This is a genomic window from Zavarzinella sp. (assembly GCA_041399155.1).
Classification (GTDB): domain Bacteria; phylum Planctomycetota; class Planctomycetia; order Gemmatales; family Gemmataceae; genus JAWKTI01.
Genome location: JAWKTI010000001.1, coordinates 1,384,116 through 1,441,786, shown reverse-complemented (window position 1 = coordinate 1,441,786; position 57,671 = coordinate 1,384,116). Strand labels below are relative to the sequence as shown.

46 protein-coding genes and 1 pseudogene (2 of these 47 cut by a window edge) are annotated in these 57,671 nt (G+C 46.4%); 26 read left to right on the top strand and 21 right to left on the bottom strand.

Annotated features, from left to right (window positions below):
* Positions 1-975 carry the 3' portion of an HD domain-containing phosphohydrolase gene (locus R3B84_06035; GenBank protein ID MEZ6140113.1) on the top strand. 432 nt of this gene lie to the left of the window's left edge, so only the last 975 of its 1,407 coding nucleotides appear in the window; the start codon falls outside the window, past its left edge; the stop codon is at positions 973-975.
* Between the two features lie 19 nt (positions 976-994).
* Here the strand turns inward: R3B84_06035 and R3B84_06030 are convergent, their stop codons facing one another.
* Positions 995-2,119, bottom strand: coding sequence for an amidase (locus R3B84_06030; protein MEZ6140112.1), 1,125 nt, complete (start codon positions 2,117-2,119; stop codon positions 995-997).
* Between the two features lie 217 nt (positions 2,120-2,336).
* On the opposite strand from R3B84_06030, the gene R3B84_06025 reads away from it, so the two are divergent.
* Entirely contained in the window at positions 2,337-3,296 is a 960-nt protein-coding gene (locus R3B84_06025) for a HEAT repeat domain-containing protein (protein ID MEZ6140111.1), read from the top strand.
* Here R3B84_06025 and R3B84_06020 read toward each other — a convergent pair whose 3' ends face one another.
* The 3 genes from R3B84_06020 to lexA form a co-directional block, all read right to left on the bottom strand.
* Positions 3,297-4,331: a TlpA disulfide reductase family protein gene (locus R3B84_06020; protein MEZ6140110.1), complete on the bottom strand. Its 1,035-nt coding sequence runs from the start codon at positions 4,329-4,331 to the stop codon at positions 3,297-3,299.
* Positions 4,332-4,379: 48 nt separating this feature from the next.
* Entirely contained in the window at positions 4,380-5,288 is a 909-nt protein-coding gene (locus tag R3B84_06015) for a formylglycine-generating enzyme family protein (protein MEZ6140109.1), read from the bottom strand.
* 198 nt (positions 5,289-5,486) lie between these two features.
* A complete protein-coding gene (gene lexA / locus R3B84_06010; GenBank protein ID MEZ6140108.1) occupies positions 5,487-6,107 on the bottom strand; it encodes a transcriptional repressor LexA in 621 nt (206 codons plus the stop codon).
* A 286-nt stretch (positions 6,108-6,393) separates the two neighbouring features.
* Here lexA and trpD point away from each other — a divergent pair, with 286 nt between their 5' ends.
* Together trpD and R3B84_06000 are read left to right on the top strand one after the other, a co-directional pair.
* Positions 6,394-7,419, top strand: a complete 1,026-nt coding sequence (gene trpD, locus R3B84_06005) for an anthranilate phosphoribosyltransferase (GenBank protein ID MEZ6140107.1) — start codon at positions 6,394-6,396, stop codon at positions 7,417-7,419.
* Positions 7,420-8,289: a nucleoside hydrolase gene (locus R3B84_06000; GenBank protein MEZ6140106.1), complete on the top strand. Its 870-nt coding sequence runs from the start codon at positions 7,420-7,422 to the stop codon at positions 8,287-8,289. It begins immediately after the preceding gene.
* A 311-nt stretch (positions 8,290-8,600) separates the two neighbouring features.
* Here R3B84_06000 and R3B84_05995 read toward each other — a convergent pair whose 3' ends face one another.
* A complete protein-coding gene (locus R3B84_05995) occupies positions 8,601-8,750 on the bottom strand; it encodes a hypothetical protein (protein MEZ6140105.1) in 150 nt (49 codons plus the stop codon).
* Between R3B84_05995 and R3B84_05990 the strand changes: the two genes are divergently transcribed.
* The 3 genes and pseudogenes from R3B84_05990 (at position 8,697) to R3B84_05980 (ending at position 10,392) form a co-directional block, all read left to right on the top strand.
* The gene (locus tag R3B84_05990) at positions 8,697-9,011 is read left to right on the top strand and encodes a winged helix-turn-helix domain-containing protein (protein MEZ6140104.1); all 315 of its coding nucleotides are present in this window, start codon (positions 8,697-8,699) and stop codon (positions 9,009-9,011) included. The genes R3B84_05995 and R3B84_05990 overlap by 54 nt on opposite strands.
* Before the next feature lie 101 nt (positions 9,012-9,112).
* Positions 9,113-9,475 (top strand): annotated as a pseudogene (locus tag R3B84_05985) (transposase).
* A gap of 155 nt (positions 9,476-9,630) precedes the next feature.
* Entirely contained in the window at positions 9,631-10,392 is a 762-nt protein-coding gene (locus R3B84_05980) for a hypothetical protein (protein MEZ6140103.1), read from the top strand.
* A 2-nt stretch (positions 10,393-10,394) separates the two neighbouring features.
* Here the strand turns inward: R3B84_05980 and topA are convergent, their stop codons facing one another.
* Positions 10,395-13,274 (bottom strand): type I DNA topoisomerase, encoded by a 2,880-nt coding sequence (gene topA / locus R3B84_05975; protein MEZ6140102.1) that lies wholly within the window; start codon positions 13,272-13,274, stop codon positions 10,395-10,397.
* Between the two features lie 344 nt (positions 13,275-13,618).
* Between topA and R3B84_05970 the strand changes: the two genes are divergently transcribed.
* The 4 genes from R3B84_05970 (at position 13,619) to R3B84_05955 (ending at position 20,997) form a co-directional block, all read left to right on the top strand.
* The gene (locus R3B84_05970; protein MEZ6140101.1) at positions 13,619-16,363 is read left to right on the top strand and encodes a hypothetical protein; all 2,745 of its coding nucleotides are present in this window, start codon (positions 13,619-13,621) and stop codon (positions 16,361-16,363) included.
* A gap of 247 nt (positions 16,364-16,610) precedes the next feature.
* Positions 16,611-17,942: a sulfatase gene (locus R3B84_05965; GenBank protein MEZ6140100.1), complete on the top strand. Its 1,332-nt coding sequence runs from the start codon at positions 16,611-16,613 to the stop codon at positions 17,940-17,942.
* Positions 17,939-19,252 carry a sulfatase-like hydrolase/transferase gene (locus R3B84_05960; GenBank protein ID MEZ6140099.1) on the top strand — a complete coding sequence of 438 codons (1,314 nt, stop codon included), beginning with the start codon at positions 17,939-17,941 and terminating at the stop codon, positions 19,250-19,252. The genes R3B84_05965 and R3B84_05960 overlap by 4 nt, the downstream gene beginning before the upstream one ends.
* Positions 19,253-19,254: 2 nt before the next feature.
* On the top strand, positions 19,255-20,997 hold the full coding sequence (locus R3B84_05955; GenBank protein MEZ6140098.1) for an arylsulfatase: 1,743 nt from the start codon (positions 19,255-19,257) through the stop codon (positions 20,995-20,997).
* Position 20,998: 1 nt separating this feature from the next.
* Here R3B84_05955 and R3B84_05950 read toward each other — a convergent pair whose 3' ends face one another.
* Positions 20,999-22,279, bottom strand: coding sequence for a PQQ-binding-like beta-propeller repeat protein (locus R3B84_05950; GenBank protein MEZ6140097.1), 1,281 nt, complete (start codon positions 22,277-22,279; stop codon positions 20,999-21,001).
* A gap of 225 nt (positions 22,280-22,504) precedes the next feature.
* On the opposite strand from R3B84_05950, the gene R3B84_05945 reads away from it, so the two are divergent.
* Together R3B84_05945 and R3B84_05940 are read left to right on the top strand one after the other, a co-directional pair.
* The gene (locus R3B84_05945; GenBank protein ID MEZ6140096.1) at positions 22,505-23,791 is read left to right on the top strand and encodes a serine/threonine-protein kinase; all 1,287 of its coding nucleotides are present in this window, start codon (positions 22,505-22,507) and stop codon (positions 23,789-23,791) included.
* A 30-nt stretch (positions 23,792-23,821) separates the two neighbouring features.
* A complete protein-coding gene (locus R3B84_05940; protein ID MEZ6140095.1) occupies positions 23,822-24,553 on the top strand; it encodes an RsmE family RNA methyltransferase in 732 nt (243 codons plus the stop codon).
* Here the strand turns inward: R3B84_05940 and R3B84_05935 are convergent.
* Positions 24,520-24,909 (bottom strand): hypothetical protein, encoded by a 390-nt coding sequence (locus tag R3B84_05935; protein MEZ6140094.1) that lies wholly within the window; start codon positions 24,907-24,909, stop codon positions 24,520-24,522. The two genes, R3B84_05940 and R3B84_05935, sit on opposite strands and share 34 nt — an antisense overlap.
* Positions 24,910-25,481: 572 nt before the next feature.
* On the opposite strand from R3B84_05935, the gene R3B84_05930 reads away from it, so the two are divergent.
* Positions 25,482-26,165, top strand: coding sequence for a hypothetical protein (locus tag R3B84_05930; GenBank protein MEZ6140093.1), 684 nt, complete (start codon positions 25,482-25,484; stop codon positions 26,163-26,165).
* Here the strand turns inward: R3B84_05930 and R3B84_05925 are convergent.
* Entirely contained in the window at positions 26,162-26,425 is a 264-nt protein-coding gene (locus R3B84_05925) for a hypothetical protein (protein MEZ6140092.1), read from the bottom strand. The two genes, R3B84_05930 and R3B84_05925, sit on opposite strands and share 4 nt — an antisense overlap.
* Positions 26,426-26,581: 156 nt before the next feature.
* On the opposite strand from R3B84_05925, the gene ahcY reads away from it, so the two are divergent.
* Positions 26,582-27,919 carry an adenosylhomocysteinase gene (gene ahcY / locus R3B84_05920; protein MEZ6140091.1) on the top strand — a complete coding sequence of 446 codons (1,338 nt, stop codon included), beginning with the start codon at positions 26,582-26,584 and terminating at the stop codon, positions 27,917-27,919.
* A gap of 262 nt (positions 27,920-28,181) precedes the next feature.
* Here the strand turns inward: ahcY and R3B84_05915 are convergent, their stop codons facing one another.
* Together R3B84_05915 and R3B84_05910 are read right to left on the bottom strand one after the other, a co-directional pair.
* Positions 28,182-29,174 carry a hypothetical protein gene (locus tag R3B84_05915; protein ID MEZ6140090.1) on the bottom strand — a complete coding sequence of 331 codons (993 nt, stop codon included), beginning with the start codon at positions 29,172-29,174 and terminating at the stop codon, positions 28,182-28,184.
* A gap of 78 nt (positions 29,175-29,252) precedes the next feature.
* Positions 29,253-29,918, bottom strand: a complete 666-nt coding sequence (locus R3B84_05910; GenBank protein ID MEZ6140089.1) for an MFS transporter — start codon at positions 29,916-29,918, stop codon at positions 29,253-29,255.
* Positions 29,919-30,065: 147 nt separating this feature from the next.
* Between R3B84_05910 and R3B84_05905 the strand changes: the two genes are divergently transcribed.
* Together R3B84_05905 and uvrA are read left to right on the top strand one after the other, a co-directional pair.
* Entirely contained in the window at positions 30,066-30,497 is a 432-nt protein-coding gene (locus tag R3B84_05905; protein MEZ6140088.1) for a hypothetical protein, read from the top strand.
* Positions 30,439-36,906, top strand: a complete 6,468-nt coding sequence (uvrA, locus tag R3B84_05900; GenBank protein MEZ6140087.1) for an excinuclease ABC subunit UvrA — start codon at positions 30,439-30,441, stop codon at positions 36,904-36,906. The genes R3B84_05905 and uvrA overlap by 59 nt, the downstream gene beginning before the upstream one ends.
* Positions 36,907-37,002: 96 nt before the next feature.
* On the opposite strand, the gene R3B84_05895 is transcribed toward uvrA, so the two are convergent.
* On the bottom strand, positions 37,003-37,359 hold the full coding sequence (locus tag R3B84_05895; GenBank protein MEZ6140086.1) for a hypothetical protein: 357 nt from the start codon (positions 37,357-37,359) through the stop codon (positions 37,003-37,005).
* A gap of 75 nt (positions 37,360-37,434) precedes the next feature.
* Here R3B84_05895 and R3B84_05890 point away from each other — a divergent pair, with 75 nt between their 5' ends.
* A complete protein-coding gene (locus R3B84_05890) occupies positions 37,435-38,244 on the top strand; it encodes a DUF481 domain-containing protein (GenBank protein ID MEZ6140085.1) in 810 nt (269 codons plus the stop codon).
* Positions 38,245-38,350: 106 nt separating this feature from the next.
* Positions 38,351-39,004, top strand: coding sequence for a GDSL-type esterase/lipase family protein (locus R3B84_05885; GenBank protein MEZ6140084.1), 654 nt, complete (start codon positions 38,351-38,353; stop codon positions 39,002-39,004).
* Here the strand turns inward: R3B84_05885 and R3B84_05880 are convergent, their stop codons facing one another.
* A complete protein-coding gene (locus R3B84_05880; protein MEZ6140083.1) occupies positions 39,005-40,189 on the bottom strand; it encodes an alanine--glyoxylate aminotransferase family protein in 1,185 nt (394 codons plus the stop codon).
* A gap of 96 nt (positions 40,190-40,285) precedes the next feature.
* Between R3B84_05880 and R3B84_05875 the strand changes: the two genes are divergently transcribed.
* Genes R3B84_05875 through R3B84_05865 form a run of 3 tightly spaced genes read left to right on the top strand, consistent with a single transcriptional unit; the run spans position 40,286 to position 42,299 of the window.
* The gene (locus R3B84_05875) at positions 40,286-41,167 is read left to right on the top strand and encodes an FAD-binding protein (protein MEZ6140082.1); all 882 of its coding nucleotides are present in this window, start codon (positions 40,286-40,288) and stop codon (positions 41,165-41,167) included.
* A complete protein-coding gene (locus R3B84_05870) occupies positions 41,161-41,586 on the top strand; it encodes a hypothetical protein (protein MEZ6140081.1) in 426 nt (141 codons plus the stop codon). Before R3B84_05875 ends, R3B84_05870 begins: the two co-directional genes overlap by 7 nt.
* The gene (locus R3B84_05865) at positions 41,583-42,299 is read left to right on the top strand and encodes a carboxypeptidase-like regulatory domain-containing protein (GenBank protein ID MEZ6140080.1); all 717 of its coding nucleotides are present in this window, start codon (positions 41,583-41,585) and stop codon (positions 42,297-42,299) included. Before R3B84_05870 ends, R3B84_05865 begins: the two co-directional genes overlap by 4 nt.
* Positions 42,300-42,330: 31 nt before the next feature.
* Here R3B84_05865 and R3B84_05860 read toward each other — a convergent pair whose 3' ends face one another.
* Together R3B84_05860 and R3B84_05855 are read right to left on the bottom strand one after the other, a co-directional pair.
* A complete protein-coding gene (locus R3B84_05860) occupies positions 42,331-43,650 on the bottom strand; it encodes a S1C family serine protease (GenBank protein MEZ6140079.1) in 1,320 nt (439 codons plus the stop codon).
* 6 nt (positions 43,651-43,656) lie between these two features.
* Complete coding sequence (locus R3B84_05855; protein MEZ6140078.1) at positions 43,657-44,934, bottom strand: hypothetical protein; 1,278 nt, start codon at positions 44,932-44,934, stop codon at positions 43,657-43,659.
* A 594-nt stretch (positions 44,935-45,528) separates the two neighbouring features.
* On the opposite strand from R3B84_05855, the gene R3B84_05850 reads away from it, so the two are divergent.
* The 4 genes from R3B84_05850 to R3B84_05835 are packed head-to-tail and all read left to right on the top strand — an operon-like array spanning position 45,529 to position 49,901.
* A complete protein-coding gene (locus R3B84_05850) occupies positions 45,529-46,827 on the top strand; it encodes an adenylosuccinate synthase (GenBank protein ID MEZ6140077.1) in 1,299 nt (432 codons plus the stop codon).
* A gap of 33 nt (positions 46,828-46,860) precedes the next feature.
* Positions 46,861-47,583: an isoprenyl transferase gene (locus tag R3B84_05845; GenBank protein MEZ6140076.1), complete on the top strand. Its 723-nt coding sequence runs from the start codon at positions 46,861-46,863 to the stop codon at positions 47,581-47,583.
* A 2-nt stretch (positions 47,584-47,585) separates the two neighbouring features.
* On the top strand, positions 47,586-48,449 hold the full coding sequence (locus tag R3B84_05840) for a CDP-archaeol synthase (GenBank protein ID MEZ6140075.1): 864 nt from the start codon (positions 47,586-47,588) through the stop codon (positions 48,447-48,449).
* 24 nt (positions 48,450-48,473) lie between these two features.
* Positions 48,474-49,901, top strand: a complete 1,428-nt coding sequence (locus R3B84_05835) for an amidohydrolase (protein ID MEZ6140074.1) — start codon at positions 48,474-48,476, stop codon at positions 49,899-49,901.
* Positions 49,902-49,904: 3 nt separating this feature from the next.
* On the opposite strand, the gene rplC is transcribed toward R3B84_05835, so the two are convergent.
* The 6 genes from rplC to ffh all read right to left on the bottom strand — a co-directional run.
* On the bottom strand, positions 49,905-50,606 hold the full coding sequence (gene rplC / locus R3B84_05830; GenBank protein MEZ6140073.1) for a 50S ribosomal protein L3: 702 nt from the start codon (positions 50,604-50,606) through the stop codon (positions 49,905-49,907).
* Positions 50,607-50,713: 107 nt separating this feature from the next.
* The gene (locus tag R3B84_05825; GenBank protein MEZ6140072.1) at positions 50,714-51,643 is read right to left on the bottom strand and encodes an HTTM domain-containing protein; all 930 of its coding nucleotides are present in this window, start codon (positions 51,641-51,643) and stop codon (positions 50,714-50,716) included.
* Between the two features lie 14 nt (positions 51,644-51,657).
* On the bottom strand, positions 51,658-52,404 hold the full coding sequence (locus R3B84_05820) for a hypothetical protein (GenBank protein ID MEZ6140071.1): 747 nt from the start codon (positions 52,402-52,404) through the stop codon (positions 51,658-51,660).
* Positions 52,405-52,408: 4 nt separating this feature from the next.
* Positions 52,409-55,873, bottom strand: a complete 3,465-nt coding sequence (locus R3B84_05815; protein ID MEZ6140070.1) for a tubulin-like doman-containing protein — start codon at positions 55,871-55,873, stop codon at positions 52,409-52,411.
* A gap of 160 nt (positions 55,874-56,033) precedes the next feature.
* Positions 56,034-56,399 (bottom strand): metalloregulator ArsR/SmtB family transcription factor, encoded by a 366-nt coding sequence (locus R3B84_05810; GenBank protein ID MEZ6140069.1) that lies wholly within the window; start codon positions 56,397-56,399, stop codon positions 56,034-56,036.
* Positions 56,400-56,491: 92 nt separating this feature from the next.
* On the bottom strand, positions 56,492-57,671 hold the 3' portion of the coding sequence (gene ffh / locus R3B84_05805; GenBank protein MEZ6140068.1) for a signal recognition particle protein. It continues 266 nt past the right edge of the window; the window shows 1,180 of its 1,446 coding nt (coding positions 267-1,446); the start codon falls outside the window, past its right edge; its stop codon occupies positions 56,492-56,494.

The window sequence follows — 57,671 nt, the reverse complement described above, 5'->3', positions numbered from 1 at the left end:
TTATACGAACGTGCCATAACTATTGGCGTATTGAAGGACAAGCTGATCAATGTCATGAACTCCCTTTATCTGGGTGAGAAAATCACTGAGGATACATTAACTGACCTGATGCATCAGATCACAACCTCAGAAATGACACGCGTCAGCACACTAGCCGAAAACAGTGCGTATGCGAACGCAACTGAAAAATACACAGATAAGCTGCCCGATTTGATTCTCTTTGTTGCCACGCATGCGATGAATCGAACAATTGTTCTTCAACACGTGCTTTCTTCTACATTTTGCTCTGATGTGGTGAGAGAACAGATTTTGATCAGTTCGCTAATCATGGACGTTGGGATGATTCAATCAGGAAAGCACCTGTTCACAGCGAATGGGCCTTTGAATGATCAGCAATTAGCGGATCTGCAAAAACATGTGATTCGAAGTGTGGAAATCGCAAACACTTGCTTGCCCGGGAAATACCGCCAGGTTCCTGAGTTGATACGAAACCACCACGAAAGGATTGATGGTAGTGGGTATCCGGAAGGCAGTATAGAAAAACAATTAACCACTGAATCGGAATTACTGGGAATTGTAGATACCTATACCGCACTGCGGGAAAATCGGCCTTATCGCAAAGCAAAGCCCGCGAACATAGCATTGAATGAGATGAATCTGTTAGCAGAGGCTGGACATTTTCGATACCAGACAATGCAATCCTTGAATAAACTGGGGCAGTATCCTGCTGGAACGATTGTGGAATTGTCGAGTGGTGAGATTGGTTATGTCCATGCCAACCTTACAACAGACCAGCGTCAAATGGTAAAACCGATTGTGCAAATCCTTCTGGATCTGCACAAACAGCCCCTTACCTGGCATAAACAAATCGATTTTTCAAAAAATCGGGATATTCAAATCACCAGAATTCTTGCACAAGGCCAGGCTTTTCGTTATCTGGCAGACACCACTTTTGAGTGGGCATTATTGTCTTAATGTTTAGATCAATGTTGAACTAGTTTGGCTGATTAACGAATGCGCCAAATTGCTCCGCTGATAATCCCCAGTTTGATACAGGTGGGTGCAGATCCCATGGAAAATCGCGTTCTAATCCAGCTGCGGTTTCGAGTAATTGTTGATCGGTTCCTGGTGGAGATGAAAGCTGAATTGCCATCGGCAAGCCACCGTCTGACAACCGTACCGGCATACAAACTGTTGGCCAACCAAGCAGGCTCCATGGAGTATTAAATCTAGGATCACCCGTTGTAGAACTTTCTGGTGCTGGTGAAGGGATCGCTGGAGTGATCAAAATCCGGTTCCGCCAAAGATCGATGGCTTCGTCTCGTAATTTTTTCTGAGAATCCAACAGTTGCTGATACTCTCGCTGCGAAAATTTCTGGCCATGCCGTATCAGCCTGGTGATATTCGGTGGATAATCTTCTGGTTGATCATGAAAACGGTAAGCGTGAACCTGGCTTGCTTCAATTGCCATAATATTCAGGTGGACTTCATCGATATCATTCCATGACGAAGGAGTTTCCTCCAACTGATCGACTGAAAGCAAATCACAACAATGCTGCATCATCGATTTGATTTGATGATCCAAATTTTTCGAGAAATACCCGCCTAAATTCAGCAATGATAAAGGTAGATGACGATTAGAAGTGCCCTGCCCTGCAAGTATTTTCCACAGTAACTGCAAATCCTGGATTCTTTTAGCCATCCAGCCAAGATGATCCAATGACGGGGCCAGTGGCAGCACACCTTTCAGCGAAATGGCACCCCAGGTGGGCTTAAATCCATAAACACCACAATAAGCTGCTGGTCGAATAACTGACCCACCTGTTTGAGTTCCTAATGCAACCTGAACCTGTCCCAGTGACACAGCTACTGCAGAACCTGAACTACTACCACCGGGAGTGTGTTGTATATTCCATGGATTCAACGCAGGAGAAGGATCGAACGATGCATATGCTGTCGTGGTAGTTTTGCCAACGATCTTCAAACCTGCAGCACGCAATAATCGCACGCATTCAGCATCTTCTGCAGCTGGGTGATTGCCCATGCCCTGGCTACCCGCCTTCGTTGGTAACCCTGCCACGTCGATAATATCTTTGACACCTAGTGTTACATTTTGCATTGATCTCACTCGACTGATCATCCGGATTGAAACAGTTCAGTCAGTTACTCCATGCAGGTAAAGTTTGCCTGGTTTAACAGCATTTTTGCCCGGATGCAGATGTTGAACTCAATTGTATTCACCACAAAGTACGAATGAACTGATAATGGCTGCTACCCGTGTGAAAATAACAATGCGATTGAAGACACTATTCTGCCTCTGTTTCGTGGGATTCCAGGTGAATTCCGCAAACTCACAGCAAAAATATGCCATCGATCAACATCTGCTTTTAAAGCACGATGGTACCTGGGACCGTCGTGTTGTCGTGGTTTCAGCGAAGCTATTACCCGATGGTACCTACGAATATCGAGTAAAAGCAATCGATAATGGCGAAGATCTCAAGCTAATAGATGGCAAAAACGGCCTACAACAGATCTCCAACACTGTCGCAAAAGCGAATCAGCCAACAATGGCTGCACCATTACCCCAGCCTCCAACGAAACTTGTTTTAAAAGATCACTCGAATGATCCGCTGCTAAAATCGGGATTAGCCAGGGCGCCTGTTCCGATACCTGGTATTCCACAAAAAAATAACGAAAAAACTCATTTAGATAGTGAGAAATCTCTAACAGAACCTCGAGTGACTATTTCGACTTCGGTACCCATTGAAAAGAGAATTGGAACTGTTGATCCAGCGGGGACAGCGCATGTGACCGTTCCTGTCAGACAGCCACAAATGATTGTTCCCGCCGCTGGACTTGTCGATCCTGTGCCAATAATGCATCAACCACCGATGACCGCGGTTGGAAAATACCGTGAAATCGAGCCAGTCCCGATTGGTTTTCGCATGCCTGTGGGCGGGACTGTCATCCAGAAACAAGCTCACCACGAAAGTGTGGTGGGCTTACAGAACATGATTCAGCAAACCCTTCTGCCATCGGTGCGGGAGAGATTGCTGGAGAATCTCGCAGAACATCCCGCAGCCAAGTCTTCTGAAGTGCGATCATTTTTAATGGATCTTGTAATGAACGACCCCGCACCCAATGTGCGGGCAGGTGCCATCCGAGGTTTGCGAAGAATTGGAGTCGTTGATTCTTCATTCCGGGCCATGCTGGTCAAGGCAGAAAATGATTCGGAGAAAATAGTGCAGGAAGAGGCACGAAAAACAATTTCGTTTTATAGTCCTCAATCAAAGTGATTACTTTTCAGCTAATAGTTTTTCTACCGCTTCTTCCAAATCCTTGCCCCGTACATTCTTGTAGCGGATGACACCTTTGGCATCAATCACATAAATGGTTGGGAGGGAATTCACATTCCATTTCTCGAATAAAGGACCACCTTTTTGCCACCAGTGTACCCATGGCATTTCGGTTGTTTTCAGAAACTCAGTTAATTCTTCCTTACCATCGTCTGCGCTGATGCTGACAAGAACGAAAGGCTTCTCTTTTAATTTTTTTACCATTTCCCGTTCATGAGGAATCATCTGTTTGCACGGCCCGCACCAGGTAGCCCAGAAATCAAGCACAACTACTTTTCCACGAAAATCAGAAAGTTTTGCTGGTTTATCAGTCGAGACATCAACAGATTCTGCATCTGGAGCTATTTTGCCCACGGAAAGATTTTTGATTTCAAACAGAGTACGTTTTACCGATTCACCCAAAGTTCCGCTTGGTCCTTTCACATCTGCAAACTCTTTTTCAATCCGTAGAAAATATTGTTCTGCTTCTTTTGCTGATTCAGGATCGGAAGAACCACGTGCCAGTTCACCTAATGCAAGGCAAGCCAGGCCTTGCATGGTTTTGTCTGGGTTCTTATCAAGCACTTTCTTTAAAAATGGTTTTGCAGCAACGGGCGCTCCACCGATCGAATTTTCAACAAAAGGCTTTATTGCTGCAGTGGTGGTTAATTTGTCTAACGCATCGACCACTTCAGGGTTTTTGGTATCAAAGGCAAATAATGCCATTGTCAGCATCTCTGCTGCCACTTCATCGGTACCATTCTCTTTTACCAAAGCCAGAATCCGTGGCAGAAAATCTTTTTCTTTAGGAAGTTTTTCTGCGGCAGCTTTTTCGTCAGCTTCGGTTGTTGCTCTCCGTATTGCCACAGAATAGGCCCGGCGTGCATCAACAAAATCCTTAATAATTTTGTCCATGGCATCCTGGCGTGCATTCGCTTGTGCCATCAGTGGCATTGATGATAAAATTATCACAAAGCCCGCAATCAGTTGTTTCATTCGTTCTCCATTTCCAAACATGTTCAATTTGTAGACGTTACAACCATTTCATTCATTCGGTTGCACCGAACGTGCACAGCGAAAACCAGTGTGGCACGCAGCATCATTGGGTGGGTTTGCATCGCGAGCATAAGGCACATACCGCTTACAGTAATCATCTGCACACAGATAAGAACCACCTCTACGAACTCGGGCAGGTCCAGTACTTGGGTGCAGGTGGGTGGCATGCTCTCCTGTTTCAGGCCCTTGGGGATCTTTTTTTGGACTAACTTTGTAGTACTCTCTTGCAAACCAGTCGCTACACCACTCCCAGGCATTGCCACTGATATCATAAAGACCGTAACCATTTGGCGGATAGGAGGCAATGGGTGCTAGACCGGCGAAGCCGTCCTCGGCAGTATCCTTCGTTGGAAAGAAGCCCTGATAGGTATTGGCAAACCACTTGCCATTAGTGCCCTGGACTTCATTTCCCCAGCAGTATGGATGACTTTCCAATCCACCACGGCAAGCATACTCAAATTCAGCTTCAGTCGGCAGGCGTTTCTTGGCCCACTTACAATATGCCATCGCATCATCCCAGGAGATGTGCACTACTGGGTGCAGTTCTTTGCCAACAATATCGGAGCCAGGCCCATCCGGGTGCCGCCAATCGGCACCGTAAACTGCCTGCCACCATGGTGGACTGCCTTCACCTGTTTCCGTTCCATCAGGGATTTTAAAGCAAATTGAGAACGGTTTTAGTGCTTCAGGGGGCAAATTGGGAAAATCTTTCTGAAACAATTCACGTTCAGCAATTGTTTTGTATCCAGTAGACTGAACGAATTCTTCAAATTGTTTGTTCGTTACTTCATAACGGTCCAACCAGAATGCTGAAATTTCCACTTCGTGTGCTGGTCCGTAGCTGGGATCGCTGAAATCAGCGCCCATCGTGAACTTACCAGCAGGGATGAGTACCATCTCTCCCACCATTGGCTGGTGCTTGTGTGGAACAGTTTGGGTTACTGGTTCTGTCCGGGAACTGCATGCAGCAGAGATGAGAACAAGCAGTCCACCTGTTATTACCGCGCAGAGCTTTGCGAACATGGTTACATCTCGGATAGAAAATCTACTTCTATCCTAGTGTAAATCGAAAAGGTGGTCATCTGTAAAGGGAAATTAGCACTTACGGATGACACCAATCAGCACACCCAGAATTTTGATATCCTTGGAAGGGTCGACAATGATTGGTTGCATAGAAGAATTCGCTGGTTCCAGAATGATCTGTGAATGACGGTGGTAAAATCGCTTCAAAGTAGCTGCACCATCGATCATAGCGATAACCCGTTCACCATTCTCTGCAGTATCCTGCTTGCGGATGATAACGATGTCGCCATCAGTGATGTAGTCTTCAATCATCGATTGGCCACGCACCTGCAGGGCATAATTTGTTTTTCCTGGAAAAATTTGCCCTAGTTCCAGTTTCTCGTTCTGTGGAACTACTTCCAGACCTGTACCAGCGGAGACAAAACCAAGCATAGGGATGCTCAAAATAGCTTTTTTATCACCAGGAATGCTGATCGCACGTGCGGCAGCTTTGCCCTCAGCTCCCTTATTGCGTTCGATGTAACCTTTCTTTTCCAGTGCTTTCAAATGGCACACCACACCGTTGGGTGACACAATTTCAAAGGCATCGCCAATTTCGCGAATTGAAGGAGGATATCCGAATTCCGCGATTTTTTCCAAGATAAAGCTATAAATCTCCGCCTGCCGTTTTGTCAGTGTTACTTGATTTGTCATGTTCCAACTTCCTTAAGTTACTGGGGTGTTTGCTCCTGGGTGCAAACTCTTTATGTAAATCAGTATACATGACAAAATTACACAAGTGAAGTGGATTGCACAAAAAAAATTGATTTTTTTGAAATTTTTTTTACTACCACATCCGTCTACCTGCCACTTTTGTAGATCGTAAATCACGGAATATGCTGCACAACGGACTGAAAATTCCTGCTTTATGAATAAATAAACAGGTAACATCTGCTTATCAGCCGTGGTGTTCACGACTGTAACTAATATCTGGAAAATAATGGATCCCCATCAACTGTACTTGAACCAACTTCTTGATTCCAAGGAGTGCTCTACTGAAAGTTTGCAGCTCTTTCTGAACGATTTGTTGCACCATCGCATTGAACAAGAACTGGCCGCTGCGATTTTAATCGCCTTGCGGGTGCGTGGTGAAACTGGTGAAGAACTGGCTGCTGCTGCCCAGTTGCTTCGTTCCATGATGCACCCACTGTCACGGGATGAGCGTACAGTTGCAGATACTTGCGGTACTGGCGGGGATAACAGCCACACATTCAACATTAGTACTGCCACTGCATTTGTGGCGGCTGCCAGTGGTGTGCGGATCGCCAAACACGGGAATCGGGCCGTCAGCAGCACCAGTGGCAGCTCCGATGTACTGAGTGCTCTTGGCATCAATGTAGAATCGGGCATCCGTTGGGCAGAAAAAACGCTGCGGGATAATGGAATCGCCTTCTGTTTTGCCCCACACTACCACCCTTCAATGGCGGCAGTGGCTGGTTTGCGGGCAAAATTAAAGACCCGCACAATTTTCAATCTGCTTGGTCCATTATTAAACCCAGCAAGTGCTGATTATCAGATACTTGGCGTTGGTCGGCCTGAACTCGCAAACCGGCTAGCCAAAGCACTATGGCATTCAACCATCAAACGAGCATTTGTACTTCACAGTCGTGATGGACTGGACGAGATTTCGCTGGCTGCACCAACAGACGTAATCGAAGTGATTCCTGGATATGAAATCATTCACCATGTCTGGAATGAAGGGGATTTTGGGCTCCCTGCAGTTCCAAGAGAAGCAATTCTTGTGCATTCTGCTATTGAAAGTGCCACGCTGATTACAGATATTTTACACGGAAAGGCTTGTCCCGCCCGTGATGTAGTACTGGCAAACAGTGCTGCACTGCTTTATCTCGTTGGTGCATGCAAATCGCTTGCAGAAGGGACCCATTTGACATTACAATCAATTCAAAGTGGCGCAGCGTGGGAGAAAGTTCGGGCATTAGCAGCCAGTTCCAGTGAGAAAGAGTAAATGGCAACTAAAAAACTCTTCGTAATTTCCGATCTCGGTATTGATGGGGCATTTGCTCTAGCTTTATTGCTAAATGATCCTGCCTTCGATGTGATTGGTATCTCGGCTAGTGCGGGAAATCCATCCTATAAACAAGCCACCCAGAATCTTTCGGTAGTGCTGCATGCATTTGATTTAGGCAGAATGCCGCGTTTGGGGGCAGCACCTGAAATCGAATACGGAATTGATGGAAGTGACTTGCATGGCAGCGATGGCTTAGCGGAGTTACATTTCCCTGAAGTAAATCTCCATCAGCAGATCAACGGGGATAAACTGTTGATGGAGTTGGCAAAAATGCATCCCAATGAGATTACTACTGTCATTCTTGGCCCATGCACCGTCATGGCACGTGCTCTGGAGCGATTTCCGGAACTACCTAACTACCTTGCAGGAACTGTTATTGTTGGTGGGGCTGTGCAGGCACCCGGTGAAACCAATGCGGTTGCTGATTTTCATTTCACATGCGATCCTGAAGCTGCCAGAACAGTTGTTCAATCGTTTGACAATCCGTTCCTGATCCCATTGGATGTCACACGGAAGTTCTGTATGGCACCAAGTCGGCTGGATTTTCTTCGCACCGCACCGTCGCCAGTAAGTAATTTTCTGAATCAATTGCTACCGTTTGGCATTCGTCGAGCTTGTAATGTCCTGGGTATCGAAGGGTTACCACTGGGAGATGTTGCCGCTTACCTCTTTCTGGCAGCGCCGGAATTATTCAGTTGGGAAAAAGTGGATCTGGATGTCGAAATTAAAGGCGAACTGACCCGAGGGATGACCGTAATTGACCGCCGAAGCCCACCTGCGGGTGTACCTAAACCAAAATCAGATTGAAAATCGGTGTTTACAGATTTGGTGAGTTATGTTAAGCTGGTCAGAATGTTCAACCTAGGCAAGTCGACCAACCTTTGGAGATCAAGGATGATCCGACCGAACACTACTAAATGGAATCAAACCACCGATGATTTGCGTCGCCTGGCTCTGGAATCCGAGCATCCTCGTACTCGGGAGCGGTTTATGGCTTTGTACCAAATTGCTCTTGGTCACACTAACGCAACTGCTTATGCCGCAGAAATTGGACGTTGCGACGATGTGTTGTTGAACTGGGTTCATAAATATAACAACCATGGACCTGACGCCTTGATTTATCGGCGTACTGGCGGCCGTGTCCCCCTTTTGTCCAGTCGCAGATAGAGCAGATCGTTGATGCCGTTCTGAAAAGCGATCCGGTAGATCACCAATTGCCAGGCCACGGATGGACGATCAGGAAGTTGTGCAACTGGATCGGTTGTCAATTCCAGCGGTATGTATCTCGGAATACCGTGCGGCGGATCCTGCAATTAGCGGGATTGAGCTGGAAGAAATGCAAGAAACTGTTCGGCAAAGGGGACCCTGAAAAGCGGGCCGAATACCTGAAACAGTTCGCGGATATGTACCAGCAAATGTGTCGCGGCGATATCGTGATCATTTATATTGATGAATCCCATTTTCATCGTGATATGGACTTGGGCTATACTTGGTGGAAGCAAGGGAGAATCGGCTTGGCGAGTGAGTGATTGCCCTCCGCTGTCCGATCGCATCAACTGGTATGGTGCTTACAATTTCAGTGCTGGTGCATGTTTGATCTGGAACGAAGGCAAATGCAACAAGGAAAACACGGCTGAATTTTTTGCACCGAGTGAACGATTGGGTAGAAAGACAAGGTCGACGTGTTGTGGTAATTTGGGATGGAGCACCTTGGCACAAGGCGAAGTTCGTTCGAACCAAAGCCAGCGAGTTGGACATCGAAATAGTAGTTTTGCCCAGTTATAGTCCCGATTTCAATCCCATTGAAGGGTTATGGAAATGGATGCGTGAAGAGGTCACGCAACATTGTTGTTTTGCAACCTTGCGTGACTTGTTCGACGCTTGCAAAGGATTCATCGATACATTGAATGAAACTCCGGATGAAATAATTAAAAGACTGTGGCCAAGATTTGAAGTCGATCCTCAAGCGGAAAAACTCCGATTTTCAATCTGATTTTGGTTTAATTGTAATTTACTAGTGGATGCGGAATGGGATGCAGCAATGACTTACTGCTACCAAATGATGAGGAAACTATGAAAAATTGACCTGTTTTTGCAATTCGTCCAACCTGGTGCGTTTCTTCTGACAACAATTGAAGCGAGATTTACATGAAGACTTTCTCATTTTTATGCGTTCTTATTTTTGGGAATGCACTTTCGGCACAAGATCCATTGCTGACTCCTACTAATGAAGAACTTTCAACGGCAATGAGAACATTGCTTGTAACGGCTGTGCCCGACCCACTTGTAGCCCAGGACATGGGGTGGGGTGATCAGAAGAATGTCACGAATGGTGTCACATGGAAAAAGCGAGGCATTTTTCTGAAACCAGAAAGACAAATGAAATTGCAGAATGATGGCATGTGGCGGAGAATCCGGATCGAAGCCGATGATCCTGAGAAAAATCTCACATTATTAGTGAATAATATCCGGCAGGTTGAAAAAGGCCGACTACTGTTCGACGTTCATGTGACGATGAAAACAAAAATCAAATTTGAACAGCAACTCTGGACTCGTGGCACACGGGTTTACAGCGGGGAAACACGGGCGCGCTGCCGACCGATCGTATTTCTGGAGTGCGAAAACACCACCAAAGTCGTGAAAACTGGTAAGTTTCTTCCAGATATCACGATGCGAATGCGTGTCTTGAAGGCATCGCTGAACTACGATCAATTTGTCGTGGACCATACCGCTGGTGTCGGGGGAGATTTCGCAAAATTAGTCGGTGAAGGGGTATTTGAAACGGTGCGTACTCTCCGTCCTTCACTGGAAAAGGACATGCTCAATAAAGCAAACGAAGCAATCGTAAAAGCGGGCGATACCAAAGAAATCAAAGTCAGCTTCGCAAAATTCCTTGATTCGATGGAATAACATCAAGCTTCAGCCTGTTGTAATTGTTCTTCCAGATCTGCAGTTAATTGCGACGTACCTTTGCATTTTGGATACTTGGTACACCCAAGGAAGTAATTTCCACGAGCTTTCCGCAATTTCATTGCACTGCCACATTCCGGACAGGTCTGCTTAACCTCAACCTCAGGCAGTTGTTCCGTTTCTTTTTCCTTTTTGGGGTACAGATGCTTCAGTTTTTCCTTCAATTCCGCAGGTACCGATTTGGCATTACGGCATTTCGGGTACCCACTGCAGGATAAAAACGGCCCACGCCAGCTTTTCTTTACAATCATCTTACTGCCACATTTTTCACAATTCATCCCAGTATCGATTGGTGGGACGGGCTTGCCATCTGGCCCCGCTTCGATGGTATTATTGCATTCTTTGTTGCGACATGTGAAATATGGACCAGCTTTCCCCTGACGCCAAAGTAATTTCGCATGGCAGGCGGGACATTCTTCATCGGTTGGTTTACAAGTAACCACAATTTCGCCGTTTGGCCCCAGGTTGGCGATCGTATTACATCCTGAACCATCAGCCTGATAGCCAGTACAGCTCAAAAAGGTCCCCCACCGACTGGATCGCTGTTTCATCGGCTGCCCGCACGTCGGGCAATGCACTTCCACCAGGGCCAAATCAGCCTGACCTTCCTGCGGCTTGATGTAATCGCACGGATTTTCTTTGTCTTTCCACGCAGAACAGCCCACAAAATAGCCTTTTCGCTTCGAACTGTACATTCGGACCAGTGGTCGAGAGCATTTCGGACATGGCTCACCAGTTTCCTGGCCTTTCTGGACGGGCATATTGCTGTCAGCGGCTGCTAATGCCGATTTAAACGGCTTCCAGAACTCATCGAGCACCGCCTCAAACTTCATTTTGCCATCTGCCACCTGATCCAGTTCTTCCTCGAAGTGGGAAGTGAATTTCAGATTCAGCACCTGAGGGAAGTGAGCCACAAGAAGGTCGTTGACCATTTTGCCAAGTTCAGTGGCAAAAAACCGGCGATCCTGCAGTTCCACGTACCCTTTCTTGGTAATGTTGCTGATAATCGTGGCATAGGTACTTGGGCGACCAATCCCTTCTTTTTCCAACATTTTTACCAACGAGGCTTCGTTGTAACGGGATGGTGGCTGGGTGAAGTGCTGGGTAGCGGATAGCCCATGGCGAAGTAAGTCCTGCCTTGCGACAACGGGGGGCAGTGTGACGTCTTCCTGACGACCTGCAGGCCATACCTTTCGATAACCAGCAAATTTTTCTATTTGACCTTTGGCTCGAAATATTGCCTGTCCTGCCTGGATGTCTATGGTGGTAACTGCCACAATTGCAGCACTCATCTGACTGGCAACAAATCGATCGTAAATCAGCTTATATAGCTTGAATTGGTCGCCATCCAGGTATGCCTGAACACGTTCCGGTGTCATGGCCAAATCAATTGGTCGAATCGCTTCGTGAGCTTCCTGAGCACTTTTACCAGATTTGTAGTAATTTGGCTTCGCAGGCAGGTAAGCAGGGCCGTGAACCGCTTCAATATGTTCACGCACCATTTTCATCGCATCTTCAGAAATTCGAGTGCTGTCCGTTCGCATGTAAGTGATCAGTGCGACCTGACCAGACGACCCCATGTTCACACCCTCGTACAAGCGTTGGGCATTCAACATGGTACGAACTGCCGAAAATCGCAGACGGGTGCTGGCTTGTTGCTGCAATGTCGATGTGGTGAACGGTGGTGGTGCATGATCGTTACGATCCTTCTGTTCAATGGTCGCAATTTTGAAATTGGCGTTATCCAATGCACTCAAGTACTGATCAATTTCCGATTCTGATGCCGCTTTGAATGATGCCCCGTCCCACTGGTGGAGTTCTGCAATAAAGTACCCCTCAGGTGGGTGAAAGGCACCTTTTCGTTGTTCTTTTACCGGTTCGTTTTTGCTGATAGCGGTACTTTTTTCCCCATCTTCGGATTCGCTGTCTTCATCAACATCATCGGATTCCTGCTTCTTTTTGGCATAAACCTTCAGTGGAAACTGGTTACCAATCTGTAACTTTGCAGCTTCCATGGGAGATAACAAAGCCAGAATTTTCCAATACTCTTCGGATTGAAATGCCTCGATTTCCCTTTCTCTTTCAACCACCATCCGCACTGCTACCGACTGCACGCGGCCAGCACTCAACCCGCGAGAGACTTTTTTGCCAAGCAGATTGCTCAGTGGATAACCCACGAGTCGATCCAAAGCACGTCTGGCTTCCTGGGCGGCAACCAGATTGTCGTCGATGGCACGAGCATCCTGAAGTGCTTTCAATACTGCTTTTTTCGTAATTTCATTGAAAGTAATTCGTTTCGTTCGTTCCGGGTCAAGTCCCAGGGCCTCTTCAATATGCCAGGCAATAGATTCGCCCTCGCGGTCCGGGTCAGTTGCCAGATAAATATGTTCCGCACGGTCGGATTCTCTCTGTAACTCCTGTAAAATATCCTGCGTGCTGCGGCGTCCTTTCCCACCTGTGTCACTGCGGTCGATTACCTGATAACGCAGTTCCCAATTGCTGTTGATATCGATCCCAACCACTTCTTCATTTCGTAATTTCCCACTGATCGGCAGATCGCGAACATGGCCATAGCTGGCACGCACACGGTAACCCGAGCCAAGATATTTTTCAATCGTTTTTGCTTTGGATGGGGATTCCACGATAATTAAATTGCCGGAACGAGCTCCCTGATATCCACTGGGTTCCAATCGGCTTGGTGTCACTTTAGCGACTGCAGTTTTCGAAGGAGTTTTTTTTGCAACAGCTTTCGTTGCTTTCGCAGCAGGCTTTTTAGGTGGTGCGGTTTTCTTCTTCGGTTCTGCTTTCTTTCGTGGTGCCATTAGTTCCGTGTCCAGCAATTTCGTTGTGGAGAATCAATACTTCCGATTCAGCCTGCGTGCCGATCGAATCATCGCCTTAGAGTCATTTGTCCAGATTATCGTTTCAAATAACCGATTTTCCTAGCCTAGCAAGCGGCGAAAATGTGAAAATGCGTTCATATTTTTCGTTTTGCCACGCAATCCAATTCTGGTAATGTCCCTGCCAGTTGTCCAGAAAGATGAAATTTCTATAAACACCCTTTCAGGATAACCGTAAACATTCCTGATACAACTCAGGGGCTAGGAACGTCAAGCCCCTGACCAAAGTTAGCATCAATAATACCGCCGGTAACCGAGGAACGGCTATGGCCTTCAATCCATTTGAGTTGTTCAGTCCCAAAAAGCGATTCACAAAAATTGTTTTTGCATGCCTTTGCATCACCGCGATGCTGATTTTCGTGTTGTCCAGCGGTCTGGGTGGTGATTACGATTTCATGAACTTTGTTCAGAAATTGGTTGGCGGAAACGGCAATGCCAATTCCAAATTACTGGCTGAACACCAGGGTGGAAAAATTTATTCTGAAGATTTGGATAAACTTTCTTTGGAACGACAAGTCGCGGACCAGTTCATGCTGTCTGCTTTGGACGCTGCAGCAGTGAATCAGGCTGGCGACATCTTGAGAAAATTAACTTCGGGAAAGTTTTCAGATGGTTCAAGCATTCCTGAAAACATTCGTGCAGCGATTGCAAATTATGTTGAACTCAAGGCAAATTCAAGAAAAAATGTTGCAGCTTCCCAAAGTTTTCAACGATATGCTTATCTCACTTTCGACCAGCAAGCAGTTAGTTTGCGAAGTGACTTTATTAAAGTCCTCCAGTTGAAATTTACCCTGGATCCCAAGTCTCCTGCTGCCCAAATGGTCGACAAAGTAGAAAAGATGATGGTGCATGATTCTCGCATCGGAGAGGGTCGGGGAATTCGGTATTTTGAAACATTCAGCAACGTGGATAACCAAGGGAACGTTGATTTTCTTCTTGCCTTGCAAAAAGCAGACCAGTTAGGGATCCGTTATTCAAAGCAGGCAACAAGGACCCTAATCAATGATGCGATCGGCGGCAAAGATTTGTTGACAGCAGCGGATTATGGTGAGATCGAATCAAAGATTAAAGATCGCTTGAAAACCAGACTTCCTGAATTGAACACAGAAATGATTCTGGAAGCGATAGGCAATGAGTTTCGGGTGCGGGCAGTGCTCGCCAGTGTGATCGGAAATCTGGAAACGAACAGCATGTTCGCGAGTGCGGGCAGAAGTCAAGTAGCCAGCGATTTGCCCAGTTATGCTACACCGGGTAAGTTTTTCGAATATTATCGTGACCAATGTTCCAGTCATGATTTCATGCTGTTTGAAGTTGCTGTCAAAGATTATGTTGCCAAAGTTGATGAACTTCCAACTGCTCGACAACTGGAAGATTTTTTCAAAAAATACCGAAGTGATATTTCTACACCTGAATCTGCCACACCAGGCTTTAAGGATGGCAAAAAACTGGCATTGGAATACACCCGTGTTGATCATTCGAAGCGTGATTTTGCCAAAGCACATGCATTGCTGAAGCATGCTGAAATGATTCAAGGTGCATTTGCTTGTGGAACGGGTTTTGGTTTTACTCCACCCGTGGCAGCACTAACTTTAGCTCAGGCACCATTGGGTGATGAGCTTGCATTGATGACCGCTTATGCAGAGATTGAACAAGCACAATCTTTGCCGTTATTTCAGGATCTCTATTGGACATTCAGCCCACGTGATTCTGTGGTGTATGATCCCCTGCCAATCATGTCGCTGACTGCGGGCCTGAGTGGCACAAATAGTTTGACGCAAGTAATTACTGCAGCATCACTTGCGCGAACTTCTGCATTTCAGTTAGACACCAGAATGCGTGCGGCATACGGCTTGCAATGGGTATTAGCGCCCGTTTCCCCCTTGCCCTTCTACGCAATGGCCACTTCGGAAAGTTTAAACCCGAAGCCATTGCCACCTGCATTTTATGCACAGATGCTGAAAAAAAATCTGGTTGAAGAGCAAAAGACGAATCTCATTCGACAGGACCTGGAAGCTTTTGAGCGGGAAATGGCTGTTCTGGCCGCCGGCATCAATGGCACCAAACTGGAAGCGGCAAAATTAGCAGAGAAGAAACAGGCCATCACCGCATTTGTTGTCAAATGGCTAAACGAGCGCAACCTGACATCTACCTTAATGACTGAACCGAAAGATCAATACGAAGCGATTGATGATCCTGCTTTGAGCAAGCTGTTTGAAGTTGCCAATAGGCAACCCGATGGCAGCAATGACATCATCTCTGCAATGTATACCGAGGTACCTGCTGTTGGAACCAGTGGCAGCGTTCAGCAGTTGTATATTCCCAGGAGGTTCCCCACGACGGCAACAGGAACCACGCCGTTCTATTTTGCCTGGTCAATCGAAGAAATCGCACCAAAAATCTATAACACGTTGAAAAATGCGGATGACTTAACGAATGGAGAGATGAGCAAAAGAGTGCTTACTGCCTGGAAATTCGAGAAGGCTCGTAAGTTAGCTGATGATGCGGCCGCACAACTCTCCAAAGAGGTTGCTACTCAGGCTGCAACAATTGCGAAAGATCCTTCTGGTGCCATGAGAGCTTTGAAAGAATTCGAGAAATCGCACACGATTCTTGAATTGGACAACCTGGCTTTACAAGCATACGATCCGGCTACTCAAAGCACTAAAAATCCAGAAATCGACCGTGAAAAAGTACGTTTTCCAAGTTCTGATTTCGCCGACTCCTTACTGGATTTACGTAAACAACCGCTTGGGTCCACCAAAGTATTGTCTGACCTGCCGAAATCTCGGTATTTTGTTGCCTGTCGAGTGGGCGAAACGCTGAAAACACCGGATCAATTTGCCAAAGATGTACTTGCTGCAAGTACATTTGGTCAGCGAAATTCCTTGTTATCTGCATTCACACAGCAGGTTTCTGAAGAAAACCAGCGTGCAATTATTGATCGCATCCGCGCTGAATTGCAATACAAGCCTACCGAAGAACTGAAGGCGCTGCTCAAATCCGATCGATAGAAGCCGTTGAATTCTCTTCTCCCCCAGTAATTTCGACTGAATCTGCTGGGGAATTTCGAAGATTTCTTTTCATTTTTGATTCATTTTTTGTTACCTTACACTAGTTGTTTTGCACGGATTATCGTGGGAATTGTCATTTCGTTATAACTTCGCACTACTCTTCCAGTCGAGGTGAGTGATGTTTCGCAGATTCGGGATATTATTTTGCTTTCATTTTTTCATTGCTTCTAGTACCAGCGCAGAAAAAATGAATGTTCTATTCATTGTCAGCGATGACCTGTGCAATGCCATCGGTTGTTATGGGCATCCATTAATCAAAACGCCTAACATCGATAAATTGGCGGCACGCGGGGTTAAATTTGAGCGGGCTTACTGTCAGTATCCGCTGTGTAATCCAAGTCGTGCGTCTTTTTTGACCGGATATCGCCCTGATACAATCCGTGTTTATGATAACGCAGTACAATTTCGTAAAAATAAGCCCGATGCGGTTACTTTACCCCAGACTTTTCGGAAAGCGGGCTATTTTGTTGCCAGAGTAGGCAAACTTTACCACTATGGGGTACCGTTACAAATTGGCACGGACGGCTTGGATGACCCCGAATCGTGGGAAAAAGTCGTTAATCCACGAGGGCGTGATCGTGATGATGAAGACAAAATATTCTCTTTAACCCCTGGTAAATTTGGTGGGAGTCTCAGTTGGCTGGCTGCTGATGGCAAAGACGATGAACAAACCGATGCGATTGGTGCCAAAGAAACGATCAGGCTTCTTGAACAGAAAGCTGGGGAGCCATTTTTTATTGCCTGTGGTTTCTATCGACCGCATACACCATTTGTGGCACCAAAGGCATATTTTGATTTGTATCGATTAGACAAAATAACTCTGCCAATGGTGCCTGAAAATCACCGCGATAGTGCACCGACTTTTGCATTTCAGAGCTACAAGAAAGAACAGGACAAACTAACCGATCCAATGCGAAAAGAATGCCTTCAGGCGTATTACGCCTCAACCACGTTTATGGATGCTCAGGTGGGCCGGGTGCTCGATTCGCTTGAAAGATTAAAAATTCATGAAAAAACGATCGTTGTTTTCATTAGTGACCATGGTTATCACCTGGGCGAACACGGCTTGTGGCAAAAACAAAGTCTTTTCGAAAATAGTGCCCGCGTACCGATGATCGTTTACGATCCTCGGATGAAGCCCGCACAGCACCAGTGTGGCCGAACGGTAGAATTGACCGATCTCCACCCCACACTGGCAGATCTGGTGGGCATTCCAGCACCGATTGATCTGGATGGGAAAAGTATGAAAAAACTATTAGAAGATCCTGTATCAAACTGGGATCGTCCCGCACTTACTCAGGTGGTACGAGGTAACGCAAAACAAAAACAGGTTCGTGGTTACAGTATTCGCACAGAACAATATCGCTATACCGAGTGGGGACCAAACGGCACATTAGGGAAACAGTTGTACGATTACACAAATGATCCTGGTGAGCTGACAAATCTTGCAAATGATAAGAAACATCAGGACATTGTTGCCAAGATGCAAGCACTACTTAACAAGGAAATCAAACGATGATTAGAATATTCATAGCTTGTTCATTTTTGTGGGTCAGTTTTTCTGTCAGCACTTTTGCAGCAGACCCACCCCCGAATATTGTGATGTTGATTGGGGATGATCAAGGCTGGAAAGATTATGGATTTATGGGGAGTAAAGTCGTCTCAACACCGCATCTGGACCGTCTGGCAAAAGAGAGTCTGTTGTTCAAACGGGGTTATGTGCCGACCAGTTTATGTCGTGCATCACTCGCAACAATGATTACCGGGCAATACCCCCACCAACACAAAATAACTTCCAATGACCCCCCACTACCCAAGGGAGTGGGTCAGGGACCAGCGATGAAAAACCCGGTTTACCTGAAAATGCGGGAAGAAATGGCGGCCTACATGGAAAAAGCAGATACTCTGCCAAAACTCTTGGGTAAACAAGGTTTTTCCAGTTACCAGGCTGGCAAATGGTGGGAAGCAAACGCCTGTAGGTGCGGTGGATTTTCCGAAGGAATGACCCATGGCGATCCTGCAAAAGGTGGCAGACACGGGGATGTGGGCCTGAAAATTGGTCGCGAAGGAATTGAGCCAGTCAAAAAATTCATTGATGCCTCGATTCAAGCCAAAACCCCCTTTTACGTGTGGTATGCACCGATGATGCCACACACTCCCCATAATCCACCAGAACGATTGTTGGCTAAATACCGCAACAAGCATAAATCGATCCATGTAGCCAAGTATTACGCGATGTGCGAATGGTTCGATGAAACAATAGGCGAAATGCTGCAAGTGCTTGATGAAAAAGGAGTTAGCAAAAATACGATTATCGTTTATCTGCACGACAATGGCTGGATTCAGGATGAAAACCGTGCTGCGTATGCACCCAAATCAAAACGCTCCCAGTACGATGGTGGCACACGCACTCCCATCATGATTCGATGGCCGGGCAAAGTGACTCCCGGTGAATCAGATACTCTCGCCAATTCCGTCGATCTTTTTCCCACGTTGCTGCACGCACTCGGGCAAACCCCACCCAAAAACCTGCCAGGAATCAATCTGCTGGATGAAAATTCGCGCCGAAGCAGAACTTCGACTTTTGGTGAAATTTTTGAACATAATGCGGTTGATATCCACAATCCTGCTGCAAACCTTCAATATCGGTGGGTAATCCATGGCAATTGGAAACTGATTGTTCCCAACAAAGTACTGGTACCCACAGGCGTACTGGAGCTCTACGATCTATCCAAAGATGCTGATGAAACAAAGAATCTGGCAAATGAAAATCCTGTCAAATGTGAAGAGTTGATGAAGGAATTAAACGCTTGGTGGGATGGGAAATAACAATGATGAAGATTTTCACACAACTTTGTGCCATTTGGTGCCTGTTCCTGATTGCCGGACTCACCACCTTTGGCGAAGAAAAACGCCCCAATGTTCTTTTGATCATCACAGACGATCAAGGCTATGGCGACTTTTCTTTCACTGGTAATCAGGTTCTGAAGACTCCGGTTATTGATCAGCTTGCGAAAGAAAGCGTGGTATTTGATCGTTTCCATGTAAGCCCGCTTTGTGCACCCACCCGGGCATCTTTGCTGACGGGTCGGTATTCCCTGCGAACAGGCACCTGGGGGGTGTCTAAAGGTGAAGAAACGATGAGAGCGGAGGAAATCACCATCGCCGAGGTGCTGCAAAAAGCAGGTTACGCTACTGCCATGTTCGGTAAATGGCACAATGGTGAGAATTTCCCCTATACTCCTAACGGGCAAGGGTTTACGCATTCTTTAGGCTTCAATTTAGGCCACTGGAACAATTATTTCGACACTCGTTTGAAACAGAACAGCACCTGGGTGAAATCACCAGGCTTTATTTCCGATTATCTCACAGATCAAGCGATCGGGTTTATCGACAAGCAGGTGAAGCCCTGGTTTTGTTATGTTTCGTACAATACACCCCACTCACCGTTTCAATGTCCTGCCGCATATTTCGACCATTACAAAAAGCTGGGATTGGACGACACTCTTGCATGCATTTACGGTATGTGTGCCAACACCGATGACAACGTTGGAAAATTGCTGCAACATCTTGATAAAAAAGAACTTCGGGACAATACAGTAATTATTTTTCTCACTGATAATGGCCCAAACGGTAAACGCTTCAATGGAAATATGCGTGGGCAAAAAGGTCAGTATTATCGTGGTGGCACACGAGTGCCCTGCCTGATTTCGTATGGCAAAAAGTGGCAGCCACACAAATCTGAAAAGCTCGCTGCCCACATCGACCTTTATCCCACCATTGCAGAACTTACTCTGTCGAAAGTAAAAAACGAAACTGCATTGGATGGTAAATCATTGATCCCACTGCTTGAAGGAAAAGAGAATGGCTGGGGGGACCGCTCAATTTACATTCAGAACACCCCCTACGGGAAAGCCAAAAAGAACAGTGGGGCGATTTGCACCCAGCAATACCACTACGTTAATGGTAATCGTGGATGGGAGGTTTACGATGTGGCACGTGACCCTGCAGAAACGACTAATTTGTATTCACCAGATAATGAAAATTTTCTCACAACAATTAACGCCTTCACCAAATGGCATCAGGAAGTTTCCAAATCGGTCGAGTTTTCCCGCCCACCGATCCAGATTGGGCATGATCAGGAACCAGCTGTGGAAATGTCTGTCGCACAAGCAGCACTGCAAAGTGGAGCCAGATTCAGTGGCATCCATGCCAATAACGCCTGGACGATCGGTTGGGGCGAAAAAGGTGCCTCGCTTACCTGGAAAATCGATGTGACTCAGGCGGGAGAATACGAGGCCGTGGTGGAGTACTTGTTGACAAAAGAACCGATGACTACTTTTCGATTAACCACGGCAACTTCGAAAGTGGAATCCGCAGATCTGAAGTTCACCGACCGTAAGTTTGCCGACCACCCGGACCGGGTGAAACGCACCGAAGTTTACGAATTGAATTGGTATCGACATGTAGTTGGCACGATTTCTCTGAATAAGGGCATCCAGGAAGCGGTGCTGACTGTTTCCGTACCTAACGAAACACTAGAAATCAAATCCTTAACGCTTCGCAGAAAATAGTTTATTCCCCCACATGAAATGCTGCCAGGTTACCCATTCGATCTCGGCAGAAGAGTTTCTTATTGCTGAGTACCACATGGGGCCAGGCATCATTTTGAAAAAGCGCGGGGCGGTTTGCCAATACAGTACATTTTTTTGCCGCATCTCCTGCCAGATCAACTAATGTCAGTTGCCCTTTGCCTGAATAAATAATCAGTTTGTTATCCTTTGTAACGACACAAGATCCCTGATCATGATAGCCCTGCTCTTCCCAGATTCGTTTACCTGTCCGCAAATCGAGGCAATGCAATTTGGACCAGGCAAAATACATTTTTTCGCCATGAATGACTGGGGAACATACTTTGGAAGCAACTGGGGCTTCCCAGATTTTTTCCGCACCGCGTGCTGTAATTTTTAGACTCATCGTCCGAAGAATGTTGTAGTGGGAAGTGGCAATCAAGTGATCTTTATCGACAGTTACGGAAGCGATGTTATTAGAAAAATTCGTTTCCCACGGCCAGGTGGCGATTGTTTTACCAGCATTGTTGCCTGACGCAGCCACCACCAGCACTCCTTTGTGGGTAAGGGTTGCAATTGCTGATTCATTGCCAACCGTTATTGGAACTGGTCCACCATTATGTCCTGCAGGCTCATTCGCAGTGGATCGCCAAAGTTCTTTACCAGTAGTTAAGTCAAATGCGATCAGTGTCCCTTCTTTTGCCCCAACTTCCACAATCAGTCGATCCTGTAAGACCAGTGGGGAACTCGTATATCCATAATCCCGCTGGCCACTGCGTCCCACTTTGGGGCGAACAAGAACCTTGTAAGATTCGTGTAAGTTCTTGTTCCATAATAATTTACCTTGATTTTTGGTTTCCCAGCAACATAGGTCACCATCACAACTTAAGGTGTACAGATACCCCGTTTTTGAATCATAATCAGGAGTCGAAGATGGCCCACTGAAAAATACCTGATCACCACTGGCATTCCGACCATAACGTGGTGCCTTGTAGGATTGTTCCCACAAAATCATGCCATTTCTGGAATCAACACAATACAGGAAATCTTTGCCACCTTTCCAGCCCATCTGAAACAATTTTCCACCTACTTCCAGTGGGGCAGAGTTCCCTTCGCCAAAATTTCCTTTCCAGGCGTTCGTTAATAGCCATTTTGTTCCATTCCATCCAGAAAGTTCTTCGGTGTGCCCATTGCGGGTGGGACCACGCCAGTGTGGCCAGTCGGCAGCAAATACGGGAATGAAGCCCATTAGAACTAAAAATGAAGAAATTGTTAATTTGTGCATGATATTCCCCACCGTCGCTTAACACTGGCTGACCTGAAAAGGACAACGAGCCAATTCAGATTCGATTCAATTTGAAAAGAAAGTTCGCTCTAATTCATCTGACTATTTGCAGGCATGCTCTATGATAAACGAAATGAGTAGTTTTGCCACAAATGATGCCGTGCTTCACTTGCGATCTGTACGGCTAAAGTTGAAAAGTCGACACGAATGATTGGTCGGATATTTATGGGCAGGTACGAAGCAGTTCGCCTTCTAGGTGAAGGTGGAATGGGCAAAGTATACCTCGCCAGACAGCTAGACCTTGGTCGACAGGTTGTCGTTAAGGTGATGCACGAACATGTCGTTCACGATGAGAAATTCATCCAGAGATTTCAGCGTGAAACCATGTTGCTTGCACACTTTACCCACCCCTATTGCGTTGCGCTTTATGATGCTTCACTTACGGATGGACCGTGCATCGTCATGGAGTACGTTCGTGGGATCAATCTGGAAACTCTGCTGCAAAAGAATCAACGCCTTAGCTATCAGCGGGTAGGCAGGTTGCTGGGACAGTTGTGCGAAGTACTTGAGGCAGCCCACCAGCAAGGCTTAATCCATCGCGACTTAAAGCCCGCAAACTTAATGATCGTTGACCATGATTCACCCAGAGAAAAAATCAAAGTGATGGATTTTGGTCTCGCGAAGTCGATGGAAGGCGACAAAATGATGGATTACCAGCAATCGAGTGCGGAGTTTGCGATAGGTACTCCAGGGTATATTTGCCCGGAACAAGTTCGTGGCGATAACATTGATGGCCGTTCCGATATTTACAGTGTTGGAGTGATGCTGTACGAGTTGCTTACCGGTCGATTGCCATTTTTAAATACCAACAGTATGGATCTGATGCTTGCTCATGCCACAGAACGCCCTCCCAGATTTCATACTTTGGGTCTGCCAATCGATATTCCTGAGCCGATTGAAGCGTGTGTATTCACCTGCCTCGAAAAAGACCCGAACGAACGCCCTCAAACCGCTTCTGAACTACAGGAAATGTATCAATTAGCACTGACCATGGCTGAATCGGGAATGACAAACGACCTCCCGGAAGCGATGCCCCTTCATGAAGGCCCACGCATTATCCAGGACCCATCGGCATTGTGCATGAAATTTGAAGCCTGGATGCCAGAATCGATTGCGATCATGAAAATCCGCGGTTTTGCCCATGATTTTGGTGGGGAAATTGTCGAAAGCAACCCGGGGATGGTGAAAATGAAGCTGGGAGATCGACAATCTGGCCAACAGTTTTCACGATCCAGTGGCATCACCGGTTTTGGCTGGCTAAGCAAACCCCGAAAATCGGAATATTTATGGGTGGAGCTCCACCTGGATGTCATGGACCAGATGCGAGCCAACCATCTGTTAGTGCAAGTTGTTTTTCGGCCGAATGCGATCAGCCAGTTGCAGGATGCGGCCTGGCGAGAAAGGTGTATGCAATCGTTCATTAATCTGCGTGGATATTTGATGGGTTCCTGAATCGATTATTAAAATTATTTCATTTTATTGATGGCTAAACGATTTTTTTCCACCACTCCAACCGATTCCGAAATGGTGGTACTGGATGGCACGGAAGCCCACCATGCACTGCACGTGATGCGGCTGAACGTGGGTGATCAAATTACCCTGTTCGATGGGTGTGGCAAAGATTTCCTGGCTGAAATCGTCAATTGTCAGCGAAAAACCGTAATTCTGAAAATTCTTTCAGAATTACCCACGGTGCGTGAAATATCACCCTCATTATCGATTGCAGTAGCACTCCCCAAAGGGGATCGTGGTGAAATTCTGGTCGAAAAATTAACTGAACTTGGAGTCACCTCGCTGATTCCGATTGTTACTCAACGTTCGATTACCAAAGTTGATGATGCCAAAATAGCCAAATTGCAAAGAATTGTCGTGGAAAGCAGTAAGCAATGTGGCCGATCGAATTTAATGAAAATTTGCTCAACGGTTCAGTTTCAGGATATTTTTGAGCAATTTTCGCCAGATCAAACGGTCTTGTTTCACCAGAGTGGGCAGAAAATGCTTTTGTCGCAATATTGCAATATTGCGAAGCAATTGTGCCTTATTGGGCCTGAAGGTGGCTGGTCGCCTGAAGAATTAGAGATGACTGATTCGAAAGGAGTTTCAATCCTTTCGTTTTCCAACACCGTGTTACGCACAGAAACCGCTGCGATTGCAGCTGCAACGCTGCTAGTTTCCAGCCGTCACACCAATTCAGGTTCTGTGGGTGAAAATTGAAGTGCTTTCCGTCGAGCAATTTCAGCAAGGATAGCCTTGATCAGTCCTGAGCAGAGGATTGCATCCGTCTGGCCAATTTCATCCCACGTGGTGACCAGAAGTGAGGTTGCAGGGTTCAGGTGGGCAATTCGTGTCAGCCAACAGATCCCCGCTTCGTGCATCAGATGAGTAGTATGGGGATGGTGCCACGCAATGTGGGTTGCCAGGCACCCCATTGGTAGCACTTTGGTAAAACTGCCATGGATTAGAAAAGGACTGCGATTTTCTAATAAATCGAGTAGCCGTTGAAGTCCAGAATCAGTTATGTGGGGTATCCACTGATTGCGAAATTCCTGTAATGGTTCATTAAATTCCATGACCAGGACCCCAAAAAACACCAAAACATCTTTAAACAAAAACAATCGTTTGAATAACGTCCGTAACCACCTCTGGTTTGTCAATCGTATGGAAGAGAGTTGAGTTCTGTCAAGTATAATTATCGCACTAGTGTACGAATATTTTCAGATCGTTTTTCGTAAGATATTATGAAATAATCACTTATGGCAAATGTGTTTTTTTGGTTTTATTGAAACAACTAATTCCTTACTAAACCGATCAATTTAGTAGCCTATCTGAAAACTTCGCGATTTTCTCAATTGCCTGAACAAACTTACGAATGAATTATTGAGACGATGTTATCGGAGTGCAACAGATGGATCGCAATATCGGTGCAGGCATGAAACTAGCTTTGATATTCGGAATCTGCTCGTTGGTGGTCCTGTACCTTTTCGGAGCAAGCACGAAATTGCTGCTGCCTTTGGGAATCTTTGTGGCAATCGGTGCTCGATGCAATGGATTGCTTACTATGTTGATCAGTTTTGTCATTTTGGTAATCATCCACCCAGTGTTTTCAATGAGTAAGTATGAGGAAAGCATCATTTTCCCCACGTTGGGCATGTTGGCTGTTTTGGTCAGCTGGCGCTCATTGATAAGGGGAAATTCTCCAATGCACTGGGGAATTTCCACACTCATCGGAGCTGGAATGACTGTTTTGTTCCTGAACCAATCTGAAATTACCTTCCAGGTTCAACCACAAATTGTTGTGTTAAGCTGGGTAGTCTTGGGGTTTTGTGTGCTAATCGACACCATTGGCAATTTGAAAACTGGAAAAGCAAAGAACATTCTTGATAGTGCACTCTGCTATGTGTCAATCATTTCTGGTGCAATTTTTGCAAAGGAATTGCTGGGTGTCAACGTGCATCCGACGCTTCGGGAAGTAATTACTTACAGCCACAATTGGTCATTCTGGCGGTACCAGTGGAATTTGGCGTTCCAGTCACTAGCACCAGAAAAAGTGGGGCTTCAATTTGTTGTCAGTGCTGGTCTGATAATGTTGTGCGCAATGTTGTTACTCTGGCAGAGTACCCGGGAATGGGTGAAATCCGGCACTTCGCAAGGAATTACATGGTTGTGTAGTCTGCTGTATACAATGCAATTATGTAACCACTCAAGCCAACAGCCCCGTTGGCTTTCGTTGCTGGTGGTGATCAGTTTGATTTGTACAGGACTGTTCACCGGACTGAATCAGATGCTTAAACAGTTGCAATTGCAACCACCCGAAGAACTTGCTTAATCAATCACGCGTGGTTCGATATCAATCTTTTCGATTGATTCGGCATTTTTTGCACTGATCAACTCAGTTCTAGAGCCACCCACGGAACAGCAGGAAGGAGCGTTAACAACTTCCGGTTCTTGTGTTGCAGCAACCTGGCAGCATGCTGCTTTTGCTTTCACCTGACAGGTGCCGGCTTGTTGTTCATTTGAACGTGTTACGTAGTAAGCAACCCCTGCACCAGTGGCTGCTAACGCGATAAGAACTGCTAAAACCTTCATTTCTTCGCCTTTGCAAATGTTTCGCCAAGAAAGATACTTGGGAAAAGTTGGAAAACTTACCTAAAGTTATTACAACAATTGCTTACTCGCAATATACGATAGTATAGCAAATATTGTTCCTAGTTGACAAATGGTTTTTAGAGGTATTTTGCAAAGATGTCAAAAGTGATTTCAGATGTGGCCCGTCCCGACCTGGCACCAGCAGGCAAAAAGCGAATTTTGTGGGCAGATCAGGATATGCCTGTATTGTCCCGAATCCGAGAGCGTTTCGCTGCCGAACAACCACTGAAAGGTATGCGGATGGCAGCATGTCTTCACGTTACTGCTGAAACGGCAAACCTGGTTCGCACCCTGAAAGCTGGTGGTGCAGAAGTAATGTTGATCGCATCGAATCCACTATCCACTCAGGACGATGTTGCTGCGAGCCTGGTCAGCGATTTTGGCATCCACGTGAATGCGATCCACGGCGAAGACAACAATACCTACTACAAACATATCGTTTCTGCATTGGAATTTGAACCTAACGTGACCATGGATGATGGTGCAGATCTGGTTTCCTGCATGGTGTTTGTTTCGTTAAATCGTTTGAAGGATGTTCATCCTGTTGTAGCTGAGTGGGCAGGACAATACCCAGCAGATCAGCTACCCGACCTCTTCAAACGGGTCGTAGGCAGTATGGAAGAAACTACCACCGGGGTTATCCGACTGCGGGCTATGGAAAAAGATGGCGTGTTGAAGTTTCCTGTTATCGCTGTGAACGATGCAGATACGAAACATATGTTCGACAACCGCTATGGTACCGGTCAATCCACGATTGATGGGATCATTCGTGCAACGAACATGTTGATTGCTGGCCGGAAAGTTGTGATTTCAGGTTATGGCTGGTGTGGCAAAGGTGTTGCAAGTCGTGCTCGCGGCCTGGGTGCTCAAGTGATCATTACCGAAGTCAATGCCGTTGCAGCTCTGGAAGCTGCAATGGATGGCTTTGCAGTCATGCCGATGGCAAAAGCAGCATCGGTAGCTGATGTCATTATCAGCGTGACTGGTAACAAGCACGTCGTACGGAAAGAGCACTTTGAAGTGATGCCTAGTGGTACGGTAATCTGCAATAGTGGCCACTTCGATGTGGAACTCGACCTGATTGCACTTGCAGATCTGACCCAAAAGAAAACTGCCGATGTTCGACCGGGCGTTGATGAATACCTGTTGAAGAACGGGAACAAGATTTATGTCTTAGGTGGCGGTCGACTGGTAAACCTGGCAATGGCAGAAGGTCACCCACCAAGCGTGATGGATATGAGTTTTGCTACCCAGGCGTTAGCAACCGAATTCTGTGTGGCAAACGCAGGCAAACTTTCTGCAGCTGTTCATCAGGTCCCACCAGAAATTGAACATTATGTTGCCACCGAAAAACTGGCATCCATGGGAATCACAATTGACACACTGACAGCGGATCAGTCCCATTATCTGGCTGACTGGGAACAAGGCACGTAATTTCAAGAATGACTCAATGTGGCGTTCAATCCACACGAATCTTTACTGAGCTATTCCAGCGCACATTGCATCTTCACAGAAATCTGAATACAACCTTTTGCATAGCCAGGGACTTCAATCCCTGGTTTTTTTACGAGTAAGGTTTTGTTTCGGAGCTGATTTTTAATTGAACGAAGTCAATAACAAATTGCGATTTACACATCGAAATGAAGTGGATTTTAAATTGCCTTAAGGAATGTACGAAAGGCGGGCGAAAGACAAGTTACTCACCTTCGGGCAGTTTTGGCAGGATTGCAGTCAGAATCATGCCTACCAGGAAAACAGTGCCACCAATAATCGCTGCAGAGATCGCAATATATGCAAACGGGGGCGTGTTTGCTGGAGCGATCGATTTAGTGATCAGTTCCGTATTCACAAATGCTGCGGAAGTACCGATCATACGCCCACCAACATTAGTTGCAAAACTCCCACCGGTCCCCCGCAAGTGCATCGGAAATATTTTGGGCATGTGTTCGCCAAAGAAGCTGAACTGAGCCACCGTGACTAACCCGCATATGAACACGCCATAAACAAAAAAGTCTGGCTTTTCTTTGAAGAAGAAATAGAAAGTCAGCGGGAAAAGGATCAGGCCAGGAACCTGGAATATCCATAGCAATACTTTCTTGTGCAACACAAACACAATCAGGATGGCCAGCATGATCCGTCCTGTCAAACCACCCATCTCCTGCCAGAACTGATAGTAATTCCCTTCCGTTTTAATTTTGTCTTCATGGACTTTCCTTGCGGCACGGTTCTTGCCAATTTCAGCGAGTGTTTTCTCGTAAGCCAGCACCGCACCTTTGATTTCTGGTTGTTTGACGCTTAAGTTTGTCAATTGCTCATTCAGTGCGGGCATTTTTGCCTGCACTTCTTTTAATTTTGTCTGATTCTCATTCAATTTTTCCTGAACTGTATTGTCACCTGCTTCAAGTTTGGTTTTCAGACCACTGATTGCCAGGTTAATGGTGCGCAGCTCTCTTCTCACCACAGACCGTTGATCAAGATGTGCTTTTAAATCGGGATTCGATGCAACAAATTTTTCCACAGTTTTCCGCTCTTCACTCAACTGATTATCCAGCACTTCCCCTGCTTTTCGTAACGGGGCCAGTTCTTTTTGCACTGGTTTGAGTGATTCCAAACCAGGAACTACGCGGGTCGGGATCATTTGTAATGCACCGAATGCCGCTGCATAGGCACAGGCAGACAGTCCTGTCATGACCAACGTTGCCCTGCGTAATTCTGGTGAGAATAATTGACTGAAACGAGGCCGACGTAACTGCCCTGCCCGCTTTCGTTACCGCCATACACGTGATTCCGTCACAAAAGGCAACAAGATCAAGATACTGATCCCTGGTACCACTCCAGTAATCAGGGTGTAGCGCCAGGAGGCGTGCTGATCAAACGGCTCACGGACTGGAATTACAGGTAGAACGTTGGCATAATCTACTGCAAGCTGGTTTGCACCCGTTACCAGCAAACCACCAACGGACGCAAATGCCTGAGTCCAGCCAATCACCAGAACACGCGTCTTTTTGTTCGGAAAAAGTTCGGATAACCAGGTAATTGCCGCAACGAATTCAACACATACCCCAACAAAGGTGGTACAGCGGAACAGCACAAACTGCCATAATTCGGTACTCATGGCTGCAAGTACGGGAGAGACCGAATACATCAGGATGCTGAGAACCATAATAGTTTTCCGTCCGAACATGTCGATCAGCCAGCCACCCAACAGTCCGAAGATCCCACCAGCCAGTGCAGCCATCCACAATAGCCTACCAAACCAGGCAGTTACTTCCGGGTGACCCGGAGGTAATTGCATAATTTCTGATAAAGCTGGCCCCGCAATCACTGGTAGCATTAATAATTCGTACGTATCAAACAAGAACCCAACCGATGCGACGATGAGCACCAGCCATTTTTGCAGTGGGGTAATCGTATAATCACCAGAACTAGACACAGTTGGTATTCTCCACATCAGGGTAGGTAAAATCGCCAGAAATGCTGTTTTACATTCTGATTCCAGGAAACGCCAACCAAAACTGAAAAGTTCTCTTGTACAGACAGCGGAAAATCGGCGGCACGAATTAATTTTCAGGGAATCCGAATGCAGAACGAACAGGCACAAACCAGTAACGCGATTGTGGTGCGTGGAGCCAGGGAACATAATCTCCAGGGAATTGATGTCGCTATACCCAAGAATGCCTTAACCGTTCTGACGGGTGTCAGTGGTTCGGGGAAGTCTTCGCTGGCGTTCGACACGATTTTCGCAGAAGGCCAGCGACGATACGTGGAATCACTATCCAGTTATGCCCGCCAATTTCTGGGCCAGCTACCCAAGCCGGATCTGGATTATATCGGTGGATTATCCCCCACGATCAGCATTCAGCAGAAGGCAGCCAGCCGCAATCCGCGCTCCACAGTAGGCACTATTACCGAAATTTCCGATTATTTGCGTGCTCTATGCTCGCATGGGGCAAATGCACTGCCCCCAATGTGGGAAGAAAATTACCGCTCAAAGTCGCGACCACATTGTTGAATCGATCTGTGCGCTGCCAGCGGGAAGTCGAATTACGTTGCTCGCACCACTGATTCGTGGGCAAAAAGGGGAATTTAAAGACTTATTTGCTGAAATGTTGAAAAAAGGATACGTGCGGGCCAAAGTCGATCAGACGATCGTTCGATTGTCAGACGAATTAAAGCTCGACAAACGCCTGAAACACGATATTTCGATAGTCATCGATCGAATTGTTGTGAACAATTCCTCACGAATTCGAATTGCCGAAGCGGTGGAACAGTCGCTACTCCTGAGCAAAGGGATGGTGCTGGTTGATCAGGAAGTGCCAGAAAATGAATCTGGAGGACAATCTTCAGAGATACTGCTATCATCGCACTTTGCCTGCACTTCCTGTAACCTCAGTTACGAACAGCCTACACCCCAGCTTTTCAGTTTCAACAGTCCCCATGGAATGTGCACTACCTGTGATGGTATCGGCACGGCATACACCTTTGATCTGAAACTACTCATTCCGGATGAATCTCTTTCTCTTTACAAAGGAGCTGTTGTCACCCTTGGTAAACTCAGTGCCATGGGGCGTTGGCGAAAACACATTTACGACGGAGTGGCACAGCATTTCGGAATTGATCTCAAAACGCCATGGAATCAACTCACCACAGAGCAGCAGCACGTGCTGCTGTATGGTGCAGGCAAAGAGCAGATTGTTTTTACATGGAAATCACGTGGTAGCCAGTGGAAACATGCTGCTGTGTGGGAAGGAATTATCCCACAGTTAACCGCCAGTTTTCGCAAAAATACGGCAGGCCCAAGGCGAAAACAACTTGAAAAATATATGAGAATCATGAAATGCCCCACCTGTCATGGAGCCCGACTGAATCAACTCGCCTGTTCTGTCAAGCTCAGTAGCAAATCAATTATTGAGGTGGGAGAACTTCAGGTGGGTGATCTTCACCCTTGGCTGAAAGAATTGCAGCAGTCCTTAAAAGGGATCGATCTGATCATCGGGAAGGAATTATTAAAAGAGATCCAGGCCCGAATCATGTTTTTGCTGAACGTGGGCCTTCACTACCTGAGCCTGGACCGTTCTGCCCCCACGCTTTCCGGTGGGGAAGCCCAACGGATTCGCCTTGCCAGCCAGATTGGTAGTGGCTTGGTTGGTGTCACATATATTCTGGACGAGCCGTCAATTGGGCTGCACCCACGTGATAACTCCCGCCTACTGGACAGTTTGCTGCAATTGCGGGATATGGGCAATACTTTGTTGGTGGTCGAACACGATGAAGAGACTATACGGGCTGCTGATTACCTAATCGACTTCGGACCTGGACCTGGAGTGAAAGGTGGACAGGTTATTGCCAGCGGTACTCCGAAACAGGTTATTGCCAACAAAGCCAGTGTGACAGGCAACTATCTGAGTGGGCGAAGCGAAATCCCAATGCCCACCACACGCAGGGTGTCCAATGGGCAACAAATCAGCATTCGCAATGCCAGCCACCACAACCTGAAACGGGTTAGCGTCGATATCCCCCTGGGGTTATTTGTGCTGGTCACTGGTGTCAGTGGGTCAGGGAAAAGCTCTCTGATTAACGATGTATTGCTCAGTGCCCTCTCTCAGAAAATGGGTGCCAAAGAAAGCATTGAAGATCAGGAATCAGAAAGCACAGAATCTTCGGATATCCTTGTTGAGCAAGTACTTGGGGCGGAACTGATTGACAAAATTATCAGCATTGATCAGACGCCGATTGGAAGAACCCCACGATCAAATCCTGCTACCTACATCAAAGTATTTGATGAAATCCGCGCGTTGTTTGCAGAGATGAGCGATGCGAAAGTACGTGGATATACAGCCGGCCGATTCAGTTTCAACCGGCCCGGTGGGCGTTGTGAAGCCTGCGAAGGGAACGGTTCCAACAAACTGGAGATGGATTTCCTTGCCGATGTCTGGATTACGTGCCCAGTGTGCCAAGGCAAACGGTTTACGCGTGAAACATTACAAATTCGTTATAAAGGCAAAACAATCCACGATATTCTGGAAATGGATATTCAGCAGGCATTGGAACTGTTTGAACATGTGCCGAAAATCCGCACGATGCTGAAAACCCTGCACGATGTGGGGCTGGATTACATGAAACTTGGCCAACCTTCCCCTACTCTCTCCGGTGGAGAAGCCCAACGCATCAAACTGGCCAAAGAACTGTGCCGCCCGGGGACAGGTAAAACGTTGTATGTCCTGGATGAACCCACCACCGGATTGCATTTTGAGGATATACGTAAGTTATTAGAGGTTCTTCATAATTTTGCTGCCAACGGCAACACGGTGCTGGTGATCGAACATAACCTTGATGTTATTAAAACTGCCGACTGGGTGATCGATATGGGGCCTGAAGGTGGCAGCGGAGGTGGAAGCGTTGTCTTTACCGGTACTCCGGAAGATTTAATGATGTGTAAGGCATCCCACACGGGTCAGGCACTGAAACATCACCTGGATCCCAAGACAGCTCACCGATCCAACATTACCAAAAAAGGCAAAAAACCGAGCAGCCGCCACCTCGATTTCATTGAAATTCAGGGAGCCTTTGAACACAATCTGAAAAATGTCTCGGTTGATATTCCACGTGGCAAAATGTCGATCTTCTGCGGGCCAAGCGGGTCGGGCAAAAGCAGTCTCGCGATGGATACCATTTACGCCGAAGGCCAGCGACGCTATGTGGAATCTCTGTCCAGCTACGCCCGGCAGTTTCTTGGGCAAGTACAAAAGCCGAAAGTTGAATCGATTCGTGGCTTATCTCCCGCGATTTGCATTGAACAGAAAACAACAGCCCGCAGCCCCCGATCTACGGTAGGTACAATTACCGAGATTTACGATTATCTGCGAGTGCTGTATGCTCGTTTTGGAGAGCCCCACTGCCCTGATTGCCACCTGCCGATTGGCACCCAGACCGTGGATGAGATTGTTGATCGCTTGCTAGGTTTCCCAGAAGGAACAAAGATTTACATTCTGGCACCGATTTCGCGGAAATCGAACGAAAAATATGATGCCATTTTTGAAGATGTGCGAAGATCAGGCTACAATCGCATACGAATTGACGGTACGACGCACCTTTTAGAGACTCCCCCACCGATTGATCATCGACGGAAGCACCAGGTAGAAGTGGTGGTGGATCGCACGTCGATCCAGGTAAAACAACGAACCCGGATCACGGATAGCGTCGAACAGGCTTTAAACCTCGGCCAAGGCACAATGCATGTTGCGTTATATAACGAACATATTCCTGAAACTTCATGGAAAATTGAGCGATTCAGCCAATTATTGGCCTGTCTGCAGTGTGGAAAAGGTTTCGAGCAGCTCAATCCACACCACTTTTCCTTTAACAGTCCCCTCGGGTGGTGTCCCACTTGCGAAGGGTTGGGTGTACAGAAAGGTGCCAACTTAAACGTCGTTGTGCGTGATGATACCTTGTCAATCCATGACCATGTGATTGCAGTTTTTCCTGAAGCAGTTAACAAACGGTTTTTCCAGATTCTCCAGGCAATTGCGGATCATTTTCAATTTTCACTTCGAACTCCCTGGCGGGAACTGCCACAGGAAGTACAGCGGGTCATCCTGTTCGGCAGTGGGGATGAATGGCTGACGTTGAAAGATCGTTATGGCAAGCCAATCCAGTTCCGTTATAAGGGCATTTACCCCGCCCTGGATGAAACCACACGGGTAAGTTACAGTTATCGGGCACGATTATCTCATTTAACTGATGAAGTGCCCTGCACTGCTTGTCAAGGTTCGCGTTTACGTCGCGATGCAGGTGCCTGGAAAGTGGCAAACCTGACACTTGGTGATCTATGCAATCGGACGGTGCAGGATTGCTACGAATTTGTTAAAGATATTTCATTAGAAAGATCTCATCGAACTGTTTCCAATGACTTGTTGAATGAAATTACTCAACGCCTGCGCTTTTTACTGGATGTGGGTCTGGATTATTTAACAATCAGCCGGTCTGGTCCCACACTTTCCGGTGGGGAAGCCCAGCGCATTCGCTTGGCAAGCCAGATCGGCAGCGGTTTAACGGGTGTACTGTACGTACTGGATGAACCGACGATTGGCTTACATCCACGTGATAATGCCCGCCTGCTGACAGCACTGCTCAAGCTAAGGGACCTGGGCAACACCATGATCGTGGTAGAGCACGAAAAAGCAGTAATTGGTGCGGCAGACTATCTTGTTGACTTTGGGCCAGCCGCGGGTGTTCATGGGGGTGAAATTACCGCAATTGGTGAACCGAAACAGATCGCAAAAAAGCCTAAGTCCTTGACCGGGAATTACTTAAGTGGTGAGAAGTCGATACCTGTACCCACGAACCGCCGATTGCCTGCAAACCTGAAGCATTATAACAAGCTGCGAATTGTGGGTGCCCGTCACCATAACCTGAAAAATATCACGGTTGAACTGCCACTTGGTGCTTTTATTGCCGTTACTGGGGTCAGTGGGTCAGGAAAAAGCACACTCATGAATGAAGTGCTTTATAATTCGCTTGCCAAGAAACTCCACCGCAGCAATGTGACACCTGGTATCCACGATGAGATCCAGGGTATTGAGCAGATTGACAAAATCATCAATGTGGGACAGGAGCCGATTGGCAATTCGCCCAGTTCAAATCCCGCCACGTTTACCGGTGTGTTTGATCTCATTCGCCAGCTTTTTTCACAAATGCCAGATGCGAAAGTGCGTGGATATCAACCCCGTCGATTTAGTTTCAACCAACCGGGTGGGCGCTGTGAAACTTGCCAGGGGAACGGCCAGAAACTAATTGAAATGCACTTTTTGCCCGATGTCTGGGTAACTTGTGATGTTTGTAACGGCAAACGATACAATCCAGAAACCCTCGCAGTGACTTATCAAGGCAAAACCATCGCAGATGTGCTGGACATGACCATCGGAGAAAGCCGTGAGCTGTTCAGTAACATCCCCAAAATACGCCACATCCTGCAAACACTGATCGATGTGGGGGTCGAATATTTGCAATTGGGGCAACCAGCACCCACGTTATCAGGTGGGGAAGCACAGCGTGTTAAATTAGCTGCAGAACTGGCCCGGCCAAGCACTGGCAGAACTCTGTACCTTTTAGACGAACCAACAACCGGTTTGCACTTCGACGATACCCGCAAACTGCTTTTAGTGCTGCACCGTCTGGTTGATCTTGGTAATACCGTGATCGTGGTCGAGCATAATCTTGATGTTATAAAATCGGTTGATTATACAATTGAACTTGGCCCAGAGGCCGGATCTGCAGGTGGGCAACTTGTATTCGCTGGAACCCCTGAAGAATTATGCACTTACGCTGAATCAGCCCAAAAAAAATCATTACCAACGGCATATACTGGCTTGCATTTACACGAAGTTCTGGCAGAAGGTCCGCACGTTCATCGGAAGCCATTTGATGTAAATGAGCAATCATCTGTAGAACCCAACGATATTGAATTGGAAAAAGTGGGTGCCGACATCCAACTCCCCTGGGAAACTGATGGAAAACGCTGGCACACCCAGGAACGGGTGACTACGACAGGGCTAGCCGCCAGATGGGATGGAAAAATTCTGACATTTACCGAAGAGTTGATTCATGAACTTGAACAGTTTTCCCCCACCAACTGGAAAGAAAGGTCGGTTGTTGAAATTGCCGCACCAGTGGCGTCCAAAGGGTGGTTTTTTCATGCTCACACTGGTATGGAGTGGTTTGTGCGACTGGTTTTTCGTCAGGCAAAACGCACATTCAGCCTGGCGGAAGTGGAAAAACTGTTAAAGTTGAAACCACTACAGGAAATGAATATTCCGGTATTGAATCGAGAATCTCGTATTCAAGTGGCTGATCGCAAAGGTCCATGGCAGGAAGTTTGGATTTTGGTGAACAGCTTCAGCGAAATTGACCACGAGGGATTTCGGGACTTTGTGCAGAAAGCTGCAATAGGTTTTCACAGGAATCTGAAAACGATGCAGCAATCACCGGAAGATGTCATGCCATGGAAGGTTCATGGTGAAAAATGGCATTTGTCTGAAAAAGGATTCCCCCCACGTCAGAAAGCGAAATGGCCTGTGGAATTACTGAAGGAATTAATCAAATATGTGAACGACAATCTGGATGATGTGGATTGGAAATGGGATACACGGGACATGGTCAGCTTTCGGATTTCTGGTGACAGCACCACCCTGGGCTATATCAAGACAAAGATTCCGGCCCACATCAGCGTTCGGCTGAATGCCACTGCAGGCACGTTTAATCTGGCAATGCTGGAAGGAATTGGCGACCACACCGAGATCACAGAACAGAAAAAGAGCCTGGATCAAGCAATTGAGTTGCAATTCAGCAAATTATCTCAATTGAAGAACAAACAACTCGCCAAAACATTGCAACGTGCAGCATCGTCCCGATCAAAAAGTTAGGCCCGTACAACCCATTTTACCCCAACGATGTCATTAGAACCGTTGCAATCGATACACCTTCAAGACGGTGTTGGAATTGTGCTGAATTACCCAATTTTACCTTTTGCAATCCCATTCATTTGGATCTAACCTGATTGTAAGAAGTGCAAACTGTGGGACTTCATGCGTCCCTTGAATGACCCACAATAATGTACTTGGAAAGTAAGTTACTTTTTTAACAGAGAGATAAATAATGAAAAAAACTCGTATTTTTGTGCTGTTGGCATTCGTTGCGTTCATTATCAGCTCTACCGGTTGTCTCAACCGCCGTTGCTGTGGCGATTCATCGTTCCGGCCATCGTACACCCCACCAACCTGCAGCACTTGTAACCAATAATTTGTTGCCAAATGAACCCAGAGATTAATGAAAGCAACTTCATTTTTCTGATCGTGTCCCGTTTTCCTGTTTTTCATCACGAGCAAACTGATCTTTTCATTTAAACCGTAACAGGTTATCTGCCAGTTTTCTATTGAGATGGGCGACTGGTAATGGATCGATTGATCGCGTTTGCTCTGATTTGCCTCTCCACAACAGGACTGTTTGCGCAGTTTGATGGGGTTGAATTTGCCACACCCAAACCTTTGGGTGGACCGATTTTAGGACCAGATGGGCGGGTAATCACACCGGGTGACCGTGGCTACCGAAGTCCATGGACAGGTGGTGCCGAATTTGGGGTGAATGGTACAGAAGGGAACACACGGATTTTGAAGGTTCGTGTTGGTGGTGATGTTAAGTACGAAACGCCAGAAAATACTTTTATCGCCAACGCCTTTTATGGGTTAGCACAACAAGAAGGGATTCGCAACGAATCGAAGGCGCTGGCCACGTTCCGTGACGAATATCCGTTTTATGATGGTCTGGCATGGTTTGGACAGCTTCAGATAGAATACGATGAATTTCGTGAAGTCGATTTTCGCGTCTCGGTTCACTCTGGTTTGTCTTTTCTGGCTTACCAGGATGAGTTTTCATCGTTAAAACTACGGGCTGGTGCTGGTGCTACTCGAGAATTCGGCGGCCCCAACGATCGGTGGGAGCCTGAAGGGATTCTGGGGGGTGATTTCGAGCAGAAACTGTCAGATCGCACCTCGTTCACATTCAGCACAGACTACTATCCAAAACTGGATCGTCCATCCGATTTTCGTATTCGCAGCCGGGCTGCAATCGAAATTTTACTTGATCAGGAACTCAACATCACGCTGCGACTCGGGGCACAAAACCGGTACGACAGCAACCCAGGCTCTATGACGGAACGAAACGATCTGGACTACTTCATGACCCTGCTCTGGCGGTTCGGCTAGGCAACTGCTAGCTCAATTCAACACATTTTTCGATCTCATTTTTCTTGAAGTATCTGTCATTTTCGATTAATTTGAAGCAATAATTATTAGAGAAAATGAGAATAAAATGAAAGCCATCCCCCTATTCGCACTCATTGTGGTCTGTGCTGGTGCTGATTTTCGCAGTCGGGAGAAAACATGGGAAAAAGAAATCCAGGGGATTGAAGCAAGAATTACCAAGTCTGATCAACCAAAAGGTGGTATTGTTTTTGCGGGTAGCTCCAGCACTCGCTTGTGGGATTTGAAAAAATCGTTCCCAGATTGGAATGCCACTAACTGTGGCTTTGGTGGGTCACAAATCCGCGACAGTTCTGCCTTTTTTGCCCGTATCATTCTCCCACTGAAGCCGAAGGCGGTAGTCCTCTACGCAGGCGACAACGATGTGAATTCCAAGCGTGCTCCCGAGATGATTTATGAGGATTTCATCACTTTTCAGAATATTCTGCACGCATCGTTGCCCGAATGTCAGTTGTATTTTATCTGCATCAAGCCCAGTGTTGCCCGCTGGAATCAGTTTGAGACCCAATCGAAGGTGAACCTGCTCATTCGGGAATATTGCGAAAAAGAACCACGCCTCACTTATGTGGATGTGGTACCAGGGATGCTGATGGATGGAAAACCAGATCCCAATTTATTTGTGAAAGATGGTCTCCACATGTCGCCAAAAGGATATGAGATCTGGACTGCCAAACTCCGTGAAGCGATGAAGTCTGGCAAATAATCACTTCATTTGTTCAGCGTAAACCTTTGTAGCAGCGGCACTTGCGGAACCGGCAATAATTGAAATGCCAGCATTCAACAACAATACCTCCATCGCATTGAGCAACGAATACACAGCGGCTGGTTTGCTGTTGTAGCCCATCAGGCCGATTCGCCAGACTTTTCCTTTAAACTCACCCAACCCCCCACCGATTTCAATGCCGAAATAGTTCAGCAATTGCTTGCGAAACTCAACATCATTGACACCCGCGGGAATATAAACCGCATTCAGTTGCGGTAATCCGTGTTCCGGATTTGCAGAATACTGGCATCCCAGGGCAGTTAACCCTGCCTTTAATGCAAGGTGATTGAGTCGGTGGCGTTGATACCGAGTTTCCAGACCCTCTTCCAGTACAATCGCCAGACCTTCCCTTAGTGCGTAAATCATCGAAATGGGTGCAGTGTGATGATAAAGTCGATCACCCGCCACATAATTGTTGATCAGTTGTAGATCAAAGTACCAGCTTTGTGGTTTGGTAGTGCGTTTGGCGATTTTTTCCGCAGCACGTGGGCTAAAACTGACCGGAGACAAGCCAGGTGGACAGCCCAAACCTTTCTGAGTGCAGGAATAGAGTGCATCAATCTCGTTCTCATCCATATTGATTGGAGTACAACCGAGCGAAGTCACTGCATCCACCAGAAGGAGAGCTCCATATCGGTGACAAAGTTCCCCAATCCCTTCAAGTGGCTGCTGGGCACCTGTTGAGTTTTCTGCATGGACGATTCCCACAATCTGTGGTTTGTGGGCAACAATTGCCGCTTCAATTGTCTCCAATGAAAAGACTTCACCCCACGGTGCATCAATCACAACAACTTCCCCACCGACACGTTGGGCAATTTCTACCATCCGTGATCCAAAAAATCCTTTGCGAAAAATGAGTATTCTTTCACTTTTTTCCGCTAAGTTCACCAGACAAGTCTCCATCCCGGCCATTCCGGTGGCACTGATTGGTAGCGTCAAGGGATTGGTGGTGCCCAGAACCTGCCGCAGTAACTCCTGTGTTTCGTTGAGTAATGTCAGAAATGCAGGATCAAGGTGCCCCAGCAAAGGTGTGGCCATTGCCCGCAATACCCGGGGGTGGGCGTCACTTGGTCCGGGTCCTAACAGTAAACGATTTGGTGTATTCCAATGTAGTTTCAAGTTCATCCTTTATGTTGAGAAATATGGCGTTATAATATGATTTTGTTTAAGATTGCATTTGCAGTCCAGGACGCACCCAGAGTACTGGAGCCTAGGAACAGGATGATGGCGATCCCCGCAGAATTTCGGTCATTTACGGAAGAAAATGCTTCCTTGGCACCCCACAGTTATTTAAGAACAGACGCAGAAGCAGAATATCTGTCGACACCGGAAACTGTGGAACAACTGGTTCAGATTGTGCAATTTGCCCAAACTGCCAATCTTCCCTTTAGACTCCTCGGATTTGGCACCAACGTCGTTATCAAAGAACATCGTTTGCCAGGATTTGTGATTCGTTTGACCAAACCGGCATTTACCAGCATTTCTGTCAAGGATACGATACTCACTGCGGGTTCTGGTGCAATTCTGTTTGATGTCATCCGTAGCGCCTGTCAGCACCATCTTGCTGGCCTGGAAACTCTCGCTGGTATCAAAGCCACCATTGGCGGGGCGCTGAGGTACAATGCAGGCGATCGAAAAGGCGAAATAGCCGATCACCTGCGATCGATTACAGTGGTAACGAAAGACGGTGTCATTCAGCGGAAAGATCGTTCCGAACTGTGGTTTGGCGAGCGGGCAAGTGACATCGAAGAACCAATAATCCTGCATGTCGATTTTCAACTGGATGTTGATATTGCAGATTCGATTTTGAAACGGATGAGGCGTTCCTGGATCAACCGCAAAGCAGAACTACCCACAGCAGGGAATTATCATTTACGAATGTTTCGAAATCCGAAAGGGTTTTCTGCCAGCAGATTGATTGAAAGTACACCTTTGGTGATTAAAGAAGCGGGTAAAGCATACTTAAGTGATCGGAATCCAAATTATATCGTTGCAAATGCAGGTGCGACATCGCATGATATTCTCACACTGATTGAAGCAACTCGCACCAGTGTCCGCCAGCACGCTGGTGTCGAATTGGAACAGGAGTTAGGTGTGTGGTAGAACCCCAGCCGCCATTTCCGTGGAAGCAACTGACTGGAGTGTGCTTCGGCATGTTGTTGCCAGTGCTTGGGCTGGCGACCTGGGATCTTCTGCAGCCAAAATTGCATGCCCGGATCGTGCACGCCAACCGTTATTCTGTTCCACTACATGATCGCCTGCTGATGCCGATACCTGATGGATCAACAAGAGAAGATTTTCTGCAGGAAATCCTTTACATTGGTGCGATCGCAGATCGACAGCAACTCCTCGACCCACAACTAACGATTACGCTGCATCAATCGTTTGCAAGACACCCAAAAGTGAAACAGGTCCAATCGGTTTCGGTTAACCCGGAAGGGATGATCGAAGTCAAATTAATCTTTCGTAATCGCCCAGAGAGCCTGGAAAACCCCGTTCAACCAAAGAGTACGAATCGATGAAAGTACTGACGATCCTGTTGATGTTTTGTGCCGTTGTTTCCGCTGAAGAAGAATCGGTAAAAACAGACATTCTCGCTTCGGAATCACTACGAGATATCCATGACCGTGGTGCAAAATTATACAACGATGGCGACCCATTGAGTTGTTACCGTATGTTTCAAGGGGGGCTCGAAGTTGCAGCACGTTTCTTAAAACATCGTCCAGAATTGCAAAAACGTATTGCAGAACGTACTCAGAAAATTGACGTTGAACAAAGCATGGCCAAAAAAGCTTTTCTGATGCACGAACTGATCGAAGAAGTGCGAACAGAACTTCGCAAGAAATCCACCGGATCGAAAGTAGAAGTGGTTGATATTCCACCAAGAAATGTGCCTGATCAACAGAAAAAAACTCCGATGGTGCCACAAGTCAAAGATGTCGATCAGGGTGTGGTGGGCAAATTGCTGCTGAATGGCAAACCAATTCCCAAAGCCACCATCTGGTATGTCACGCTCGGTGCAAACCCGCCACGAGTTTACCAAACCCAAACCACCGAACAGGGAGGCTACCAGATCAAGGAATTGGCCAAAGGAAATTATCTGGTGCTGGTCACTTCCGATTCGGCCAAAAATTATGCGATTCCTGCTGAATATGGCCTTGCTTCAAGTACCCCGTTAAAATTTGAACTCAAAGACTTCCCTGCCAAAATCGATTTGTTGCTTAATACACGTTAAAGGTCATCGGCAAAAGAAGTGAAAGGAGTTTTCATTTTTTTGGCTTGAGATCGAAGTAGTTCGGTTTGACAAGATAGGTCTGGGTGGTGCCAGCACGTTCCATTTCGAATATCCCGCCATCCCACACCACGGTGGAACGCATCTGACGACGTAAATCCTGTTCGTTGTTGATTTTGATGCCATTCACACGCTTGAAAGTATCCCCTGGTCGAAATGTCTTGGCCATGAAGCCCTCTTTGCTTAGTTCAGCAATCGTTACAACACCATCTTTGACAGCTAATTTCAGCCCCACGTCGGACAGTTCGAAAAAACGGATTCCCAAAGGGAGCTTCTTGCATTCTGGCTCCATATGACATAAATACTTCTTGGAATCGTAGTCTTTGTCGCTGGATAGCTTGCCCTTAGAAAAAAGCATTGAGTAAGCAGGGTGATACTCTACAGAAGATGTTTGCTCAATCTTTACGTTTCCATTGATTACCGCGAACGTAGCACACGGAAAACCAATCCTGGAATTCAAATCACCGTTTACGATCATTAATGAATAATCTACCCGATTATAAGACTGTATACCATTACTACTTATTTTATCAAGAGTACAATCTCCATCAATGACAGTAAACACACGATTCAACCCAAAAAACTGCACTGGTTGATTTGCTAAAATTATTGTCTTCGAAAAAACTGGCGGTGCTCTGGTAATTGCGTATTGAGACTCATCAAAACCGAATAAGATCGATTTGTGAGCACCTGTTCGTTTGTCGCCATAGCAAGCTGGTGAAGAAACAAAAGCACCCAATGGATCGAAAAGCAAGTTTTGCTGAGGACGAACAAATACTAATTTGTTCGCGTTTTCGGGTTCAATCAACGATTTTGGAAAAATACTGTCGTACCGATCGATGTTCTGATTGATGCTCAAGCGAATCTTGTTTATTTCAGCATACAATTGCACCTGTAAGGATATCGTATTCCGTGCTGCTTCAAGCAGCACTTCATCAGTGCCAGCACAAGCAACTATCTCATTCACAAAATCAACTCGTCTTTCTGCAAACAATTTTCTGAAGTATGTGTAGTTCTCATCGCGGTCAAAAAAAGCGTTTGCTCCAATGGTTCGAAGTCCCAGTGATACCGTAGGGGTATGCTGTAATTCCAGAAGGTACGAACGCAAAAGTGTCGGGTTGTGTACACTTTGTGAAAGAAATGTTCGATAATCTGCACTTTTTACTTTGCCATCCAGAATTTGAGTTTTTAGCTGCTCAGGAAGCTGGAGGGGGTGCGGTATTGCGACTATGTCTTGCGCAATAATAAAATTTTGCAATAGTAGAATCAGCAAAATCGAACCAATCAACTTCATATTTTATTACCTTGGATCCCAAACAATATCTAAACCTTCAATTGAATAGCAGTTCTCAAAAAGATAGTATGGCCATGAAAATTGGCCGACCCCTATATTTTTCAAAGCAACATCAGCACCATACATACCTGCACCAAATGAAAGCCCTGCCAAATTGTTACTAAAGATACATTCCGAGAAGACACTTGAGCCCACTAACAAATACAATGCACCGCCGTATTCGTAAGCCCAATTTCCAATAAAAGTTGTATTAGATACAGAAAGGTCTGCCTGCTCGTTACAAATTCCACCACCATTGTTGGCGACATTGTTATCTATAAATGAATTCTGTATGTGACCTGTATTCTGAAAGTAAATTCCGCCTCCATTGTATGCATGATTTAATATAATATATGTGTTATTGATTGAAATTGAACTGAAACCCAAACCTGCTTGAAAGATTCCGCCACCATCTCCGGATGCAGTGTTGCTTTCTATCGTAGAGTTATTGATAACTAATGCTTCTGGACCAAAGAGGCTACTATGATATATACCTCCCCCGTTAGCACCAGATGAATTTCCATTAACTTCAACATTGTTTAAGTATGTTGCACCATCTGTATGAATTCCACCACCATTGCCATCCGAGTGATTTAAGGCAATTTGTGAATAAGTCGCCGTAAAGCCAACTTCAGAGTAGATTCCTCCTCCGCCTTGTTCGGCTATATTCGAAATGATAGCTACTCCGTTTAATGTTAGCTTAGTATTATTACCCGATACAAATATGCCACCACCTCTGCCAGATGTGTAATTGTTTGCAAGTATTACATCATTTAAAATCAATTCACCACTATCATGATAAATCGCGCCACCATTAAAAACTGTGTATCCACCTTCGAAATTAATGTGCTCAATTATTGATTGTTCACCAGCCACCATATCAATACGTAACAGATTGCTCTGCAATCCATTGCTAAGAGTAACTATTATTCGAAAACCACTCGATCCTTTGATGTGAGTAGGCGCTTCGATAACTAACCTGCTACCAACCAGTTCGATAACAGCATCCCCATTAATTCCTAGCTGAGTGTCAAATTGAATTATTGAGCCTGTTGCTGTTTCATTTGATTGCTCAAGTGCTGCTCTCAGTGAGGTCATGCCGTTGGCATCAAGTGCAACTCCATCAGTTAAATCAGCGTCGTGTGTATCTTCTAAAGTGTTTACTAGGAATGACATTGAAGGAGGAGGTGGTGGCGGTGGTGGGCCGGGAGGATCCAGCGTTACCGTAATCGGATCACCGTCCATGACAGTTCGTTCTTCTAAGTACTCCAACTGTAGAGTTCTTCTTAATTTCTGGAGGGGGGGGGGGGACAAATTCATGTGGTGGACTCATAATTTTTTTGGATTAGACATCCGTTAGGTTACTTCAACCGTTTCATGCCTGTCAAGCATATTTTGCACAAAATGGAAATATTTCTGTAAATAATACCAGCTGCATCAATTACTGATACACAAACTAATTTTCCTTTTCGTAACTCAGCCTTTACAACAACGCATTTCTTAACCTGTTGTTGTTTTTCTCATCTAATGAAATCGCTGCATTTTAATTTGAACCTTCAGTGAATTTCAGTAACTAAACTGGTTTCCCGCCTGCGCGGGAGCGATGGTTGCCGGCACAACCATCTAAAAGTGGTCCTGCGTACGACTTTCGTTTATCCATTGCCATATCCACTATGGCCTGGATTTTTGTAATCGAAATCAGTTGATTGGTTGCAGATTTCTTCAAGAATTTGAAACGCCTTTCTTTGCCGGAAAACCTGAAAAACTCCCATTTATCCATAAATTAATCAGTTGATGCGAGTTCTTAATGGTTCTTGTTTGACAAAGGTAGGGGATTCCATGCATTCAACATGTGTGGTGGGTTTGCAGTGGGGCGATGAAGCCAAAGGAAAGATTGTCGATATTCTTGGTGCAAACCACGATATTGTTGTCCGCTATAACGGTGGAAATAATGCCGGGCATACGATTGTCCATGGCGATAAAACATTTAAAGTTTCCATTTTGCCGACTGGAATCCTGAAACCACACCTGCAGGCGGTTATTGGTAACGGAGTGGTAATCTATCCACCACAGTTGCTCAAGGAGATCGAGCAATTGAAAGAAAGTGGTATTTCCGTCACCAATCGCTTGCTGATCAGCGACCATGCCCACGTGATTTTTCCTTACCACATTATCGAAGACAAGCTGACAGAAACGGAAAAATCAGGAGCCATTGGCACAACTGGGCGAGGTATTGGACCTTGTTATCAGGATAAAGCTGGTCGCGTGCATGGCATTCGGGTGGGGGAATTGCTTTATCCACAGCACTTGAAAGCGCGACTTGCGAAAATCATTGCTTACAAAAATGCCATTTTCCAGACATTTACGCCGGAAGGTGCCACTCCACAACAATTACATCTGGAAGCAGTGTATGATGAATACCGCAAATATGGCGAAGCGATAAAGCCGTATGTAACCGATTCTGTGCAATACCTCCATCAGTCCTTGCAAGACAAAAAACGATTGTTGTTTGAAGCGGCACAGGGAAGTTTGTTGGATCTGGACCATGGTACATTTCCTTATGTGACCAGCTCCTCGAGCTTACCATCCGGGATCTGGCCAGGAACAGGTGTGCCTGCAAAAATGTTGGGCAAAATCATTGGCGTTTTGAAGGCCTACACTACCCGAGTGGGGAATGGCCCCTTTCCGACAGAATTGGACGATGGCCCCACTGGTATTGGTGAGCGAATCCGCCAGAAAGGTCGCGAATTTGGTACGGTTACCGGGCGCCCACGTCGCTGTGGGTGGTTCGATGCGGTAGCCTGCCGCTATACTGCAGCAATTGCGGGCGCGGATGAACTGGCGGTGATGTTGCTGGATGTGCTGTCTGGTCTTGAAGAAATCAAAATTTGTGTCGGATACGAATTGGATGGTGCTGTGCGGCGATCATTCATCAGTGATGCCCACATCCTGGAAAACTGTAAACCAAAATACGAAGTGATGGAAGGCTGGAAAGAAGAAATCACTCATGTGAAAAAACTAAACGATCTGCCCGCGCAGGCACAAAGGTACATTCAACGGATCAGTGAACTGGTGGGGCTGCCAGTGAAGACTATTTCTGTTGGACCTGATCGCGACCAGACGATCATCATCGACTAAACCATCCCTGCCGCCAATTGTAGGATCTTACTTATGTTAACGGAAAAGCTTCCTGCACATGTTGCCATCATCATGGATGGCAATGGCCGTTGGGCCAAAGAACAAGGGCTTCCCAGAATTCATGGCCACCTGCAGGGTGCTGAAGTGGTACGCACGATCACTGAAGAAGCCAGCAGATTAGGTCTAGCCCAATTAACCTTGTACAGTTTCAGTTCTGAGAATTGGAAGCGACCAAAAGAAGAAGTTGATTTTCTGATGGGTCTTCTGCTGCAATACCTGCAGCAGGAAAGAGAAACCATCAAAAAAAATAATATCCGTTTTCGGATGATTGGCAGACGACAGGATCTGGCCCAAGAGATTGTTGCTGAAATAGAAATCAACGAACAATTAAGCAGCGACAACACGGGTATGATCCTTGCATTAGCAATTAATTATGGATCGAGGCAGGAAATTGTTGATGCAGTGCACGAGATTGCAGAAAAAGTTCAGCGGAATGAAATAGCACCAGATGCAATTTCAGAATTGACCATCAGCAAACATTTATACACGAGCGATATGCTTGATCCGGATTTACTGATTCGCACTGCTGGCGAACTGAGAATCAGTAATTTTCTGCTGTGGCAAATTTCATATGCAGAAATCTGGGTGACTCAGACATGCTGGCCAGAGTTCACCACTCAACAGTTTCATGAAGCTTTGAATAATTATGGCCACCGTCAAAGACGCTATGGTGGCCTGACGACACAAGAGTCCTGAAGATGCTGATTCATCGCTTATGGATGGGGCTGATTCTCATTGCCTTAATGATCGTACTTTTATCAGAGGGTTCGTGGGGCCAACCATACTATCCCGTCTTTTTCTGTACTATTTCGGTGGCATTACTGCTCGCGACACGTGAGCTGATCATGTTGTTGCCCCAAAGTGATCGCCCATACTTTGGTATCCAATACCTGGGCGTAGGTGCCCACATTGCCGCGAATTGGGTAAACAGTTTTCGAGAGATCCCCTTCCCCACAGAACAGATTCTGGCGGTGCAACTTGCCATTTTGGTGGGATTCACCATTCTGACGCTGGTTTTGGAGATGTTTTGCTATGGAAAACGCCCCAATGTGCTTTTTCGAGTGGGTTTTACTGCGTTTATGTTGATTTATCTGGGGATTCTGCCCACATTTTTTATTCAGGCACGCTGGTTTTCACCCGAAAAAGCCTTGCTGGCATTGGGTCTACTCGTATTCGTTCCCAAAACAAATGATATCGGTGCATACTTTACTGGTAAGTTTCTTACAGGTAAGATTCTTGGCAGAAAGCAAATGGCCCCCACACTAAGCCCGAAAAAAACGTGGCAGGGATTTTGTGGCGGGATGATCATTGGCACAGTTTTTGCCGTGGTTTTTTCCCAGATTTATTTACCCACGGCACTCTCTATTTTGCAATCAACACTTTTTGGTGTGACAGTGGGGTTGGCGGGTGTATTGGGTGATTTAGCAGAGTCGTTACTGAAGCGAGAATTAGGAAAAAAAGACGCCTCACGCACACTCCCAGGCTTTGGTGGAGTGCTCGATCTGATCGATTCTCTGCTTTTTGCCGCACCGATTGGGTACTTGTGGCTGATATTTCATTAATTTTTCCACCACCGGAGGCACTTGATGAGTAAAAACTCATTTTTTCCGTTCCTGCTCTTTGTATCCCCCTTGTCTGCAGATCACAACGAGCTGATCAAATCAGTTGATTCGCGTGAAAAATCCACATGGGAGATCGCTCAAAAGATCTGGGAATTCGCTGAACCTGGCTATCAGGAAATTCAAAGTACCAAATTACTGGCGAAAGAGCTCGAAAACGCTGGCTTTGAAATTAAGTTCGGGGTAGCAGAGATTCCCACTGCGTTCACAGCTACGATTGGTTCCGGCAAACCAGTGATTGGAATTTTAGGTGAATATGACGCACTTCCAGAATTGGCACAGGAAGCGGTACCAGAACGAAAAATCCGCAAAGGAAATGGTTATGGGCATGCGTGTGGACACCACCTGTTCGGTGCCGCGTCTATGTCTGCGGCAATTGCTCTGGGGGAGCAAATTCGGTTAAAAAAAATTAATGGTACCATTCGATTTTATGGTTGTCCCGCAGAAGAAGGTGGATCTGCCAAGGCGTTCATGGTACGTGCCGGCCTCTTCGAAGATTGCGATGTAGTATTACACTGGCATCCTTCGTCCAAAAATTCAGCGGGAGACAATACATGTTTGTCGCGGATTGCTGTCAAATTTCGGTTTCATGGCAAGGCGGCCCATGCAGCAGGCTCACCGGAAGCTGGGCGATCTGCCCTGGATGGTGTGGCTTTAACTACCCATGCAGCAGAATTGCTGCGGGAGCACTGTCCTGATTTTACCAGGATTCACCACACAATCACCCATGGTGGGGGGAATGCACCGAATGTTGTACCGGAATTCGCCGAAGTTTTCTTTTACGTTCGTCACCCAGACTCGCAAGTAATTCAAAAAATTTATCCCAGGTTGTTGAAATGTGCTCAGGGAGCTGCACTGGCGACAGAAACAAGGCTGGAAATCGTCGAATTAGGAGGCACAAAGGAATTGCTGCCTAATCGTACTCTCTCCGATGTGATTGCTGGAAATCTGAAAAAATTAAATCAGATTCGATATTCGGAAGATGATTTTCGCTTTGCTACCAGAATGCAGCAGCACCTGGACACCAAAGTGACATTGGACAGCATCAAAAGCGTCGAATTCTCCGCAGGAAAACTCACTAAAGGCTCAACCGATGTGGGAGATGTATCCTGGGTGGTCCCTACGGCTGGCTTCACCACGGCATGTTATGTTCCTGGCACACCAGCCCACTCGTGGCAGGCCGTTGCAGCAGGTGGCACAACAATTGGTAAACAGGGAATGCAACTGGCAGCAAAAACAATGGCCTGCAGTGCATGGGATCTGTTAATGCAACCGGAAGTGATTGCTGCTGCAAAAAAAGAACTGAGTGTGCAATTGGGTGAGCGAAAATATGAGCCATTGATCGGCAAAAACCAAAAGCCGCCGTTGGATTATCGCAATCCCCCACGGCAATAATTCTTATAACTTGTTCGTGCTGCGAACCATGACGTACTGGCCGTTGTAACCGGGAACAGCACCGTTGACCAGCAACAGATTCTGTTCAGCATCGATCTGCACTACTTTCAGGTTGCGGATGGTAACTCGTTCTGCACCGTAGCGACCAGCAAGACGTTTCCCTTTCTTGGTACGACCAGTACCTCGGTTACTACCTAACGATGCTGTCGAACCAGGCTGGCGGTGAACTTTCTTAGCACCGTGAGCTGCGGGCATCCCACCGAAACCGTGGCGTTTAATTACCCCTGCGGTACCACGACCTTTGGTGGTGCCAATAACGTCAACAGACTTGACATCTGCAAAAATAGTTTGAACATCCAGTTTTTCGCCAACCTGCAGACCAGATACGGGTTCCAGAAAACGAAATTCCCTCACGAAGGCTTGTGGTTCACAATCCGCTTTCGGCGGTAACTCAATCCCCTGACGCAATTTACGTCGTTTCGACTCCAGATCCTTAGCTACGTGACCACGTTCTGCGCGGGATGCTGCATTCCGTTTACGGTCGCGATAACCTAATTGAACGGCATGATACCCATCTCGTTCTTCAGTCCGAATCTGCAGCACGGGACATGGGCCCAGTTGCAATACCGTAACAGGTACTGCCAGACCTTCTGGTGTGTAGACAGTGGTCATTCCCACTTTTGTTCCAAGCAACCCGATAGACATCCAGGATCTCCCAATTGAGATTGAAAATAGCGCAGCGGCCCCATGTGGTTACCCACTCGGGTGGGGCATGCAAACAATACGTTATGTTAGAAAAAGTTTACTTGGAGTCACGATCTGGATGATGGATAACTCCGTATTTTGTGAAATTTTTCCCAAGGAAGTAAAACTAGATAATACGCTAGTGCGTACAACGCAAACATGCCCACTTCGAGGTGGATGAAACTGGCGATGTGAAAAAACGCACCAATCAGAAAGGTAATCGTTCGTGTTTTTCGGAACAATATTGCAATCGGAAAGCTCAACTCCCAGAAAACGGTTCCCCAGGCAAGTAATTTCAAGCCGAAACTATTGATTGGCAGGTAGTTTGGAGAAAAATGGGCCCACTGGGCATCGTTCACAATGTAGTGCATGACACTCCCATCTCGCCACGTTGCCCCCAAAATCTTGTATACACCAGTGAAGAAGTAAACAACAACTAACTGAAATAATAATAGTCCCACAGGCCAGGCCGGTACATGGTATTGTTGCATTGGATCTTTCGCGGCAAATGGCCTTTTGAGTGCCCAGCAGCAGTTCGTGGGGAGAAAAATCAGCATAAAAAGTAAGGCAATCTTTAAGCGGTCCCCTCCATTATGCACGAATGGATTCGACTGCAAAAAACTGACTGCCACCACCCATGCCATAACGGCAGCTACCCGTGGGTAAACGCCCAAAATCAGGCAGATTGCTGCACCCACCTGGAGGGCAAAAAGTGCATGTGGCCCCCAAGTGCCTGGTAAGCAGCGTAAAACAGACCAGTTCAGAGTGCTGTTAGAAAAGAGTTCGTCAAAAATCCGTCGATCACCGATCCCACCATCGCCAAAAAAGAACGTCAGGGATTGAGCATAACTTCCAAAAAGGTCCACAAGCAACAAAAGCCCAACACAGATTCGCAGTGCGGCAACCCTTTCCGCAGCGATGGTGCCACTAAGCCATGAAAATCTTCCCAGACCAAATGGAATCTGGGGTAAAGTACCCACAGTTATGGGGGAGGACATGATCTTAACTTCTTTCATGGTAAGGGTTTAAAGGAACCAGCGACAGTGTCAAAATATTCTACCTTTCCCCACCGTGGATAAATTCTGGCGATTGGTTGATTAATCACATGTTGATCAGTCACCTTTTCGCCAATACCCGCCGTTGGGTAAACTCTTGCCTGAATGATGAAATAATCAACCTGTTCTTCAGAATTTGGGAAATGGCTTTGGTGCACCCATAACGCATAAGCGAGCATGGAACGCTGATACGTTTGCACATAGCCCATGATATTCAATCGGTGTTTTTCCGGATTTTCAAGTTGTTCTTCATGTGTCCAGAACCAGTAACACATCGCATGCATAGCTTCACGATACATTCTTCGATAATCAGAAAGACGCCAGCGAAAGTAATTGGTGGTATCTTCTGGTTCGAAGTCGGATTTTATCTGGCTGGTATTTCCATCTTTGCGGACAATCGTTATGGCCAGAAAAGAGCTATTTTTGCCGAATTCAGGAGCGAAAAGTGACCACCCTTGAATCTGCCCTGTCAACTCTTCATATCTCTGGCACATCGCCAGATTTAAATCGGAAATTTTCTGTAAAGGTGGGAGATCGGTAAACGCCCCCCGCTTGCTGTAAGTATCGATGATTTCAGGAGTTGCAGGTGGGACACTCTGCTGACGGGGAATAAAGTGCCCCACATTTGTGAACAGCACGAAATAAAGTTGCCAGACAATAAATAAACCGATCAAGAAAGAGCGCTTTTCAGGTAACTGGTTCATTTAGTCAGGTACTCGACAGGGGTAACCATTCCAAAACATCAAACCGCGCATGGGGAGAACTATTCAGACCGGCTGATCTTTCTAAGTATGCAAGCAAGTAATGCTTTGTCAAATTACTGATTTCATGAAAATTTAAGATCTGTTCTTTGTAGAAGGCAATTTCGGTACCACGTGGGGAACGAGCCACTTTCACGCCTGGATATAAGTGACGAGCAATTTCTTCGATCGGTTGTGTATCTGAATGATCTGGAATGACAAAGAACCATTGTTCCAGTTCTGGCGAACCAGGGAGATCGGGGATGGATTTTTCAAAAGAGTCGATTACCACCTGTTTCCAGCCACCAGGTATTTCATGATTGGAAAATTCGTGTAATTCCTTTTGAGTAAGAAACTGGTGCAGATATACAGCTGTCTGATCCACCAGTGATTCTGCCAACTGCTGTACTCCATCAGCATTAATCTGGCATGCCCCATACAATCCCCCTTTGGGCAACAGGATGAGAGATTGTAGCGTGTCTTCCATTAATTCGATCTGGTCAGGAGTGAGTGAATCAACAAACGTAATTGCTGCCCACTCCAGATTATTCTCTGCCCCAGGCAGCAAGGTGACTGTGTTGTTTGTAGGAAGCAGGTCGATATTCGATTGTGAATGAGATGTCTCGATCACGCCACGTAAGGTCGTCAGGCGTTGTCGACACACACCGTAGGCACGCTGATCGTCTTCCATTGCAGATTTCAACCGATTAAAGAATCGTGAAATTCCATACCACGACTCTTCGATTTGTCGGCAGTTGGCATAGTCTTCCAGGGCTTTGTGTAATCGCTTCATGGAGGAGAGCGAGTTTTTTGCAAAAATCCGAAATTGTCCAGCTTGGGTGCAGGATTCGAATGCGGACTGAACGGCAGCAAATGCGGATTCACTCGCGGGTGTTGCTTCAGCCAGGCGATATTGCGCTTCCACGGCAGATCGTTCACAAAACTCTACCAATCGGGCAATTGCTCCTTCTGTGTTGGTGACTCTCTGACCATTACTTTCAAAAATTGTGATGATCTGCTGTCCAAAATGGCTCGCCCACAGACTGGCCATTTTAGATACTGCCTGGGTGTAGTACCGATTTAATCTTCCGGTTTTCATAGCATCAGGAATAGCAATCATTGATCGCACACCAACAATGCTCATCATTTCCTGGTATGCGTGCTCTGCCCAGATAGCAGGATGATCTTTGTTTGCGATCATCGATTGCTGTAGTGAGTTCAGTAAACCGGTAATTTCCCTTATTGGATTCTGATCAAGAACTTCTAGCTCCTGTGATAATTGGGAGATCAATGAATTGGGATCCAGCCCAGGTAATGTGACCAGGCGGTGACACAATTCATCCACCCACTTTGGAAGACGGGAATGGTTCGTAGTCCAGGTAGCAATCATTCGTTCGCACAGGATTCGAGCTGAGCGACGTAGTAACAATCCTTTGGGATACCAGATGTTACCCAACCCCATTGATCGGAAATGTGGCCCACTGGATCGCAAAGGATCCAGGTGCATTCCCAAAGGGGTGGTTAAATCAAGTGCTAGAAAACTGGATAATTTTGCAATTGCGTCATTAATCCCAACCGAACCTGCTGTTTCAGATTTGGTGAGGTAAACTGACTGAAAAGGTGGGCGTTTTGACTGAACTTCGGGACCATCAAGACCACCAAACTTCGCATGATAATTGATTTTTGAATGGCTGAAATGGTTGAGCTCCGTGAGGGTGGCTACAATGTTTGCGGCTTCAATTTCTTTCATCGCGGGATCATCAGGAGCCCCACAATACAACAAACAATGAGGGCTTGAAGAGAATTTCAGTTCATCCAGCAGATTCTGGATTGCATAACCAATATCCACCAACATGCCAGAGGTGGTTCCTGATGCTGCTGCAATAATCATCACGCGTGGTCGGGTATCTCGAAATTCCAACCCTGTGTAGTCTGTAGCCCTCGCAATCGCTTCGGGGTGAATGATCGACTTTAACTCCTGTCGACAACGGGTAATCAATTTCAGGTAGTTTTCTGATAATGCTAATCTGCCGTAGGCACGTGAACAGATTGATCGGGAAGACTTTGGCAAATTATTCAGTTTTTCACGTGGAATCCAGTCATACAGTCGCTCCAAAGTTTCATTGCGATAACGAGTGACAGACTGGACTGAACAACGAACAGTTTGCGCAACTGAGTTGGCACGAGGTGCTTGACCAATGACATCAACTTCGTTGTCGGAACCAGTATCCACATTCAGAAAACGGTAGCATGGAACGAGCTGAATATCACCGAAGCGATCCGCCAAACGTTGAGTGAGTGACTGAATTGTGGCCTTGCCGAATGTTCCAAGTCCGATGATCAGAGTTGGCCTGAGACAGCTTCCATCTTCGAAATCATTCAGTTCAAAGAAGTGCTCGGAAATCGAAGCGGAAACCTTTGAACTACTTGAAACTTCATCTGCAATTGGCAGGCTGCAAGAACCCTCCTGGATTTCATCTTGTAAAGCAAAGCCAGTAATTGGCTCTGGCTGTTCCAGCGGAATTGTACCCGGAACATCTTCATAGAGTTGAGAAGTGATTACGCTGGCATCAGTTGAAACAACTTTTTGAAACCCCGCCATCGCTTTCACAGATACCTGTGAGAGAGCCTCAACAAATTCAATGCAAGTATTGAATCTTTTAAATGGATCCTTCGAAAGAGCTTTCGCGACAATCACTGTGTCTTCCTGAGAGAGACCAGATAGATCCGGCTCATTATTTGTGTGGTGCAGAGCCAGCTCTCGAACTGTTTTGCCACGGAATGCTCGGTGACCAGTAATCAATTCAAGGTAGACCACAGCCAGTGAGTATTGATCGCTAAACTTTGTAATTCTCGAAGTAAATGTTTCAGGTGCGGAATACTGGGGTGAAATTCCGGCCATAATTCCAATAGCACTTTGTCTTTCCAAATGCTTTGCCAGCCCAAAATCTGCCACTTTCACGTGCCCACCCACCACAAACAAGTTACGTGGCTTGACATCCAGGTGCAATAAGTGGTGTTCCAGACTCAGGTAATCCAACCCTTCAGCAGCATCTCGAATGTAGCCAATTGCTGAATGACGTGGGATACCTGAAAACCCGCGATCGGTACTTTCTTTCAAAACTTCGTGAAGACTTTTTTCTGCCAACTCCATGACAATTGCTACCTCGCCGGCAACAATGTCGATCCGCTCAATCGATATCACAAATGGGTGGCGGACAAATTTAACGCGTTGAAGTGCAGAAAATTCCTGCTTGGCCCGACCATCGCTTGAGGAGCTGGAATCGAGATTTCCAAACACAAACTTGATTGCTTTAAAAATTTTTCCGGGTGCTTCGCATAACCAAACTTCACCAAACCCACCACTTCCAAGAGGTTTGATCAGGCGATAACCGGGAATCGGTTCAGAATCTGGTTCTTTTAACCAATTCATTCTTGCTGTTCCATGGGACAGAATTGATCACTTAATGGCTAATGGAAATTAGACCAGTTTTCTGATGTCGTCCAATGAAATAAGTGGTGGCGGAAAGAACTATTGCCTGAGCATAAATTTCTTGCGTGCGAGACTGCAATTTTTCTACAGATACAATAATTCAAAAGGTAGTTTCAAAGCGAATTAAGGTATCACCAAATAGAAATTGGTGAAAATCCGTGCCATTTTTGGGTGCAAAGTGGGCAAATAGGTTCTGCATGCCCTCGGTCGAAATAAAGTAGTGGTTAAACTTGCCTATTCTCTCAAAATCAACCAGCTTTACTCGTTTGAGCAAATTCAGGTGATGACTGATTGCGGGCTGAGAATCACTGCCCAATTCTTCACAAATTTTTAAGACATGCAATTTACCATGTGCCAATAGCAACCGTAGTATCTGGATCCGTTTTGGATCCCCAAGGCTTTTAAAAAATTCAGCAAGGTTACGATTTGCACGAATTTCTGCAGCAGGGTTACGCTTTTTTTTCATGAATTCAGCACCGTCTGGGCTTTGATCGAATTGGCATCGATCTTACTTTGCTATTCATATTCTTGTTGTATGGTCTATACTAACTTGAGAAGTTATTTTTTCTTCTTTTTCTTCTTTTTGCGTTCTTCGGCACGTTCTTTCGCACTTTTGCGATGTCCCGTATTCCCTTTCGTCTTTAACATCGATTCGTTACCCGGCAGAAAAGCACCGCCGCGGGACAACCCCGTCAACATTTTCATCCGTTGCCAGACAGTCATGCTCATCATTTGCTTCATGATACCGCGAACAGTATCGAATTGCTTCAAAAACTGGCTCACTTCGTGCGGTTCGGTCCCACTGCCCTTCGCAATGCGTCTTCGACGAGGAGCATCAATCACATCAGGATTTTTTCGCTCTTTTTTGGTCATCGAATCGATAATTCCCTGAAACTTCTGAAATGCCACCTCAGGGTCTTCACCTTCGGGTATCATTTCAGACATCCCAGGCATTCGAGACATCATGTCCTTCATGCCCATTTTTTTGATCTGCATGAACTGTGCTCGAAACATTTCGATCGTAAAGTCGCCTTTCTCGAGTGCTTCCTGTTGTTTTTTCAGTTCTTCTTCAGAAATTTCCTGCTGGACTGTTCGGACCTTGTCCACCAATCCCATGAGGTCACCCTGCCCCATGATTCGCGAAGCCATGCTTTCTGGGCGAAAATCTTCCAATGCCTCTAATTTTTCACCAGTACCGATGAACTTGATCTGAACGCCAGTGACCGCTTTGATCGACAGGGCTGCCCCACCACGTGCATCACCATCTAATTTGGTCAGAATGGTACCATTCAGCATTAATTTTTCATGAAAGGCCTTTGAAACGTTCACCGCTTCCTGACCGATCATTGCATCAACTACCAGATAAACCTGATCTGGTTTCACCTGTTTGTCGATCTGCATTAATTCTGCCATTAAGGCATCGTCGATTTGCAGTCGACCAGCGGTATCCAGAATCACCACATCGTGACTGTTATTTTTTGCGTGGGTAATCGCATTCTTGCAAACCTGCACTGGATTCGATGTTTCCGAATAGACAGGAATCTTCAGTTGCTGCCCAAGCACTATTAATTGTTCGATAGCGGCGGGGCGCTGCAAGTCGGCTGCCACCAGCAGTGGCTTACGACCTTCCTTCTGTAGCTTGAGTGCCAGTTTTCCACATGTGGTTGTTTTACCTGCTCCCTGCAGGCCACACATCATCAATACGGCTGGGCGGTCCTTGTGGGCGGGAATTCGATGG

Excerpts from the sequence above, each read along its gene's own strand:
- R3B84_05855 (MEZ6140078.1), bottom strand. The coding sequence starts at position 44,934 with ATGGACGGTGATCCGATTACGGTAACGCTGGATCCTCCCGGCCCACCA.
- R3B84_05890 (MEZ6140085.1), top strand. The coding sequence starts at position 37,435 with ATGGATCGATTGATCGCGTTTGCTCTGATTTGCCTCTCCACAACAGGA.
- R3B84_05880 (MEZ6140083.1), bottom strand. The coding sequence starts at position 40,189 with ATGAACTTGAAACTACATTGGAATACACCAAATCGTTTACTGTTAGGA.
- R3B84_05960 (MEZ6140099.1), top strand. The coding sequence starts at position 17,939 with ATGATTAGAATATTCATAGCTTGTTCATTTTTGTGGGTCAGTTTTTCT.
- R3B84_05925 (MEZ6140092.1), bottom strand. The coding sequence starts at position 26,425 with ATGAAGGTTTTAGCAGTTCTTATCGCGTTAGCAGCCACTGGTGCAGGG.
- R3B84_05875 (MEZ6140082.1), top strand. The coding sequence starts at position 40,286 with ATGATGGCGATCCCCGCAGAATTTCGGTCATTTACGGAAGAAAATGCT.
- R3B84_05915 (MEZ6140090.1), bottom strand. The coding sequence starts at position 29,174 with ATGACAGGACTGTCTGCCTGTGCCTATGCAGCGGCATTCGGTGCATTA.
- R3B84_05820 (MEZ6140071.1), bottom strand. The coding sequence starts at position 52,404 with ATGAACCAGTTACCTGAAAAGCGCTCTTTCTTGATCGGTTTATTTATT.
- uvrA (MEZ6140087.1), top strand. The coding sequence starts at position 30,439 with ATGCACTGCCCCCAATGTGGGAAGAAAATTACCGCTCAAAGTCGCGAC.
- R3B84_05825 (MEZ6140072.1), bottom strand. The coding sequence starts at position 51,643 with ATGTCCTCCCCCATAACTGTGGGTACTTTACCCCAGATTCCATTTGGT.
- rplC (MEZ6140073.1), bottom strand. The coding sequence starts at position 50,606 with ATGTCTATCGGGTTGCTTGGAACAAAAGTGGGAATGACCACTGTCTAC.
- R3B84_05955 (MEZ6140098.1), top strand. The coding sequence starts at position 19,255 with ATGATGAAGATTTTCACACAACTTTGTGCCATTTGGTGCCTGTTCCTG.
- R3B84_05945 (MEZ6140096.1), top strand. The coding sequence starts at position 22,505 with ATGGGCAGGTACGAAGCAGTTCGCCTTCTAGGTGAAGGTGGAATGGGC.
- R3B84_06015 (MEZ6140109.1), bottom strand. The coding sequence starts at position 5,288 with ATGGTACTCATCCCTGCTGGTAAGTTCACGATGGGCGCTGATTTCAGC.
- R3B84_06020 (MEZ6140110.1), bottom strand. The coding sequence starts at position 4,331 with ATGAAACAACTGATTGCGGGCTTTGTGATAATTTTATCATCAATGCCA.
- R3B84_05840 (MEZ6140075.1), top strand. The coding sequence starts at position 47,586 with ATGCTGATTCATCGCTTATGGATGGGGCTGATTCTCATTGCCTTAATG.
- R3B84_05950 (MEZ6140097.1), bottom strand. The coding sequence starts at position 22,279 with ATGCACAAATTAACAATTTCTTCATTTTTAGTTCTAATGGGCTTCATT.
- R3B84_06030 (MEZ6140112.1), bottom strand. The coding sequence starts at position 2,119 with ATGCAAAATGTAACACTAGGTGTCAAAGATATTATCGACGTGGCAGGG.
- R3B84_05965 (MEZ6140100.1), top strand. The coding sequence starts at position 16,611 with ATGAATGTTCTATTCATTGTCAGCGATGACCTGTGCAATGCCATCGGT.
- ahcY (MEZ6140091.1), top strand. The coding sequence starts at position 26,582 with ATGTCAAAAGTGATTTCAGATGTGGCCCGTCCCGACCTGGCACCAGCA.
- R3B84_05970 (MEZ6140101.1), top strand. The coding sequence starts at position 13,619 with ATGGCCTTCAATCCATTTGAGTTGTTCAGTCCCAAAAAGCGATTCACA.
- R3B84_05835 (MEZ6140074.1), top strand. The coding sequence starts at position 48,474 with ATGAGTAAAAACTCATTTTTTCCGTTCCTGCTCTTTGTATCCCCCTTG.
- R3B84_05845 (MEZ6140076.1), top strand. The coding sequence starts at position 46,861 with ATGTTAACGGAAAAGCTTCCTGCACATGTTGCCATCATCATGGATGGC.
- R3B84_05895 (MEZ6140086.1), bottom strand. The coding sequence starts at position 37,359 with ATGAAAAACAGGAAAACGGGACACGATCAGAAAAATGAAGTTGCTTTC.
- R3B84_05935 (MEZ6140094.1), bottom strand. The coding sequence starts at position 24,909 with ATGGAATTTAATGAACCATTACAGGAATTTCGCAATCAGTGGATACCC.
- R3B84_05940 (MEZ6140095.1), top strand. The coding sequence starts at position 23,822 with ATGGCTAAACGATTTTTTTCCACCACTCCAACCGATTCCGAAATGGTG.
- R3B84_05815 (MEZ6140070.1), bottom strand. The coding sequence starts at position 55,873 with ATGAATTGGTTAAAAGAACCAGATTCTGAACCGATTCCCGGTTATCGC.
- R3B84_06000 (MEZ6140106.1), top strand. The coding sequence starts at position 7,420 with ATGGCAACTAAAAAACTCTTCGTAATTTCCGATCTCGGTATTGATGGG.
- R3B84_05905 (MEZ6140088.1), top strand. The coding sequence starts at position 30,066 with ATGCAGAACGAACAGGCACAAACCAGTAACGCGATTGTGGTGCGTGGA.
- trpD (MEZ6140107.1), top strand. The coding sequence starts at position 6,394 with ATGGATCCCCATCAACTGTACTTGAACCAACTTCTTGATTCCAAGGAG.
- R3B84_05865 (MEZ6140080.1), top strand. The coding sequence starts at position 41,583 with ATGAAAGTACTGACGATCCTGTTGATGTTTTGTGCCGTTGTTTCCGCT.
- R3B84_05980 (MEZ6140103.1), top strand. The coding sequence starts at position 9,631 with ATGAAGACTTTCTCATTTTTATGCGTTCTTATTTTTGGGAATGCACTT.
- R3B84_05810 (MEZ6140069.1), bottom strand. The coding sequence starts at position 56,399 with ATGAAAAAAAAGCGTAACCCTGCTGCAGAAATTCGTGCAAATCGTAAC.
- lexA (MEZ6140108.1), bottom strand. The coding sequence starts at position 6,107 with ATGACAAATCAAGTAACACTGACAAAACGGCAGGCGGAGATTTATAGC.
- R3B84_05850 (MEZ6140077.1), top strand. The coding sequence starts at position 45,529 with ATGCATTCAACATGTGTGGTGGGTTTGCAGTGGGGCGATGAAGCCAAA.
- R3B84_05860 (MEZ6140079.1), bottom strand. The coding sequence starts at position 43,650 with ATGAAGTTGATTGGTTCGATTTTGCTGATTCTACTATTGCAAAATTTT.
- R3B84_05885 (MEZ6140084.1), top strand. The coding sequence starts at position 38,351 with ATGAAAGCCATCCCCCTATTCGCACTCATTGTGGTCTGTGCTGGTGCT.
- topA (MEZ6140102.1), bottom strand. The coding sequence starts at position 13,274 with ATGGCACCACGAAAGAAAGCAGAACCGAAGAAGAAAACCGCACCACCT.